This window comes from Caulobacter sp. GW821-FHT09H08 (assembly GCF_059415885.1).
Genome location: NZ_JBWKOC010000003.1, coordinates 57672 through 114209 on the forward strand (window position 1 = coordinate 57672; position 56538 = coordinate 114209).

At 68.0% G+C, this 56538-nt stretch carries 50 protein-coding genes (2 of these 50 running past the window's edge); 28 read left to right on the forward strand and 22 right to left on the reverse strand.

The features are described from left to right. A protein-coding gene (locus AC07NN_RS10035) for a PilZ domain-containing protein (RefSeq protein ID WP_494640167.1) crosses the window boundary here: on the forward strand, window positions 1-271 show its 3' portion. Its footprint begins 83 nt before the window's first position; 271 of the gene's 354 nt are visible here — the last part of the coding sequence; its start codon lies beyond the left edge, outside the window; the stop codon is at window positions 269-271. Window positions 272-368: 97 nt separating this feature from the next. Here the strand turns inward: AC07NN_RS10035 and AC07NN_RS10040 are convergent, their stop codons facing one another. Both AC07NN_RS10040 and AC07NN_RS10045 read right to left on the reverse strand, forming a co-directional pair. Further along, on the reverse strand, window positions 369-803 hold the full coding sequence (locus AC07NN_RS10040) for a helix-turn-helix domain-containing protein (RefSeq protein ID WP_494640169.1): 435 nt from the start codon (window positions 801-803) through the stop codon (window positions 369-371). Between the two features lie 254 nt (window positions 804-1057). Continuing rightward, a complete protein-coding gene (locus AC07NN_RS10045; RefSeq protein WP_494640171.1) occupies window positions 1058-1885 on the reverse strand; it encodes an acyl-homoserine-lactone synthase in 828 nt (275 codons plus the stop codon). A 144-nt stretch (window positions 1886-2029) separates the two neighbouring features. Here AC07NN_RS10045 and AC07NN_RS10050 point away from each other — a divergent pair, with 144 nt between their 5' ends. After that, the gene (locus tag AC07NN_RS10050) at window positions 2030-2344 is read left to right on the forward strand and encodes an Mpo1-like protein (protein ID WP_494640175.1); all 315 of its coding nucleotides are present in this window, start codon (window positions 2030-2032) and stop codon (window positions 2342-2344) included. 331 nt (window positions 2345-2675) lie between these two features. Here AC07NN_RS10050 and AC07NN_RS10055 read toward each other — a convergent pair whose 3' ends face one another. The 3 genes from AC07NN_RS10055 to AC07NN_RS10065 all read right to left on the reverse strand — a co-directional run bounded on the left by AC07NN_RS10055 (window position 2676) and on the right by AC07NN_RS10065 (window position 8072). Next, on the reverse strand, window positions 2676-3404 hold the full coding sequence (locus AC07NN_RS10055; RefSeq protein WP_494640177.1) for a LuxR family transcriptional regulator: 729 nt from the start codon (window positions 3402-3404) through the stop codon (window positions 2676-2678). Between the two features lie 112 nt (window positions 3405-3516). After that, window positions 3517-5049, reverse strand: a complete 1533-nt coding sequence (locus AC07NN_RS10060) for a hybrid sensor histidine kinase/response regulator (protein WP_494640183.1) — start codon at window positions 5047-5049, stop codon at window positions 3517-3519. A 188-nt stretch (window positions 5050-5237) separates the two neighbouring features. Beyond that, a complete protein-coding gene (locus tag AC07NN_RS10065; protein ID WP_494640188.1) occupies window positions 5238-8072 on the reverse strand; it encodes a TonB-dependent receptor in 2835 nt (944 codons plus the stop codon). Between the two features lie 484 nt (window positions 8073-8556). Here AC07NN_RS10065 and queC point away from each other — a divergent pair, with 484 nt between their 5' ends. The 3 genes from queC (at window position 8557) to AC07NN_RS10080 (ending at window position 10342) form a co-directional block, all read left to right on the forward strand. Next, window positions 8557-9273 (forward strand): 7-cyano-7-deazaguanine synthase QueC, encoded by a 717-nt coding sequence (queC, locus tag AC07NN_RS10070; protein WP_494640192.1) that lies wholly within the window; start codon window positions 8557-8559, stop codon window positions 9271-9273. Beyond that, window positions 9270-9902, forward strand: a complete 633-nt coding sequence (gene queE / locus AC07NN_RS10075; RefSeq protein WP_494640196.1) for a 7-carboxy-7-deazaguanine synthase — start codon at window positions 9270-9272, stop codon at window positions 9900-9902. Before queC ends, queE begins: the two co-directional genes overlap by 4 nt. Window positions 9903-9973: 71 nt before the next feature. Then, on the forward strand, window positions 9974-10342 hold the full coding sequence (locus AC07NN_RS10080; protein WP_494640201.1) for a 6-carboxytetrahydropterin synthase: 369 nt from the start codon (window positions 9974-9976) through the stop codon (window positions 10340-10342). 124 nt (window positions 10343-10466) lie between these two features. Here AC07NN_RS10080 and AC07NN_RS10085 read toward each other — a convergent pair whose 3' ends face one another. From AC07NN_RS10085 to aroC, 3 genes are all read right to left on the reverse strand, one after another. Next, entirely contained in the window at window positions 10467-10718 is a 252-nt protein-coding gene (locus AC07NN_RS10085) for a hypothetical protein (RefSeq protein ID WP_494640205.1), read from the reverse strand. 87 nt (window positions 10719-10805) lie between these two features. Then, on the reverse strand, window positions 10806-11342 hold the full coding sequence (locus tag AC07NN_RS10090; RefSeq protein ID WP_494640210.1) for a response regulator: 537 nt from the start codon (window positions 11340-11342) through the stop codon (window positions 10806-10808). Between the two features lie 180 nt (window positions 11343-11522). Next, window positions 11523-12641, reverse strand: a complete 1119-nt coding sequence (gene aroC / locus AC07NN_RS10095) for a chorismate synthase (protein WP_494640214.1) — start codon at window positions 12639-12641, stop codon at window positions 11523-11525. A gap of 114 nt (window positions 12642-12755) precedes the next feature. Here aroC and AC07NN_RS10100 point away from each other — a divergent pair, with 114 nt between their 5' ends. After that, on the forward strand, window positions 12756-13214 hold the full coding sequence (locus tag AC07NN_RS10100; protein ID WP_494640220.1) for a type II toxin-antitoxin system PemK/MazF family toxin: 459 nt from the start codon (window positions 12756-12758) through the stop codon (window positions 13212-13214). A 120-nt stretch (window positions 13215-13334) separates the two neighbouring features. On the opposite strand, the gene AC07NN_RS10105 is transcribed toward AC07NN_RS10100, so the two are convergent. From AC07NN_RS10105 to AC07NN_RS10120, 4 genes are all read right to left on the reverse strand, one after another. Beyond that, window positions 13335-14687, reverse strand: coding sequence for a pectate lyase (locus AC07NN_RS10105; protein WP_494640226.1), 1353 nt, complete (start codon window positions 14685-14687; stop codon window positions 13335-13337). Window positions 14688-14797: 110 nt separating this feature from the next. Then, the gene (locus tag AC07NN_RS10110) at window positions 14798-16141 is read right to left on the reverse strand and encodes a M56 family metallopeptidase (RefSeq protein WP_494640231.1); all 1344 of its coding nucleotides are present in this window, start codon (window positions 16139-16141) and stop codon (window positions 14798-14800) included. A 20-nt stretch (window positions 16142-16161) separates the two neighbouring features. Then, a complete protein-coding gene (locus tag AC07NN_RS10115) occupies window positions 16162-17859 on the reverse strand; it encodes a M56 family metallopeptidase (RefSeq protein ID WP_494640236.1) in 1698 nt (565 codons plus the stop codon). After that, complete coding sequence (locus AC07NN_RS10120; protein WP_494640241.1) at window positions 17859-18239, reverse strand: BlaI/MecI/CopY family transcriptional regulator; 381 nt, start codon at window positions 18237-18239, stop codon at window positions 17859-17861. The genes AC07NN_RS10115 and AC07NN_RS10120 overlap by 1 nt, the downstream gene beginning before the upstream one ends. A 137-nt stretch (window positions 18240-18376) precedes the next feature. On the opposite strand from AC07NN_RS10120, the gene AC07NN_RS10125 reads away from it, so the two are divergent. From AC07NN_RS10125 to AC07NN_RS10135, 3 genes are all read left to right on the forward strand, one after another. Beyond that, a complete protein-coding gene (locus AC07NN_RS10125; protein ID WP_494640244.1) occupies window positions 18377-18862 on the forward strand; it encodes a hypothetical protein in 486 nt (161 codons plus the stop codon). Between the two features lie 74 nt (window positions 18863-18936). Then, window positions 18937-19893, forward strand: a complete 957-nt coding sequence (locus AC07NN_RS10130; protein WP_494640249.1) for a bifunctional helix-turn-helix transcriptional regulator/GNAT family N-acetyltransferase — start codon at window positions 18937-18939, stop codon at window positions 19891-19893. 124 nt (window positions 19894-20017) lie between these two features. Next, window positions 20018-21727 carry a methyl-accepting chemotaxis protein gene (locus AC07NN_RS10135; RefSeq protein WP_494640251.1) on the forward strand — a complete coding sequence of 570 codons (1710 nt, stop codon included), beginning with the start codon at window positions 20018-20020 and terminating at the stop codon, window positions 21725-21727. A gap of 38 nt (window positions 21728-21765) precedes the next feature. Here AC07NN_RS10135 and aptA read toward each other — a convergent pair whose 3' ends face one another. After that, a complete protein-coding gene (gene aptA, locus AC07NN_RS10140) occupies window positions 21766-23079 on the reverse strand; it encodes an omega-aminotransferase AptA (RefSeq protein ID WP_494640255.1) in 1314 nt (437 codons plus the stop codon). Window positions 23080-23152: 73 nt separating this feature from the next. Here aptA and AC07NN_RS10145 point away from each other — a divergent pair, with 73 nt between their 5' ends. From AC07NN_RS10145 to AC07NN_RS10190, 10 genes are all read left to right on the forward strand, one after another. Then, window positions 23153-23824: a GntR family transcriptional regulator gene (locus AC07NN_RS10145; protein WP_494640257.1), complete on the forward strand. Its 672-nt coding sequence runs from the start codon at window positions 23153-23155 to the stop codon at window positions 23822-23824. A 56-nt stretch (window positions 23825-23880) separates the two neighbouring features. Next, window positions 23881-25380 carry an aldehyde dehydrogenase gene (locus AC07NN_RS10150; protein WP_494641832.1) on the forward strand — a complete coding sequence of 500 codons (1500 nt, stop codon included), beginning with the start codon at window positions 23881-23883 and terminating at the stop codon, window positions 25378-25380. 9 nt (window positions 25381-25389) lie between these two features. Beyond that, window positions 25390-26841 carry an NAD-dependent succinate-semialdehyde dehydrogenase gene (locus AC07NN_RS10155; RefSeq protein WP_494640262.1) on the forward strand — a complete coding sequence of 484 codons (1452 nt, stop codon included), beginning with the start codon at window positions 25390-25392 and terminating at the stop codon, window positions 26839-26841. Further along, entirely contained in the window at window positions 26838-28205 is a 1368-nt protein-coding gene (locus AC07NN_RS10160) for an aspartate aminotransferase family protein (protein ID WP_494640267.1), read from the forward strand. Before AC07NN_RS10155 ends, AC07NN_RS10160 begins: the two co-directional genes overlap by 4 nt. Then, a complete protein-coding gene (locus tag AC07NN_RS10165) occupies window positions 28202-29581 on the forward strand; it encodes a glutamine synthetase family protein (protein WP_494640272.1) in 1380 nt (459 codons plus the stop codon). Before AC07NN_RS10160 ends, AC07NN_RS10165 begins: the two co-directional genes overlap by 4 nt. 53 nt (window positions 29582-29634) lie before the next feature. Then, on the forward strand, window positions 29635-30726 hold the full coding sequence (locus tag AC07NN_RS10170) for an ABC transporter substrate-binding protein (RefSeq protein ID WP_494640279.1): 1092 nt from the start codon (window positions 29635-29637) through the stop codon (window positions 30724-30726). Window positions 30727-30869: 143 nt separating this feature from the next. Then, window positions 30870-31778 (forward strand): ABC transporter permease, encoded by a 909-nt coding sequence (locus AC07NN_RS10175; RefSeq protein ID WP_494640284.1) that lies wholly within the window; start codon window positions 30870-30872, stop codon window positions 31776-31778. Beyond that, a complete protein-coding gene (locus AC07NN_RS10180; protein ID WP_494640290.1) occupies window positions 31775-32647 on the forward strand; it encodes an ABC transporter permease in 873 nt (290 codons plus the stop codon). The genes AC07NN_RS10175 and AC07NN_RS10180 overlap by 4 nt, the downstream gene beginning before the upstream one ends. Continuing rightward, window positions 32644-33762, forward strand: coding sequence for an ABC transporter ATP-binding protein (locus AC07NN_RS10185; RefSeq protein WP_494640296.1), 1119 nt, complete (start codon window positions 32644-32646; stop codon window positions 33760-33762). Before AC07NN_RS10180 ends, AC07NN_RS10185 begins: the two co-directional genes overlap by 4 nt. A 140-nt stretch (window positions 33763-33902) precedes the next feature. Then, window positions 33903-35306 carry an aspartate aminotransferase family protein gene (locus tag AC07NN_RS10190; RefSeq protein WP_494640300.1) on the forward strand — a complete coding sequence of 468 codons (1404 nt, stop codon included), beginning with the start codon at window positions 33903-33905 and terminating at the stop codon, window positions 35304-35306. A gap of 2 nt (window positions 35307-35308) precedes the next feature. Here the strand turns inward: AC07NN_RS10190 and AC07NN_RS10195 are convergent, their stop codons facing one another. Next, window positions 35309-35584, reverse strand: coding sequence for a type II toxin-antitoxin system RelE/ParE family toxin (locus AC07NN_RS10195; protein WP_494640303.1), 276 nt, complete (start codon window positions 35582-35584; stop codon window positions 35309-35311). Further along, window positions 35572-35754 (reverse strand): antitoxin, encoded by a 183-nt coding sequence (locus AC07NN_RS10200; protein WP_494640304.1) that lies wholly within the window; start codon window positions 35752-35754, stop codon window positions 35572-35574. The genes AC07NN_RS10195 and AC07NN_RS10200 overlap by 13 nt, the downstream gene beginning before the upstream one ends. A 75-nt stretch (window positions 35755-35829) precedes the next feature. Here AC07NN_RS10200 and AC07NN_RS10205 point away from each other — a divergent pair, with 75 nt between their 5' ends. Together AC07NN_RS10205 and AC07NN_RS10210 are read left to right on the forward strand one after the other, a co-directional pair. Next, complete coding sequence (locus AC07NN_RS10205; protein WP_494640307.1) at window positions 35830-37227, forward strand: glutamine synthetase family protein; 1398 nt, start codon at window positions 35830-35832, stop codon at window positions 37225-37227. Beyond that, a complete protein-coding gene (locus tag AC07NN_RS10210; RefSeq protein WP_494640309.1) occupies window positions 37220-38485 on the forward strand; it encodes an NAD(P)/FAD-dependent oxidoreductase in 1266 nt (421 codons plus the stop codon). Before AC07NN_RS10205 ends, AC07NN_RS10210 begins: the two co-directional genes overlap by 8 nt. Window positions 38486-38587: 102 nt before the next feature. Here the strand turns inward: AC07NN_RS10210 and AC07NN_RS10215 are convergent, their stop codons facing one another. Next, on the reverse strand, window positions 38588-39187 hold the full coding sequence (locus AC07NN_RS10215; RefSeq protein ID WP_494640311.1) for a TetR/AcrR family transcriptional regulator: 600 nt from the start codon (window positions 39185-39187) through the stop codon (window positions 38588-38590). 105 nt (window positions 39188-39292) lie between these two features. Here AC07NN_RS10215 and AC07NN_RS10220 point away from each other — a divergent pair, with 105 nt between their 5' ends. The 5 genes from AC07NN_RS10220 to AC07NN_RS10240 all read left to right on the forward strand — a co-directional run bounded on the left by AC07NN_RS10220 (window position 39293) and on the right by AC07NN_RS10240 (window position 47287). Beyond that, entirely contained in the window at window positions 39293-39940 is a 648-nt protein-coding gene (locus AC07NN_RS10220) for an SRPBCC family protein (RefSeq protein ID WP_494640313.1), read from the forward strand. 158 nt (window positions 39941-40098) lie between these two features. Further along, on the forward strand, window positions 40099-42120 hold the full coding sequence (locus AC07NN_RS10225; RefSeq protein WP_494640315.1) for a tetratricopeptide repeat-containing sulfotransferase family protein: 2022 nt from the start codon (window positions 40099-40101) through the stop codon (window positions 42118-42120). 131 nt (window positions 42121-42251) lie between these two features. Further along, window positions 42252-44621: a TonB-dependent receptor gene (locus AC07NN_RS10230; RefSeq protein WP_494640317.1), complete on the forward strand. Its 2370-nt coding sequence runs from the start codon at window positions 42252-42254 to the stop codon at window positions 44619-44621. A gap of 69 nt (window positions 44622-44690) precedes the next feature. Further along, window positions 44691-46013 carry an amino acid permease gene (locus AC07NN_RS10235; RefSeq protein ID WP_494640319.1) on the forward strand — a complete coding sequence of 441 codons (1323 nt, stop codon included), beginning with the start codon at window positions 44691-44693 and terminating at the stop codon, window positions 46011-46013. Then, window positions 46010-47287 (forward strand): metal-dependent hydrolase family protein, encoded by a 1278-nt coding sequence (locus AC07NN_RS10240; protein ID WP_494640321.1) that lies wholly within the window; start codon window positions 46010-46012, stop codon window positions 47285-47287. The genes AC07NN_RS10235 and AC07NN_RS10240 overlap by 4 nt, the downstream gene beginning before the upstream one ends. Window positions 47288-47396: 109 nt before the next feature. On the opposite strand, the gene AC07NN_RS10245 is transcribed toward AC07NN_RS10240, so the two are convergent. The 5 genes from AC07NN_RS10245 to AC07NN_RS10265 all read right to left on the reverse strand — a co-directional run bounded on the left by AC07NN_RS10245 (window position 47397) and on the right by AC07NN_RS10265 (window position 55226). Continuing rightward, complete coding sequence (locus tag AC07NN_RS10245; protein WP_494640323.1) at window positions 47397-47987, reverse strand: TetR/AcrR family transcriptional regulator; 591 nt, start codon at window positions 47985-47987, stop codon at window positions 47397-47399. After that, window positions 47984-49126 carry an aromatic ring-hydroxylating oxygenase subunit alpha gene (locus tag AC07NN_RS10250; protein ID WP_494640325.1) on the reverse strand — a complete coding sequence of 381 codons (1143 nt, stop codon included), beginning with the start codon at window positions 49124-49126 and terminating at the stop codon, window positions 47984-47986. Before AC07NN_RS10250 ends, AC07NN_RS10245 begins: the two co-directional genes overlap by 4 nt. Before the next feature lie 130 nt (window positions 49127-49256). Then, window positions 49257-50888 (reverse strand): phytoene desaturase family protein, encoded by a 1632-nt coding sequence (locus AC07NN_RS10255; RefSeq protein ID WP_494640327.1) that lies wholly within the window; start codon window positions 50886-50888, stop codon window positions 49257-49259. 168 nt (window positions 50889-51056) lie between these two features. Beyond that, a complete protein-coding gene (locus AC07NN_RS10260; protein WP_494640329.1) occupies window positions 51057-54134 on the reverse strand; it encodes an efflux RND transporter permease subunit in 3078 nt (1025 codons plus the stop codon). 3 nt (window positions 54135-54137) lie between these two features. Beyond that, window positions 54138-55226 carry an efflux RND transporter periplasmic adaptor subunit gene (locus tag AC07NN_RS10265; protein WP_494640331.1) on the reverse strand — a complete coding sequence of 363 codons (1089 nt, stop codon included), beginning with the start codon at window positions 55224-55226 and terminating at the stop codon, window positions 54138-54140. A gap of 75 nt (window positions 55227-55301) precedes the next feature. Between AC07NN_RS10265 and AC07NN_RS10270 the strand changes: the two genes are divergently transcribed. Together AC07NN_RS10270 and AC07NN_RS10275 are read left to right on the forward strand one after the other, a co-directional pair. Beyond that, entirely contained in the window at window positions 55302-55934 is a 633-nt protein-coding gene (locus tag AC07NN_RS10270) for a TetR/AcrR family transcriptional regulator (RefSeq protein WP_494640333.1), read from the forward strand. Window positions 55935-55984: 50 nt separating this feature from the next. Continuing rightward, window positions 55985-56188 (forward strand): hypothetical protein, encoded by a 204-nt coding sequence (locus AC07NN_RS10275; RefSeq protein WP_494640335.1) that lies wholly within the window; start codon window positions 55985-55987, stop codon window positions 56186-56188. A 148-nt stretch (window positions 56189-56336) separates the two neighbouring features. On the opposite strand, the gene AC07NN_RS10280 is transcribed toward AC07NN_RS10275, so the two are convergent. After that, a protein-coding gene (locus tag AC07NN_RS10280; RefSeq protein WP_494640337.1) for an aminotransferase-like domain-containing protein crosses the window boundary here: on the reverse strand, window positions 56337-56538 show its 3' portion. Its footprint extends 1163 nt past the window's final position; 202 of the gene's 1365 nt are visible here — the last part of the coding sequence; the start codon falls outside the window, past its right edge — the gene reads right to left on this strand; its stop codon occupies window positions 56337-56339.

Here is a 56538-nt window from a genome sequence, read left to right on the forward strand (position 1 = left end):
TGGCGCCTTCGCGTGGGATTGCGTGATCCGCGACCTGTCCAGCAGCGGCGCGCGCGTGCAGATGCTGTCCAGCTCCGCCCCGCCCGGACAGGCCCAGCTGGTCGACCTGGCCGCGGGCCTGGCGCATGACGTGACGATCGCCTGGCAGCGCGACCGCGAGGTCGGCATGCGGATTGTCCGCACCTACGACCTGCGGGGCCTGGCCCCGGCTGCCGTCCAGACCGCCAAGCGGATGTGGCTGGCCGCGCAGTCCAGCGCCTCGACGGGCTAACCAACCCCCAGAAACGACAAAGACCCCGGTCCGCCAACCGAGGCCTCGTCAGATCGTTCGGCGCGTTTCCCCGCGCGCCGGTATTTCCCTCGTCGCCTTACGCGGCGTCGCCGCGAGCGGCTTCGTCGGCCATGGCGCGCACCAGGTCCAGGACCTGACGGCGAACACGGCCGCGACCGATCTTCGGGAACACCTCGGCCAGCTCCAGGCCTTCCGGCGTGGTCAGGAACTCCTGGACCACCTTTTCGGCGTGCTGGGTGGCGTCATCGACTTCGGCGCCGCTCATCGGATCGGCCAGGCCATCGAAGAAGAACGAAACCGGGACCTGAAGGGTCTTGGCGATTTCGTACAGCTTGCTGGCGCTGACGCGATTGGCGCCGCGCTCGTACTTCTGCACTTGCTGGAAGGTCAGACCCAGGGAGTCCGCAAGCTGTTCCTGGCTGACGCCAAGCAGCTTCCGACGCATCCGGACCCGGCCGCCAACGTGCAGGTCGACGGGGTTGGGGCGTCGGCCTTCGGTTTCTTCGCTCATGTTTTTTCCGCCTCCAACGGTTGTTCAATGAAAATGACACGACCGTGACGTCGGTGGAAGCAGCGGACTCCGGGCGCGGCGTTACGTCGCGATGGTTTAGCTTTCATCCCCGATTCGAGGAGGTTACTCGCGGGGCGAGCGATTCGCCGCCAACTGCAAGATGATCCGTTTTCGGCATACGCGAACAGCGTGCGTGCAGGTGCGAAGGGCGACCGGCGCGCGTTGAGCGTCGCGCGCCGGGGCTTCGAAAACCCTTATGCGTCAAGCCTTCCCAGGCCACCACCCACGCGTGAGCGACCGTCCCAGATGCGGCGCGCCTGACCCGTATTGTCGTGCAGCCGGAACAGGGTTTCGGCCGCCAGGGTCTCGTCGCGCTCGACGCCGGCGGTGAGCTGCGGCGTCATGGCGCGGGCCACCTGGCGCTGGACCGAGGCGATATCGCCAAAGGCCATCAGGTCCAGGGCGTCGATCTGGTAGCCGACGGGCGACTCGCGACCGATGGCTTCGAGCACGCGGTCCAGGAGTTCCTGCGAGACGGCGATCTCCGACCCGGCCACCACGCCATAGGCGTAGGGGCGGGGGATGCCGACCAGACGGGTGTCGATCGGCGAGTTCAGGATGCCGGGATAGAGCTGCATGTCGATCATGCCGACGAACCGGGTCACGCCGTGGCGCAGGGCCAGCTCGAACGCCGCCGCCCAGCACTCGAACACCCTTTGGCCGCGACCCGGACCCTTGCGCTGGCGATAGGCCTCGGTGGTGAAGAGGCGCGTGGCCTCCCAGACGTCGGCGGCCTTCTTCGGCGTCTCGCCGGGCGCGATCAGGTAGCCGAACTTGTCGGCCAGCATGCAGCGGTCGTCCGTGGGTCGCAGGCGCAGCCCGACCTCCAGCTCCATCTCCTCGTTGAAGCCCAGCAGGTAGATGGCGCGGTGGTCGTCGTAGTCGTCGACCTCGCCGCCATCCAGCACCACGAGATCGACCCAGCCGTTCTTGTCGACGCACTGTCGACGACGCTCTTCATGCATGGCCCAGAGCTGCGGGCCGTACAGATGACGGTTCTCTGAAGTGATGATGTGGATCATGACCGGCCCCCTTAGCTGGCGATGGACGGTCTGGATTAAGGGGCATGATCCTGGAGAAGCGCGATAGGCCAAACGGCCTATGGCCTCTTCTGTATCCGCGCGTAACGCTTGCCAGGACCACGGGGAGGGACCAGCATCCTGGGCATGAGCACCGCCACAGACGAGCGCTACCGCACCTTCGCGGCCTTCTATCCGTTCTACATGACCGAGCACGCCAATCCGGTCAGCCGGCGGCTACACGTGATCGGTACGACGCTGGTGATCGCGTGCCTGGCGCTGGGTTTCCTGCGCGACGGGCGGTTCTTCATCGCAGCGCCGATCGTCGGCTACGGCTTCGCCTGGGTGGGCCACTTCGTGTTCGAGAAGAACCGGCCGGCGACCTTCAAGTACCCGCTCTACAGCCTGATGGGCGATTTCCGGCTGTGGTTCGAGGTGGTGACGGGCAAGCGGAAGTGGTGAGCTGGCACGGCGTCGCCACGACTGGCGTATTCGCCGTGTTTGCCGTCTGCTGTCTTCTGCGGATTTGGTATTACTTCCGCATTCAAGCCGTACTGAGGACCGATCGGCGAGATCTATCGCGCAAGATTCACGGCTTCTACTTTCTCAATCCATTCTATGAGTTCGAATGGATTCGGGCCTTGAGGGCCGCAGGCGACTCCAAACTGGAGCAGTTCGCGTTCTCGCTGAAGTGTGTCTTGGTCCTTGCCTATTTGGCTTGGGGTACGTTCCTGCTGCTCATCGTTTGGCGGCCCTGAAGCCGAGCGTCTCCTGAGTTGGTCGCGGCGCGCTGCTACAGCTTCGAGAACAGCCCCAACTCCCCCGCCTTCAGCACCGCTTCCTGGCGCTTGACCACGCCCAGGCGCTTCTTGGCGGCCTCGATGTGGTGGTGGACGGTGCGGGGCGACAGTTCCAGGATCGCGCCGATCTCCCAGTCGGTCTTGCCGCGACTGGCCCAAAGCAGGCACTGGGCCTGACGCTCGGAGAGCACCCCGTAGTCGGCATTGTCGTCCTGCAGCTCCCAGTGCTTGAGCATGATGGTCCCGAACACGGTGGCCAGGCTCTCGATCACCGCGCGCTGGGTCGGGTCGGTGTCCGGCGCCTCGGTGGCCATGCGAATCAGCACTTCCTGGCCGGCCGGGCCGAAGACCCGCACGACATAGCCGTCGTTCATGCCCAGGTCCGAGGCCTCGCCCCACATCGACTGGGCGCGGCCGTCGCCCAGCGGCTTGGCGTCGGTCCAGGCGAACGAGCGCGGCGACTTCAGAAGCAGCTTCACGCACGGATCGTGGACGACGTAGCGCTCGCTCCAGTACCGCCCGTCCCAGACATCGAAGTCGTGGCGGCTGAGCGTCGGCGGTTCCTTGCCGTAGTGCTCGGCGTTGATCAGGGTGGCGCAGAACTTGTCGTAGCCGAAGGCGGCGATGGCGCGGGCGAAGTGAGTCTCCACCTCTTCCGCCGACCGCAGATGGGGCGCCTGACTCAGGAACGCCCAGGCCTGTTGTTCCGCCGTGGTCAGCACGTACGCCGCTCCATACTCACGCGCGCCTTACTCGAGTGAAGGCAGGCTATGCGCGGTTAGGGCTCGGCGCCAAGGGGGTGCTATTTGAGGTGGAGCTTGTGAGGGGCGGCCTCTAGGCGGCCGCTTCCTCGTCCTCGGCTTCTTCGCCGTTCAGCAGGGCGCTCAGCACGATGGCCAAGCGTTCGGGCTTGATCGGCTTTTCGACCACGTCCTGCATGCCGGCGGCGATGTAGGTCTGGACGTCGGCCGGATCGGCGTTGGCGGTCAGGGCCACGATGGGCACGGCGCCCGAGCGGCCGCCCATGTCGCGGATGGCGCGGGTGGCGGCGATGCCGTCCATGCGCGGCATCTTGATGTCCATCAGGATCAGGTCGTAGCGGCCACTCTTGGCCATCTCGACCGCTTCGACGCCATCGACGGCCTGTTCCGAGGTGCACTCGAACATGTCGCACAACGCCTCGGCGACCATGCGGTTGGTGGCGTTGTCGTCGACGATCAGGATGTGGGCGGCGCGGCCGGCGACGGCCTCGTGGTTGTCGTGGATCTCGGCCTCGGCCGCGGCGGGCGCCAGCGACAGGCCAAAGCCCACGGTCAGGCCGGCGCCGCGATTGGCCTCGGCGACCAGCGGGCCGCCCATGGCCCGCACGACGCGGTGGGCCAGGGCGAGGCCGACGCTGAGGGCCATTTCGCTGCCCTCCTGCAGGATGGCCGCGCCCAGCGGGTCCTTGACCCGAGCCAGGCGCTCCTCGGAATGGCCGCCGGTGTTGTCGCGGACCTGGCCTTCCAGACGGATCCGGTCGCCGTCGGCGCGGGCCGTCAGGCGGGCCTCGATCATGCCGCGGCCCGAGGCCAGGGCGTTCTCGATCAGGACGTCGAACAGTTGCAGCAGGCGCTCGCCGTCGACATCGACCCCGCATTCGGGTTCGCCGTCGTACGAGACCAGCAGGGTGGAGCCGCCTTCGTGGGCGCGCCCGGCCCAGCGGGCCTCGACGGCGTCGGCCAGGTCGCGCAGGCGCGTCGGGGCGGGGGTAAGGGTCAGCTGGCCGTTGGCCGAACGGTGCAGGTCCACGGCCCGGCCCACCGTCGCGCCCATGTCGCGGCTGGTGTCGCCGATGGCGCGGACGAAGGCCGAAGCGTCGGGCGTCAGGCGCTGCTGCTCGAGACGCTCGGTGATGGCCAGGACACCGTCCAGGTGGGCGCGGATGTCGACGGCCATGCGCTCGACCAGGGCCAGGGCTTCGCGGGCTTCGCGCTGGCGGCGGCGGTGGGAATTCAGCAGGGAGCCCAGGCCCCCGACGCCGGCATAGCGACCAGCGGCGTCGACGGCGATATAGGCCGTACGGAAGACCGGGGTCGGGTTGTCGGCGAGGGCGTTGACGAAGGCGTTGGCCTCGGTGTCGACGGACACCATGCGCGGCGCCGCGTCCATCACCTCGGAGATCGGCTTGTCGGCCAGTTGCTCGCCGGCCACCCGCATCATGCCTTGCAGGACGTCGCGATAGACCACGCCCACCGGAACGCCGTCTTCGACGATCGCGATGGCCGGCATGGTCGCATCGGCGTCGAACATCGCCACGACCTGGCCACAGGGCGTGCCGGGTTCGATCGGGGCGCGGGTGTCGATCAGGCGGTTCAGCGTTTCCATACGGCGCTTCGCTGGTGCTTCGGAGGGGCACCATGGCCTCGGCCGCCTTGCAGAGTCGTTAAGTTGGTAGCGCTCTCAAAGCGGTAGTCGCGGAATTCGTTCGCTTTCCGCCTTTGACGACCTCCGCGCGCACGAAAAAGGGCGGCGGATTGCTCCGCCGCCCTCCGGTTTGTCTTCGCGGGGAAGACTTACCAGGACTTGGTGATCGAGACGCCGTACAGGCGCGGCTCCTGGATGATCACGTTGGTGAACAGGCCCGAGCTGTCGTCGGTGGTGTAGGCGTCGACGATCGGGGTCTTGTTGCCGATGTTCTTCACATAGGCGTCCAGCGACACGCCCCATTCCGGCTTTTCGACCTTCAGGGTGATGTTGCCGTTGTCCCACGACTTCAGCGTGTCGTAGGCGGTGTTGTAGACGCGAGCGAACTGCTTGGTCTGGCGGTAGTAGTCGCCGCGCAGGGTGGCCGACCAGCCGCCCGACAGTTCGAACCGGTACTGGGCGCCGACCGAGGTGGTCCAGTGCGGCGAGTTCGGCAGTTCGTTGCCCGACAGGTTGGCCGCGGTGCCTTCGATCGAATAGCCGGAGCCGTAGTTGTAGAGACCGGTCGAGTTGGCCAGGAAGGCGGCCGTGGCGGCCGGCAGGCCCGCGCCGCCGGCGGCGGCTGGGGTGGCCAGGAAGCCTTGGTAGGCCGCCGCGCCGGTGCAGGCGAAGGGCAGGGTGGCCCCGGCGCCCGCGCCGATCACGGTGGCGACGCCGGCGGTGGTCAGCACGCAGTTGGCGCCAACCGACGAGGCGTTCGGGCCGACCTTCACGACCGTATAGGCCGCGTTGGACTGGGTCCGGTTCATCGTGTCGATCGAGGTGACGCCGTCGCCGATCTTGGTGTGCAGATAGCCGATGTTGGCGTTCAGCTTCAGGTTCCGCACCGGCGACCAGATCGACTCGATTTCGAAGCCGTAGACCTTGGCGTCGACGTTCTCGTTCACCGAGGTCCGGTTCACGATCTTCGAGATCTGATAGCCCTTGTAGTCGTACGAGAAGCCCGTCGCGTTGAAGAGCAGGCTGCCGCCCAGCATCGTGTTCTTGGTGCCGACTTCGATGGCGTTGACGAACTCGGGGGCGAAGGTCTGCTTGATGCCGACCGCGCCGGCCGGGACGCCCGGATTGATGCCGCCGCCCTTATAGCCCTTGGAGTAGAAGGCGTAGATCAGGGTGTCGTCGGTGAAGCCGGTGTGGGCCTTGTAGTCGAAGCCGACCCGGCCGGTCGTCTCGCTGAAGCGGGCGTTCTGAGTGGGGTTGGTCGGGTTGCGGGTCAGGCCGTAGCCGGGCGCCAGCAGCACGGTCGAGAAGTTCTTGACCGACTTCTTGTCCCGCGTCTGGCGCAGGCCCAGGGTGAACTTCAGGTCGTCGTTGACCTGGTAGTAGATTTCACCGAGCAGGGCGTCCGACCGCAGGTCGTAGGGCGTGCGGTTGTCATAGTAGTTGTGGCCGTCGCCGGTCGGGTTCGACGCGGTGTCGATGCCGATGCAGTTGGCGGTGGTCGCCGGGTTGCAGTTCGGGTTGCCGGTCTTCGAGAAGTTCAGGGCTAGCGACGACAGCGTCAGCGAGTTGCCGATGACGAAGTAGTCGGTCAGCGTCCGGTAGGTGAAGTGGATGCCGCCGACCGTGAAGTTCAGCGGACCGTCGAAGGCCGACTGCAGGCGGATTTCCTGGCTGAACTGTTCCGAACGGCCCGACGAGACGTCGATGGTCGTGAACTTGTTCGTCGTGCCCACCTGCGGATCGGCGAAGACGCCGCCCGGCGTGAACGGCGTGTTGTTGAAAGGAACCGTCGAGATGTTGCGGTTGTAGTCCTGCTTGGTGAAGACGCTGCCCTTGCCGTACGAGGACATCGCCGTGAGGGTCAGTTCGTCGGAGATGTCGTAGGCCACGGTCAGCTGGTAGCTGTTCGAGCCCGACTGATAGATCGGATCCAGCGTGGTCTCGATCTCGCGCAGGTTGGTCGAGGTGGTGTCGCCGGCGTTCACGTCACCCGAGGTGAAGCCGAAGATGTTGCCCAGGAGGCCGGTCAGCGAACCCGACGAGTTCACCGTGCCGTAAGCGCTGGGGCTGTAGAGCGAGTTGGGCAGGCAGCCTTGGGTCAGGAAGACGCGTGACGCGCCGGTGGGCACGCCGCCGACCGTGGCCGGACCGTTGTCCTTGGTGCAGAGCTGCTTGCCGGTGCGGGCGCGGTTGTCGTTCTCGTGGAAGCGTTCCCACAGGAAGTTGGTGCGCAGCTTCTCGGTCGGGTTGAACATCACCTGGACGCGGGTCGAGTAGAGATCCCGGTCGTCGACCTTGTGGCTGTTGAAGGTGTTGGTGACGAAGCCGTCGCGCTTCAGCGTGGTGCCGGCAAGACGGATCGCCAGCTTGTCGCCGAAGATCGGCACGTTCAGCATGCCGCGCAGCTTGACCGAGTTGTAGTTGCCGTACTCGGCGCGAACATTGGCCTCGAACATGTCGGTCGGTTTGGCGGTGATCACGTTGACCACGCCGCCTGTAGCGTTACGGCCGTACAGCGTGCCTTGCGGGCCGCGCAGCACTTCGACGCGCTCCACGTCGTAGAATTCGGCTTCGAACAGGTTGCCCGACTGCTGCGGGGCGTTGTTCAGGTGGACGCCGACGCCCTGGTCGGCGGACGCGCCAACGGCCTTGGCGCCGATGCCGCGGATCTGGAAGTTGAAGCTGTTGGTGAAGTTGCTCTTGGCGAAGGTGACGTTCGGAATCGCCAGCTGAAGGTTCGGGCCGCCGTCGATCTTCTGCGCTTCCAGGGTGTCCTGGCTGAAGGCCGACACCGCGATCGGCACGTCCTGCAGCGCTTCTTCCTTCTTCTGGGCGGTGACGACCAGTTCTTCGATGACGGTGGTGTTTTGCGCCGGGGCCGGCTTGGCCTGCTGGGCGAACGCGGGGGCGGCGAGAGCTGAGATCGCGATCGCCGAAGCGCCCATGACCAGCAGGCTCCGCATACGCAGAGTTTGCGACATTGAATTCCCTCCCTGGACACAAGCGGCGCCTTATGGGTGGCGCCTGCGAGCGTCGGTGTTTCCTCGGCGCCGTACCGTTTTTCACCACGCGGGCGTACGGCGAACCCTTCGCAGCATTGGGAGATTGCATACTTGCGTTTGAAAGCTGTCAACTGCTCCAAACGTAAGTGAACAGCGATAGGTTACACCTTTTCACTTTCCGGGAGGTGGTGTTCTCCTGGCGCGGGTAAGTTTCCGACGAATTAGAAGATCGGGTTTGCGGCTTCCGTAGCGGAATGCCGACGCACAAAATCCCAATACGTCCCGTAATAGCGGGGCGCTGCTTTAGTTCGTGGGCGAAAGACTTCGCCTTCGTTCGTCATCGGAGTATCGCCCGAGTCGCGCGTCTGGTCGCGCGTTCGGTCCCGTCGCTGTTCCGGCCCGGCCTTGCCTGGTGTAGAGGAGGGGCCATGTTCCCCCTCTTTGCGGAAGCCCGGAGCCTCGCATGAGCGAAGCCGCCCTTGTTCTATTCTCTGGCGGCCAGGACAGCAGCGTCTGCCTGGCCTGGGCTCTCGAGCGCTATGCGCGCGTCGAGACGGTCGGCTTCGACTATGGCCAGCGCCACGCCATCGAGATGGAGGCGCGCCAGACCGTGCGCGCCGAGATCGCCGCGCGCTTCCCGCAATGGGCCGACCGCCTGGGCGAGGACCACGTGCTGGACATCAAGAGCTTCGGCGCGGTGGCCCAGTCGGCCCTGACCGCCGACCGCGCCATCGAGATGACCGAGCGCGGCCTGCCCTCGACCTTCGTTCCCGGCCGCAACCTGGTGTTCCTGATCTACGCCGCCGCCCTGGCCGATCGCCGGGGCCTCGGCGCCCTGGTCGGCGGCATGTGCGAGACCGACTTCTCGGGCTATCCCGACTGCCGTCGCGACACGCTGGACGCCATGCAGAACGCCCTGAACCTGGGCATGGACCGCGACTTCCGGGTCGAGACCCCGCTGATGTGGCTGACCAAGGCCCAGACCTGGGCGCTGTCGAAGGCGCTAGGCGGCGAGGACCTGGTCAAGCTGATCGTCGAGGAAAGCCACACCTGCTACCAGGGCGAACGCGGACAGCTACACTCGTGGGGCCATGGCTGCGGAACCTGCCCGGCCTGCGAGCTGCGCGAGAAGGGCTATGTCGAGTGGGACGCGGCCGGGCGCGAGGCGCTGGCCCAGTGACCTACTCCGTCAAAGAAATCTTCCTGACCCTGCAGGGCGAGGGCGGCCAGGCCGGCAAGGCGGCGGTGTTCTGCCGCTTCTCGGGCTGCAACCTGTGGACCGGCCGCGAGCAGGACCGCGCCAAGGCGGTCTGCACCTTCTGCGACACCGATTTCGTCGGGACCGACGGCGAGAACGGCGGCAAGTTCGCCACGGCCGACGACCTGGCGGCGGCGGTCGAGGCCCAGTGGACCGGCGGGCCGGACGACCGCCTGGTGGTCTGCACCGGCGGCGAGCCTTTCCTGCAGCTGGACGAGGCGGCGATCGAAGCCCTGCATGCGCGCGGTTTCCAGATCGCGGTCGAGAGCAACGGCACGCTGGAGGCCCCGGCCGGGATCGACTGGATCTGCATCAGCCCCAAGGCCGACGCGCCGGTGGTCCAGACCTCGGGCCAGGAGCTGAAGCTGGTTTTCCCGCAGGACAAGGCCATGCCGGAGCGCTTCGCGGCCTTGGATTTCGAGCGCTTCTACCTGCAGCCGATGGACGGCCCGGACCGCGACAGGAACACGCAATTGGCCGTCGCCTATTGCCTTTCCCACCCACAATGGCGTTTAAGCGTCCAAACGCACAAATACCTCGGCCTGCCCTGACGGATAAGGCGCGCGACTTGGTGACAGGGTCGTTGCGCTAGAGCCTCCCAGGCCTAGTCAAAAGAAGTCACATGTCTGGATACGTCTTCGAGATCACGAAGGCCGCGTTCTTCGACGCGGCCCATTTCATCGAGCAGGGTCCGTCGGACCATCGCTATCGCAAGCTGCACGGCCATTCGTTCAAGGTGGAAGTCAGCGTGCGCGGCGAGATGCAGGAAGCCGGCTGGGTCGCCGACCTGGACACGCTGGACGTCGCCCTGAAGGCCGTCGCGGCCGAGCTGGACCATGGTCTGCTCAATGACCGCCCGGGCCTGGAAGTCCCGACCCTTGAGCGCCTGTGCCTCTATTTCGCCGAGCGCCTGAAGCTCGAGTTCCCGGGTCTGTCGCGCGTGGTGCTGTCGCGCCCGACGATCGGCGAGAGCTGCGCGCTGAGCCTCTAAAATCCGCCCCCTAGCGGGAGGTGGCCCGTAGGGCCGGAGGGGGCAGTGCTGTGGCGCCTGCCTTTTCCCTCTCCGTCGGCTGCGCCGACACCTCTCCCTTGGGGAGAGGGTTTTCCTGCCTCGGCTACTCTTCCTCTTCCCGCTGGCGCAGGTCGTTCTTGCTGCTGTCGCCGGGGATCACGGCCTTGCCGGTGGCGACGACGGCCTTGCCGCCCATCTTGGCGGCGCCGCCCACGACCGCGCCGGTGACGCCGATGGCCGTGCCGGCCACGGTGCCCACCGCGGCGGCCGCTAGGCAGCCGGTCTGGGTGAGGGCGACCGTCGCGAGGACGGCGGCGATGGGAGCGAGGCGCCCAAACGAACGACGGAAGGTCATGGTGAAGCTCATAAAACGCTGTTCACCACGTTCTACCGGGCCAATCGTTTAAATTCTCCGTGTCGGATGGCCGCGCCCGATCGGGGCCTAGGCCCTGGGAAAGGGCCGAGGCGGCTCGGCCGAGTCCAGATAGGTCGTGCCTTGGTCCTCGGATCGCCGCCAGGGTCCGTTGTAGCGCGGGTCGTCGCGGCGCCGGCGGTCGGGACCGAAGTAGTCTTCGGTGCGCACGAACTGGCGTGGGTTCTCGATCAGCAGGGTCAGGCGGTGGATGACGCCGCGCGCGGTGATCGGCTTGGTCAGGATCTCGTTCACCCCGGCGTCGCGCGCCTCGTACACCCGGCGCTGGGTCGAGTGGCCGGTGATCATCACGATCGGGCAGAACGGGTTGGGGCTGTCGGGGGACTTGCGCAGCAGGTTGACGAAGTCGATGCCGTCCAGGCCGCTCATCGACAGGTCGGTGAACACCACGTCGATCGCGGTCTGACGCATGATCGACAGGGCTTCGGCGCCATCCATGGCCTCGTAGACCTGCCGCACGCCGATGGCGCGAAGGATCTCGATAAGCAGGATCCGCATGTGCTGGTTGTCGTCCACCAGCAGGATCTTCAGCAGGTCGAACCGCACGCGCTGGCCCCTCAGACATCGCGTAGATGATCACAACCTATGCGAGTTATGAAGTCGCCGTGCAGGTCGCGTGTAAGTTCAGGCTTACAATTGTGATCACAGGCCGGTCAACCCAGAAACCCTTGTCAGGCAAGTGGTAAGGCCAATTCGACCGAGGTTCTTTGACCTTCGAGCGTTGGTTTAGCGGCTCGCGCCAGGCGCGAACACCTGGCCGCCAGTCTGCCCCCGGTGGCGGAGGAAGGCGTCGGCCAGCACGCAGGCGGTCATGGCCTCCACCACCGGCACGCCGCGGATGCCGACGCACGGATCGTGGCGGCCCTTGGTGCGCAGGTCGATCTCCTCGCCGGCCTCGTTGAGGGTCTGGCGCGGGATCAGGATCGACGAGGTCGGCTTGAAGGCCACGCGCGCCACCACCGGCTGACCGGTCGAGATGCCGCCCAGCACGCCGCCGGCGTGGTTGCTGAGGAACACCGGCCGGCCGTCCTCGCCCAGGCGCATGGCGTCGGCGTTGTCCTCGCCGGTCAGGGCGGCGCTGTCGAAGCCTTCGCCGATCTCCACGCCCTTGGCGGCGTTGATCGACATCAGGGCGGTAGCCAGTTCGGCGTCCAGCTTGCCGTACAGCGGCGCGCCCCAGCCGGCGGGCACGCCCGTGGCCTCGACCTCGACCACGGCCCCGGTCGAGGAGCCGGCCTTGCGGATCTTCTCCAGGTGCTCTTCCCAGACCGGGATGATGGCGGCGTCGGGCGACCAGTAGGGGTTCTGCTCGGTCTGCGCCCAGTCCCAGTTGCCGCGATCGATCTTGTGCGGACCGATCTGAACCAAGGCAGCGCGGATCGTCACGCCCGGGATGATCAGCCGCGCCACTGCGCCGGCCGCCACCCGCGCGGCGGTCTCGCGCGCCGAGCTGCGTCCGCCGCCGCGATAGTCGCGCACGCCGTACTTGGCGAAATAGGGATAGTCGGCGTGGCCGGGGCGGAAGGCCTGGGCGATCTCGCCATAGTCCTTGGAGCGCTGGTCGGTGTTCTCGATCATCAGGCTGATCGGCGTGCCGGTGGTGCGCTGGCCGTCAGTGCGCTCGTCCTCGAACACGCCCGACAGGATGCGGACCGCGTCCGGCTCCTGGCGCTGGGTCACGAACTTGCCGTTGCCCGGGCGGCGCTTGTCGAGGAACCCCTGGATCATCTCGGCCGTCAGGGCGATGCCGGGCGGCACGCCGTCCACGACGCAGCCGAGCGCCGGGCCGTGGCTTTCGCCCCAGGTGGTGACGCGGAACAGGTGACCGAAGGTGTTGTGCGACATGGGGCGGCTTCTAGCGGAAACGAGGGGAGGGGGCAAAGCAGCTAGGCTGGCGCGGATTGCAGGAAATCGACATGCAACTTAAGGTAATGTCTTCAAGCCGCCACGACCTAGCCGATGCAGTACAAACCACCCAAGCCACCCTTGCTGCTAAAGAGCGCCCCGCGTTTTGGCCAAGTATACTGGTGCGACTTCTCGATCTCGAACGTGCTGCCGGAGTTCGATGACGTGCATCCGGCTGTCATCATCCGGTCGGGGCAGAAGTTGGATCACCCGCATTTGGTACTGCCCATGACGACCGTCGACCATACCGGGGATGTCTACGCGTACAGCTTGCCGCGCAATCCCAATCCCAAAAAGCCAGATCTGCGATCGTGGGTGATCTGCAACCAGATCTACACTGTGGCTTCGGAGCGCTTGCGGCCGATGAGCGACGCGTACGGCAATGCCCGGTTTCCAACGCTGAGCGAGGCGGACATGCATGAGGTCGGCAAGCTGGTTCGTCTCGCCTTGCGCCGGATCATCGAGGCGTCGCTGCGTTCGCCACGCGCCGCCCGCGATCCCGACGAGGCTTGATTTTTAGTTGGGTCTGCATATCCTGTTGTCACGGTCCTGAGGCCGCTGGACGCAAGTCCTTGCCTCCGCGAGGAGGCCTGTCGGAAGGGCGGAAGCGAAAGCTTCCGCCCTTTCTCGTTGTCAGCCCCGCACCTTCGCCGCGTCCGCCAGGTAGAGCTCCAGGTTCGTCCAGCCGTCCTTGCCGACGACCGCGCCGTCGGCCTTTTTCGGATTGAAGCCGTGGGTGGTTTCCCAGGCGTCGGGCATGCCGTCGCCGTCGGTGTCCTTGGCGGCCTTGCCGGCTGGCAGCTCCGGCCAGCCGCCGACGTCGGACTGGATGTTGATCACCTTGCCGGTGCGGGTCTTCACGCCGTCCAGGATCCGCAGGTCCACCGGGTCGCGCCAGACCGAGGCGCCGGCGTCGGCCAGGACGCGGGCATAGGCCTTGTCGGCCGGCTCGGGCGTCACCGGCGCGACGTCGACCGGCGTGGCCAGGCGATAGCCGGCGGGCTCGGGGATGGTGAAGGTCACTAGGCTCCAGGGATCGGCCGGGATCGCGCCGGCCATGCTGTTGCCGGCGAAATAGGCCTTGGCCAGCGTGTCGCTTTCCTTGAAGGCGATGTTCTTTTGCGAGCTGGGGCCGGGGATGTAGCTGTTGTCGACGAAGTTGTAGGCCGACAGCGTGGCCTTGTCGGCGTTGTAGCCCGACTTGTCGCTGCCCCAGTTGTAGAAGACGTTCGAGCGGAAATCGAAGAACGCGCCGATCGGATCCTTGTCCGGCCCCTCGTAATTGCCGGGGCGCGGCGCGCGGGCCATGTGGTTGGCCCACAGGTTGTGGTGGAAGCTGATCTTGCTGCCGTTGCCGCCCCGGATCAGGCTGCCGTAGCCGTGGTCGCCCTTGACGTGGATCGAGTGGGCCAGGCTCTCGCCGATGATCGACCACTGGACGGTCAGGTCATAGAAGCCTTGGCCCGGCTGGTCGTAGCGGGCCGAGGCCGACAGGGTCTCGTCCACCGACCAGCTGGCCGAGACGTGGTCCAGGATGATCCGGCGGCCGCCGCTGATCCAGATCGCATCGCCCTCGACCTTGCTCTCGGCGCCCAGGCGCGAGCGGATGAAGCGGATCACCACGTCGTCGGCGCTGACGATCAGGGTCTGATCGCGCACCGTGACCCCGCCGCCCGGCGCGGTCTGGCCGGCGATGGTGATCTGGCCGTTGGAGATCTTCAGCGGGGTCTTGAGCTGGATGGTGCCCGCCACGTCGAAGACGACCGTGCGCGGGCCCTTGGCCTCGACGGCGGCCCGCAGGGAGCCAGGACCGGAGTCATTGAGGTTAGTGACGCGGATCACCGCCCCGCCGCGCCCGCCGACGCTGAGCCGTCCCGCGCCCTCGGCGCCCGGGAAGGCCACGACCTCGGCGGCGAAGGCGGCGCCTCCGGCCGCGAGCGTCAGGACGAGCGCGCCGGCGGCGGCGAGAAGGTGGCGGCTGAGCATGATCCATCCCCGAGAAGTAGGGCGACGTGCTTGGCGTCGCCCTGAAGTCGGAGGCGAAAATGCAGGGCTAAACCGGTTTTGTCCACCGGTGTCATAAGCCTGGCCCGAGCCTAGGCGCCCGGCTTCAGGAAGATGTTCAGGGTCACCCGCGAGCCCTCGGGGATCGGGTGGTTGATGACCTCCAGCCGCTCGATCGCGGTGTCGGACAGGGCGGTGGGGTCGAAGCCGGCGGGCGGCGTCGCGCCGGCCAGCAGCACGGTCGTCTGGGGCGCGCGCAGGCGGCCGCGGATCTTGACGTGCCCGTGATAGGTCGAGACCTGACCATCAGGGACCTTCAGCTTGCCCTGGATGATCTCGGCGTTGGAGACTCGCACGAAGTCCGAGCGGATGTCGACGTACTGGCCGCTCTTGTCTTCGCTGATGATCGTGCGGCTGCCGCTCCGGCTTTCGCCATGCTGGGCCAGGGCGATCGAGGTGGCGCCGCCGATAGCGATCGCCGCGACGCTGGTCACGGTCAGGAAAATCTTGCGGCCCAGGCCGGCCGGAGCGCGCGGATCGGTGATGGCTTTCAGGCGCATGAGGATGGTTCTCGGTCCTTTGCCAGTGAAGGCGGGGTGGAAGGTGGGGGCGGCGCGGGAACGCAGCACCTCGATCAGGCTTTCGGCGTAGCCGACGCGTATGTCGGGGGACGCGCCGTCCAGGGCCAGGGCGTCGCACAGCTCCTCGCGGGCGGCGGCGGCGCGGGTGCGCAGCAGGGCGAACGGCGGGACCATCCAGAGCAGGCCGCCCAGCAGGTGCTCGACCATCAGTCGCCAGTTGTCGCCGCGCTTCAGGTGGCCCAGCTCGTGGGCGCAGATCGGGACCAGGCGCTGGATGTCCAGGCGCGCGACCAGCTCGGCCGGCAGCAGGATGACCGGGGTCGTCAGGCCGGCCAGCAACGGCTGGTCGATCTGGTCGCTGATCCGCACCTCGGGACGGCCTGTGTCCATCCGCCGGGCGGCGGCGCGGACGGCCAGCGCCAGTTCGGTGTCGGCGGGCCGCGACTCGCGGACGATGCGCTCCAGCTTCACCCGGCCGATGGCCTGGCGCACAGCCGCGACGGCCAGGCCGCCGACGGCGCCCAGGATCAGGACAGCGCCGAGGGTGTCGACCAGGTTGAAGCTCGGCAGGGTCCGGGCCGCGACGCCGTGCATCGCGGCGCCGGCGGTCGCTACGGCGCGGGTGTTGATCACCGCCTGATAGGCCGGCGTCGTGGTCTCCTCGGGCAGTAGCGAAAGGCCGAGCATCAAGCCCAGCAGGGCCGGCGGCAGGCTGACGGCGCGGTTCCAGGCGACCGCGCGCGGGGCGGGATCACCGGTCAGCCTGTCGGCGGTCTTCCCCAGCGCCCAGCCCAGGCCGCTGGCGGGCCAGGCCGCGATCAGGCCCAGGGCGGCGGATGCGAAGAACGAATTCATGGGTCTCCTCCGCGATCGGGCTACTGGGCCACGCCGTTCATCACGACGTTGACGACGATCTTGCCGTTGATGGCGATGCGCTGGTCGATCACTTCGAGACGTCGGATCGAGCCGTCCGGCAGGTCGCCAGGCTGGAACCAACGCACCGAGGGCTGGCCGTTGACCTTCAGGTCGACATTGATCGGATCCAGCTTGCCCCGGATCTTCACATCGCCCTGAAAGACCACCTCGCGCCGCGACGGGTTCGAGGTCTGCATGTCGGCGATGACCTCGAAAGCGCCCGTCGGGCTCGGGTTTGGCATAGGCGTCGGATGCGGGGCCGGACGCGGATCGGGATGCGGGTCAGGGCGTGGAGTCGGGCTGGGTCGCGCCACGGGGGCGACGCGGGCGACTTCCGCGACACGGGCGACTTCGGCGACCTGGGCCACGGCCGCGACCTGGGCCGCCTGGGCGACTTCCGCGACTTGCACGGCCTCGGCATGGGCCGCGCGCGCGACCCCTTCGGCCTGAGCGGCGGCCTCGGCCTGGGCGACTGCTCGGGCGGGCCCGACCTCAGCGGCCGAGACGATCGCCTTGGCCTGGGTCGCGGCTTCCGCTTGAGCGGCCTCGACGGTTTCCGCCGCCATCGCCGCCTCGCCCTCGGCGTGGACGTGCGGCGGAGCCAGCTTGCGAGCCTGGTCGGCCAGGGCCAGGGAGCCGACGCCGGTGGCGACGGTCAGCAGGCCACCCAGCGCCAGGGCCAGGCCGACGCGGCCGATCGAGGCGTCGCCGCGCGGCTGCAGGATGGCCATCAGGCGGGCGGCGACCAGCTTGCGCTCGCGACCGGTGAAGGCCGACTGCGGCGAGGGCAGAGCGTTGGCCTTCAGGGCCTCGACCAGCACGCGGGCATAGTCCTGGCGAGCTTCGGGCGCGGCGCCATCCAGCGCGGTGAGGTCGCAGACCGCCTCGCGAGCGGCCAGCATCCGGCTTCGCAGGGCCGAGACCGGCGGGGTCAGCCAGAAGAGGCCGGCGAGCGCCTCTTCGGCCGGGATTCTCCAGTTGTCGCCGCGCCGCAGGTGGGCCAGCTCGTGGCCGCAGACCAGGGCCAGGCGCCGGGCGTCGGCCATGTCGACCAGCGCCTGGGGCAGCAGGATCGTCGGACGGCGAGCGCCGGCCAGCAGAGGTTCGCCGATCTCGGCGCTGATCCGCACGCGAGGCGTTTTGACGCCCAGGCGCTCGGCGCGGGCGCGGACGGACTCCAGCAGGGCGGTATCCTTGCACGGCTCGGCGGCGGCGCGGATGGCCGCCAGGCGGCGCCGACCCCGGTTCCAGCGCCAGCCGCGCGTCAGCAGGCCGGCGAGGGAGAGACCCGCCAGGCTCCAGGCCAGGTTGGTCGCAAGTTCGCCCTCGGGCGTCCAAGCGGGTGGGGTGGCCGGCGCTTGGCTCCCAGGGGTCTGGATCGGCAGGGCGGCGACCGGCGTCTCAGTCAGCCCCGCGACCGCCATGCGAACCGGACCGGGGACGATGGTGGGCTCTGGCGCGGTGATGGGCGAAAAGGTCAGCGCGACGGTGGCGACCAGGGCGCCGGCGGGCAGGGCGTAGGCGAGGCTCCAGGCGGCGGCGCGGGGGCGTGGATCGTCGGTCAGGCGCTCGACCAGGCGGCCGAGGCCAAAGCCCAGGGCGCCGACCGGCCAGGCGGCGACCAGGCCCAGGGCGGTGGAGGCGAGCAGCGGATGCATCACTTGTCCCCCTTCGCGCCGGTCGTCTTGGTGTTCAGCAGGGCTTCCAGTTCCTGGATTTCGGTCTCCGACAGGATCTGGCTGCCGGCGAAGGCCGAGGCGGGCAGGCGGCCGTCGATCTCCAGCAGGCCGCGCAGGCGGTTCAGCACCCCGCCGATCACGTCGACCTTGGCCTTGTGGGCCTCATAGACGGCCAGGCCGTGCACCGAGCGGCGGACCAGCAGGCCCTTGGCCACCATCCGCTCGAGCACGGTGCGGGTGGTCGAGGCGCTCCAGCCCAGCTCGGGCTCGATCAGGACCTGGGCCTCGCGGGCGCTCATCGCGCCGCCCCGCCAGAACGCCTTCAGCACTTCCAGTTCCAGGTCGGAGGGTTCGGTCATGGCGTGGGCCTCAGTGATGTCGCGAGTACGTTACAAATGTAACGAGATGGCGTCAAGCGTGGCGGGTGATGTTTTGGGATGACAAATGTAATTCATGAATTACAAACGTACATCTACTCGACGTTGAGGAGGTTCGGATGTCGTCCCAGGATATTCAGATCATCAGGCTGCCGCTCGAAGCGCCCCTGCGTACGCAAGGGCGGAGCATGGCCATCATCGTGGGTCTGGCCTTGTTGGTCTGCGCGCCGGGCTTCGTGCTGATGGCCTATGACGACTATGCCCGGCGCGCCGAGATCGACAATTTCTGGCGCGTCGAGGGCAAGCCCTGCACGCCTGTCGATCCGACGACCTTCCATGGCATGTCGTGGCGCGCCTCGACCGCGCGCTACGATGGGGCGGTCTATCAGCGCAACGCCGGCGGCATGACCTGCTCGCACCGCACCGACAAGATCGACGGCGCCTCGGTGCGCTATCCGGTCTGCAAGTTCGACTCGCCGGACTTCCTCAGCGTCTCGGTGGGCGGGCGCGAGCAGGTCTACGATTTCACCATGGGCCGCGCGGCGGCGGTCGGGGTGGTGAACGGCCAGGTGCGCTGCGCGGTGACCACGTCGTTCGAGATGTAGTCCGGCCGAAGGGGCTTGCGCTCCGGCTCACTTCATAGCTAGCTATATAGCGCGCTATGAAATGGAGTTGCGACATGAGCGTCGATCTTCTGGCCGGATACGGCGTGGGCTTCCTGGGCAGCCGACTTAAGCGTCTGGCCGAGCGGATGCAGGCCGACGCCGCCGAGGTGGCGCGCTCGCTGGACCTTCCGGTGCAGCCGGCCCAGATGTCGCTGCTGATGACCCTGCGCCTGCATGGTCCGATCTCGGTGGGCGAGCTGGCCGAGCGCCTGCAGGTGGCCCAGCCGACCGTGACCCGCGCCGTCGCCTCGCTCGGCGACTTCGTCGAAGCCCGCCGCGTCGAGGGCGACCAGCGCAGCAAGCTTCTGGCGCTGACGGACAAGGGCCAGGCGCTGCTGGACCGCATCCAGACCGAGCTCCTGCCGCGCATCGAACCCGCCGCCGCCTCGCTGCTGGAAGGGCTGTCGGGCGACTTCATGCAGGACCTGGCCAAGGTCGAGGCGGCCCTGTCGCAGGCTTCGCTGCTGGCCCGGGTCGAGGCCGCCGGCCCGCCGGTGCTGTGGGCGCGCGACTTCTCCGACGACCTGGCCGAGGCCTTCTACCGGATCAACGCCGAATGGATCGGCGAGATGTTCGCCCTGGAGGAAAACGACATCGCCCTGCTGTCCAGCCCGCGCGAGCTGATCCTCGACAAGGGCGGCGCCGTCCTGTTCGCCGAGACGGCCGAGCACGGGGTGGTCGGCACGTGCGCGCTGATGGTGTCCAAGGACGGCTGGGTCGAGCTGACCAAGATGGGCGTGCTCAAGACCGCGCGCGGCCTGAAGGCCGGCGAGTTCCTGTTGGCCAAGACCCTGGAGCGAGCCTCCAGCCTGGGCATGGACAAGATCTACCTGCTGACCAACAAGAAATGCGAAGCGGCCATCCACCTCTACGAGAAGCTGGGCTTCGTGCACGACGACGAAATCATGCAGAAGTTCGCGGCCCGCTACGAACGCTGCGACGTGGCGATGTCGTATCGGCCGAGGGGGTAGGCCCGGGCCTGGATCGCACCCGTTTCACGGGTGCGGCAATTTCGCCCACGCGGGTCGCGACAGGGTTCATGCGACGTTAGGCATACTGTCGGAAACCGGACGCAACTTACGTCTGGAGATCCCCATGGCCGCCTCGACCCAGGTCCGCTTCCCCGCCCGAACGATCGGCATGGTGCTGGTGGTCTCGATCAGCGTCAGCGCCTGGTTGATCGCCAGCGCCGAGCGTAGCGCTTCGCAGCTGAGCAAGGCCTATTCGCGAGCCGAGGCCGGCGCGGTGGCGCTGGGCGAGATCGGGCGGCTGGACGAGGTCCTGACCAGCTCGGCCAAGCTGTTCGCGGCCACGGGCTCGGCCAGCTGGAAGAGCCGCTACGATACGGCCTCGCCGCAGATCGACGCGGTCATGGCCAAGGCCAGCGACCTGGCCAGCCCCGCCCTGCGCGAGAAGTTCAAGGCCGCGACCGGCCCGGCCAACGACACCCTGCTGAAGCTGGAGTCCGACGCCTTCGCCGCCGACGGCGCCACCGCGAAGGGCATCCTGGAAAGCGCCGCCTATACCGACGCCAAGGCCACCTACGCCGCCGGCGGCCAGGCCTTCGCCGAGGGCCTGACGGCCGAGACCAAGGCCGCCGTGAACGCCGCGACCGCCGCGCGTCGCCAGGCCCTGGCCATCACCGGCGTCGGCCTGCTGCTGATGGCGGCCGGCTGGTTCACTCTGATCCGCACCCTGCTGACCTGGCGCCGCGACCTCGACCGCGCCCAGCGTGAGGAGGCCCAGCAACGCGAGGCGCAGCGCGAGATGGAAGCCCGCCTCGCCGACGAGCAGCGCCAGGCCGCCGACGAACGCGCCCGCGCCGCTGAGGCCCGCCGCGCCGCCGAGCAACAGGCTGCCGCCGAGCAACAGGCGGTCGTGACGGCCCTGGCCAGCGGCCTCGCCAACCTGGCGTCCGGCGACCTGACCGTGCGGATCGACAACCGTTTCCCCGGCGACTACGAGGCCCTGCGCGGCGATTTCAACGCCGCCGTCGCCAAGCTGCTGACCACGATGGGCGGCATCGTCGACGTGTCCGGCGGCATCCGCATGGGCACCAACGAGATCTCCTCGGCCTCCAACGACCTGGCTCGCCGCACCGAACAGCAGGCCGCCAGCCTGGAAGAGACCGCCGCTGCCCTGGACGAGATCACCAGCACCGTCCGCCAGACCGCCGACGGCGCGCAACGCGCTCGCCAGGCCATGGACGCGGCCCAGCGCGACGCCGAGCACGGCGGCGAGGTCGTCGGCCAGGCGGTCGAGGCCATGGACGCGATCGAGAAGTCCTCGTCGCAGATCGGCAACATCATCGGGGTGATCGACGAGATCGCCTTCCAGACCAACCTCTTGGCCCTGAACGCCGGGGTCGAGGCCGCCCGTGCCGGTGAGGCCGGTCGCGGCTTCGCCGTCGTCGCCCAGGAAGTCCGGGCGCTCGCCCAGCGCTCGGCCGACGCCGCCAAGGAGATCAAGACCCTGATCGGCGCCTCCAGCCAGCAGGTCGAGCGCGGTGTGTCGCTGGTCGGCGAGACCGGCAAGGCGCTGAGCGCCATCGTCGCCCAGGTGCGCGACGTCAACGGCGTGATCGCGGCCATCGCGGCCTCGGCCAAGGAGCAGGCCATCGGCCTCTCGGAGGTCAACACCGCCGTCAACCAGATGGATCAGGTCACCCAGCAGAACGCCGCCATGGTCGAGGAAGCCACCGCCGCCGCCACCAGCCTGGCCGACGAGACCGGCCGCCTGGCGCGCATGATCGGCGCCTTCCGTACGGAAGAGGCAGGTACGGGGAAGGCTGCTCGGGCGGCCTAGAAATCCCCCTCTCTAAGAGAGAGGGATTCTGGGACGCCCTAGTCCACCTTCGCCAGCACCGCCCGGATCGTCTCCACCATCCGGTCGATGTGGCTCTTCTCCAAGATCAGCGGCGGCGATAGGGCGATGATGTCGCCGGTGACGCGGATCAGGAGGCCCTGGTCGAAGCAGGTCTCGAACACCTCCATGGCCCGCGCGGTCGGGGCGCCGGCGCGGGGGGAAAGCTCGATGCCGGCGACGAGGCCGAGGTTGCGGATGTCGATGACGTGGCGGGCGTCGGCCAGGCTGTGCATGGCCTCCTGCCAATAGTCCTCCAGCGACGCGGCGCGGCCGAAGAGGTCGTCTTCCTGATAGGTCTCCAGCGTCGCGATCCCGGCCGCGCAGGCCAGCGGGTGGGCCGAATAGGTGTAGCCGTGGAAGAGCTCGATCGGCGCGTCGGCCCCTTCCATCATGGCGTCGTAGATCCTGGTCGAGGCCGCCACCGCGCCGCATGGGACCGTGGCGTTGGTCAGGCCCTTGGCCATGCAGATCAGGTCGGGCGTGACGCCGAACCGATCCGCCGCGAACGGCGCTGACAGCCGCCCGAAGCCGGTGATCACCTCGTCGAAGATCAGCAGAATGTCGTGCTTGTCGCATATCGCCCGCAGGCGTTCGAGATAGCCTTTCGGCGGAACCAGCACGCCGGTGGAGCCTGCCACAGGCTCGACGATGACGGCGGCGATGTTGGAGGCGTCGTGCAGGGCCACGATCCGCTCCAGGTCGTCGGCCAGATGCGCGCCGTGCTCGGGCAGGCCCTTGGCAAACAGGTTGCCGGGTACGCCGTGGGTGTGGGGCAGGTGATCGACGCCGGTGAGCAAGCTGCCGAAGTACTTGCGGTTGGTCGGGATGCCGCCGACCGAGATGCCGCCGAAGCCGACCCCGTGATAGCCGCGCTCGCGCCCGATCAGCCGGGTCTTGGTCCCCTTGCCCCGGGCGCGGTGGTAGGCCAGCGCGATCTTCAGGGCGGTGTCGACCGACTCCGAGCCCGAGTTGGTGAAGAAGATCCGGTCTAGGCCCTTCGGCGTCACCTGCGCCAGGCGCGAGGCGAACTGGAAGGCCAGCGGATGGCCCATGTTGAAGCAGGGGGCGTAGTCCATCTCGGCCGCCTGGCGCTGGATGGCCTCGCGGATGCGCGGGCGATCATGGCCGGCGTTGACGCACCAGAGGCCGGAGGTGGCGTCCAGCACCTCGCGGCCCTCGGGCGTCTTGTAGAGCATGCCGCTGGCCGACGAGAGCATGCGCGGATGGCTCTTGAAGCGCCGGTTCGGCGTGAATGGCATCCAGAAGGCGTCGAGGTCGTTGGCGCTGGGCATGGGAGGTCCTCACAGGCCTTGCATTGTGATCGCAATTGCGGGTCAACTGACAAGCCCTCACGGAACACGACGGATGAAGACCCGCAGGCCGCTCGCCGATTCAACAGCCGTGCACGACCAGGTGTACGAGGCGATCCGCCAGGCCGTGATCATCGGCCGGATCGCGCCGGGCAAGGGCGTCAGCTTGCGCAGCCTGGCGGCCGAGCTGGGCGTGTCGCCGATGCCGGTGCGCGACGCCGTTCGTCGGCTGGTCGCCGAGCGGGCCCTGGCGATCAATCCGGCCAACAAGCGCCTGTCCGTGCCGTCGCTGACCGCCGACCGGCTGGAGCAGCTTTCGATGGCCCGCCTGTGGGTCGAGCCCGAGCTCGCCGCCCGCGCCGCCGCCAACGCCGACGCCAGCTTGATTCGCCAACTGCAGGCCATCGACGCCGATCTGGACGAGGGTCTGCGGCTGGGCGACGTCGACCGCTACATGGCCGCCAACCACGCCTTCCACTTCGCCATCTACGAGCGCGCCGAGGCCGAGGTGCTGCAGGCCATGGCCGGTGGGCTGTGGCTGCAGGTCGGACCGTTCATGCGGGTGGTGTTCGGCCGGGTTGGGGCCGACGTCCTGGTCGCCGACCGCCACACCGAGGCTATCGAGGCGCTGAAGATCCGCGACGCGGAGGGCGCCCGCCGCGCCATCGCCGCTGATCTTTCCGAAGGCATGGACAAGATGCGGGCGGCCGTGGAGGCGAGCGCTTAGCGTCGGGTGCTTGACACTTCCGGCTGCCCTCGAAACTGTGATCACAATGAGTATGGATTGCCCGCGTGACCTTGCCCGCCGACATCACTGAACGCCTCTCGCGGCTGGAGCTGCCCAGCCAGGCGATCATCGACGGCGCGCGGGTCGAATCCGTGTCGGGCGCAACCTTCCATAACGTGTCGCCGCGCGACGGTCAGGTTCTGAACCTGATGGCCGCCTGCCAGGGCGAGGACGTGGCCCTGGCCGTGTTCAGCGCCCGCACGGCCTTCGAGGACGGCCGCTGGCGCGACCTTGGGCCCCGCCAGAAGAAGAAGGTCCTGTTCCGCCTGGCCGAGCTGATGGAGCGCGACGCCGACGAGCTGGCCCTGCTGGAGAGTCTGGACGTCGGCAAGCCGATCAGCGACGCCCGCAATGTCGACATCCCGCTCGCGATCGGCACGTGCCGCTGGTACGCCGAGGCGCTGGACAAGGTCTATGGCGAGGTGGGCGCGTCGCCGACCGACCGCCTGAGCTACGCCGTCCACGAGCCGCTGGGCGTGATCGGCGCGATCGTGCCGTGGAACTTCCCGCTGCACATGGCGATGTGGAAGGTCGCGCCGGCCCTGGCCATGGGCAATTCGGTCGTCCTCAAACCCGCCGAGCAGTCGCCGATGACGGCCCTGAAGCTGGGCGAGCTGGCTCTTGAGGCGGGCCTGCCGCCCGGCGTGCTGAATGTCGTTCCCGGCCTGGGTCAGGTCGCCGGCGAGGCTCTGGCCCTGTCGAACGATGTCGACATGATCGCCTTCACCGGCTCGGGTCCGGTCGGTCGCAAGCTGATGGAATATTCGGCCCGCTCGAACCTGAAGCGGGTCAGCCTGGAGCTGGGCGGCAAGTCGCCCCAGATCGTCTTCGCCGACTGCCCGGACCTGGACGCCGCAGCCCAGGCCGCCGCCTGGGGCGTGTTCTATAACCAGGGCGAGGTCTGCACCGCCGCCTCGCGCCTGCTGGTCGAGGCCTCGATCAAGAACGAATTCCTCGAGCGCGTGGTCGCGGTCGCTAAAGACATCCGGGTCGGCGACCCGCTGGATCCGACCGCCCAGTTCGGGGCCATGGTCAGCGAGCGGCAGATGAACACCGCCCTGGACTACATCGCCACCGCCGACAGCCAGGGCGCGCGGCGGGTGCTGGGTGGGCGTCGGGTGCGCCAGGAGAGCGGCGGCTTCTACATCGAGCCGACCATCTTCGACCGCGTCGAGCCCGACCACACCCTGGCCCGCGAGGAGGTGTTCGGCCCGGTGCTGGGCGTGATGACCTTCGACAGCGAGGACGAGGCCATCCGCCTGGCCAACGATACCGTCTATGGCCTCGCGGCCGGTCTATGGACCTCCGACATCAACCGCGCCCTGCGCGGGGCGAAGCGGCTGAAGGCGGGCCTGGTCTGGGTCAATGGCTGGGACGCCTGCGACATCACCATGCCGTTCGGGGGCTTCAAGCAGTCCGGTTTCGGCCGTGACCGCAGCCTTCATGCGTTGCACAAGTACGCCGACCTGAAGTCGGTGTCCGTGACGCTGAGGTAGTCCCGCCCAATGACCAGCATGACACTCACTCTCGTTGAAACCGAAGCCTTCATCGACGGTCTCTGGATCGAGGGCGACGCGACGTTCGAGGTGCTCAATCCCGCCGATGGGACGGTGATCGCCCAGGTCGCCGACCTTGGTCCCGGCGAAACGCGGGTGGCCATCGAGGCCGCGCATCGGGCCTTCCCGACCTGGGCCGCCAAGACCGCCAAGGAGCGTGGGGCGATCCTGCGCAAGTGGAGCGACCTGATGCTCGCCCACGCCGACGACCTGGCGCGACTGATGACCGCCGAACAGGGCAAGCCGCTGGCCGAGTCCAAGGGCGAGGTGGCCTACGGAACGTCGTTCATCGACTGGTTCGCCGAGGAGGCCAAGCGCGGCTACGGCCACACGATCCCGACGCCGGACCCCAAGAAGCGCCTGGCCTCGATCAAGCAGCCGATCGGGGTCTGCGCGGCCATCGCGCCGTGGAATTTCCCGATCGCCATGATCACTCGCAAGGTCGGCCCAGCCCTGGCCGCCGGCTGCACGGTGGTGGTCAAGCCGGCCGCCGAGACGCCGCTGTGCGCCCTGGCCATCGCCCGGCTGGCGGTCGAGGCCGGCCTGCCGGCGGGGGTCCTCAATATCGTCACCGGCAAGGACTCGGCCGGCATCGGCAAGGCCCTGTGCGACGACGGCCGGGTCCGGAAGCTGTCGTTCACCGGCTCCACCCCCGTCGGCAAGATCCTCTACGCGCAATGCGCCGGCACGATGAAGAAGCTCAGCCTGGAGCTGGGCGGCAACGCACCCTTCATCGTCTTCGACGACGCCGATCTGGAGGCCGCCGTCGATGGCGCGATCGCCAGCAAGTACCGCAACACCGGCCAGACCTGTGTCTGCGCCAACCGCCTGATCGTCCAGGCCGGCATCCACGACGCCTTCGTCGCGCGGCTGGCCGAGAAGGTCGCGGCGATGAAGGTCGGACCTGGGACCAGCGAGGGCGTGACCATTGGTCCGCTGATCAACGACAAGGCCATCGCCAAGGTCGAGGCCCTGGTCCGTGAAGCCGTCGAGGGCGGGGCCAAGGTGGTGACCGGCGGCGCGCGTCACGCGCTGGGCGGGCTGTTCTACCAGCCGACCGTGCTGTCGGACGCCACGCCCGACATGCGGCTGTTCAACGAGGAGATCTTCGGTCCCGTCGCCCCGGTCGTGAAGTTCCACACCGAGGAGCAGGCCATCGAACTGGCCAACGCCACGCCCTTTGGTCTCGCCGCCTACTTCTACAGCCGCGATGTCGGTCGCTGCTGGCGCGTAGCCGAGGCCATCGAAGCCGGCATGGTCGGTATCAACGAAGGCCTGATCTCGACCGAGGTCGCGCCGTTCGGCGGGGTCAAGGAATCGGGCCTGGGCCGTGAGGGCGCGTCCGAGGGCCTCAATGAGTATTTCGAGACCAAGTACCTCTGTTTCGGCGGGGTCGCATGAGCCCAGCCGCCGCAGCCATCGGACCTCGCGCCATCGACCTGCTGATGGAGACCGAAGCCGCGCGCTTCGTGGCCGAGCATCCGCGCTCGGTGGCCATGGCCAAGGCGGCGGCCGGCGTCTGGCGTGGCGGCGCGCCGATGCACTGGATGAACGACTGGGCCAGCCCCAGCCCGATCTTCGCGGCCCAGGGCGTCGGGGCGCAGATCACCGACGTCGACGGCAAGCTCTATGACGACTTCTGCCTGGGCGACACGCCGGCCATGTTCGGCCATGGCGACGCCTCGGTGGCTGCGGCCGTCTCCGACCAGATCAAGCGCGGCGCGGGCTTCATGCTGCCGACCGCCTCGGCGGTGATCGTCGGCAAGCTGCTGGCCGAGCGCTTTGGCCTGCCGCTGTGGCAGACGGCAACCACGGCCAGCGACGCCAATCGCGCGGCGATCCGCTGGGCGCGGGCGGTGACGGGCCGGCCGGTCGTGCTGGTGTTCGACGGCTGCTATCACGGCATGGTCGACGACGCCTTCGTGGTGCTGAAGGACGGCGCCACGGCGATGAAGCCGGGGCTGCTGGGCCAGGTCCACGACCTGACCGCCACCACCCGCGTCGTGCCGTTCAACGATCTCGAAGCGCTGCAAGCCGCGCTCGCGCCCGGCGACGTCGCCGCCGTGCTGGCCGAGCCGGCGATGACCAACTGCGGGATGATCCTGCCCGAACCCGGCTTCCTCGACGCGCTGCGTCAGCTGACCCACGACGCCGGGACCCTGCTGATCATCGACGAGACTCACACGATCTCGACCGGCCCCGGCGGTTACACACGCGCCTACGATCTGGAGCCCGACATCTTCGTGCTGGGTAAGGCCGTCGCGGGAGGGATCCCGGCTGCTGTCTGGGGCGTCACCACCGAGCTCTCGGCGCGGATGGATGCGGCTCAGCTAAGGATCGGTCCGGGCCAGTCGGGAATCGGCACCACGTTGTCAGGCAACGCGCTGGCCATGGCCGCCATGCGGGCGATGCTCAGCGAGGTCATGACCGGCGCCGCCTATGCCCGGATGCTGGCCGGCGCCGAGCGGTTGGTGGCAGGCCTGAAGGGCGTGATCGCGGCGCGGAAGCTGCCGTGGTCGGTGGTCCATGTGGGCGCCCGCGTCGAGTTGGTCTTCGCCGATCCGCCGCCCAAGAACGCCGAGCAGATGCGTCAGGCGCTGGACCATGATCTGGTCGAAGCGCTGCATTTGTGGCTGATCAACCGGGGCGTCCTGATCGCGCCCTTTCACAACATGATGCTGGTCTCGCCCGTCACCGAAGACGCGGCGATCGACCGGCTGGTCGCGGCCGTGGACGGCTTCGCGACCGCGATGGGGGACGCATGAGCCAGGTGGCCGATATCCAGGAATGCCGCGACTTCCTCGCCGCCCATCCGCAGGTGAAGTTCGTCGAGGTGTTCTTCACCAGCATGACCGGCGTGCCGCGCGGCAAGCGGCTGCGGGTGCATGAGCTGGAGGCGATCTACGAGTACGGCCGCTTCCTGCCGGGCTCGGTGCTGGTGGTCGACACCAACGGCGCCGACTGCGAGGACACCGGCCTGGTCTGGGAGGACGGCGACGCCGACCGTCGCGCGCGGCCCGTGCCCGGGACCCTGACCCTGGCGCCGTGGCTGGGCCACGACGTCGCCCAGGTCATGCTGTCGATGTACGAGCTGGACGGGACGCCCAACGATCTGGACCCGCGCCATGTGCTGCAGCGGGTGCTGAATCGCTACGCCGCCGATGGCCTGACCCCCGTCGCGGCCTGCGAGCTGGAATACTATCTCGTCGACCTGCAGCGCGGCCCCAACGGCGAGCTGATGCCGGCCAAGTCGATGCAGACTGGCCTGCGCCCGACCGGCATCCAGGTCTACGGCCTGCCCGAACTGGAGGCCCACGCCCCGTTCCTGCGTGAGCTGTGGGACACCGCCGACTTGCTGGGCGTGCCGCTGGAAGGCGCGATCTCGGAGTTCGCCCCGGGCCAGGTCGAGCTGACCCTGAAGCACAAGCCCGACGCCCTGCGCGCGGCCGACGATGCGGTGCTCTACAAGCGCGCCGCCAAGGGCGTGGCCCTGCGTCACGGCTGCGAGGCGACCTTCATGGCCAAGCCTTGGGCCGAGCGGGCCGGCAACGGCTTCCACGTCCATCTCAGCGTCAATGACGCCGAGGGAAACAACCTGTGCGCCGCCGAGGACCTGGAGGGCTCGCCCCTGCTCAAGCAGGCCATCGCCGGCATGAAGGTGCTGCTGGGCGAGGGCATGGCGATCCTGGCGCCGAACGCCAACAGCTATCGCCGCTTCAAGGCCAATTCCTACGCGCCCGTCGCTCCGACCTGGGGCGTCAACAACCGCACCGTCTCGCTGCGGGTGCCGGCCGGTCCGCCGAAGACGCGCCATGTCGAGCACCGCGTCGCGGGCGCCGACGGCAATCCATACCTGGTGCTGGCGGTTCTGCTGGCCAGCGCCCACCACGGCATCGCCAACAAGCTGGACCCCGGCCCGGCCGTGGTCGGCGACGGCTATGCGGCGGCGGCTGAACAGAACATCCGACTGCCGTCCAACTGGTTCGCGGCGGTCGACCTGTTCGAGAAGTCGGCCGTGCTGCGCGACTATCTCGGCGACCGCTTCGTGGACATGTTCGTCTCGGTCAAGCGCACAGAACAGGCGCGTTTCTTCGAGGTCGTCACCGAACTCGATTTCGATTGGTATCTCCGCAACGCCTGACGACGAGTAGCTGTCCAGGGCAAGGCATCGCACGGAACATGAGGGAGTTTCGAATGAGCGGATACAGGAACGGCGGGGCCTCGCGGCGCTCGCTTCTCACGGCCTTCGGGGCCGCGGCGATCGGCTTCTCGCTGAGCGCCTGCGGCGAAAAGCCGAAGACAGCGCCGGGCCAGGAAGAGGCCAAGCTGAACTTCTACAACTGGGACACCTATATCGGTGAAACCACGTTGGCCGACTTCAAGAAGGCCTCCGGCGTCGACGTGAACATGAGCCTGTTCGCGACCAACGACGAACTGTTCGCCAAGCTCAAGGCGGGCAATCCGGGCTTCGACGTCATCGTGCCGTCGAACGAGTTCGTGACCCGCATGAGCCAGGCCAACCTGCTCGAGCCGCTGGACCACGCCAAGATCCCGAACCTGAAGAACGTCGACCCGGCGTTCCTCAATCCGGACTACGACCCGGGCCGCAAGTTCTCCATGCCCTACACCTGGCTGCTGCTGGGCATCGGCTATCGCAAGAGCAAGGTCGATGGCGTGCCGGACAGCTGGAAGTGGCTGTTCGACAGCGACAAGTACAAGGACCGCATCGCCCTGCTGTCGGAAAGCGCCGACCTGGTGCGCCTGGCGGCCAAGTATCTGGGCCACTCGGTCAACGACATCCCGGCCGACATGATCCCCAAGATCGAGCAGATGCTGATCAAGCAGAAGCCGTTCGTGAAGGCTTTCCACGACGACAACGGCCAGGACCTGCTGGTCTCGAAGGAGGTCGACCTCGTCCTCGAATACAACGGCGACATCGCCCAGGTGATGAAGGACGACCCGGACATCGACTTCGTGGTGCCCAAGGAAGGGTCGCTGATCAACAGCGACACCCTCTGCATCCCGAAGGGCGCGCCGCGTCCCAACAACGCCCACGCCTTCATCAACTACCTGCTGGACGCCCAGGCCGGGGCCGAGATCACCAAGACGATCCTCTACCCGACCCCGAACGCGGCGACCAAGGCGCTGATGCCGGCGGAATACCGCGACAACAAGGTGATCTTCCCGCCCGAGGACATCATGGCCAAGTGCGAGTACGGCGCCTTCGAGGGGGCCGAGAAGGCCAGCCTCTATGAGGAAGTCATCACGCGGGTGCGGGCGGCCTAGGACGTTCGTACGGGGTTCTCCTCCCCCTCTGGGGGAGGTGGCCCAGAGGGCCGGAGGGGGCAGCGCGGCGAGCGCCGAGTAGCCCCCTCAGTCGCTCCGCGACAGCCCCCCCCGGCGGGGGAGCAGATTCAGGAACGGGATCCATGGAACAATCCTGGAAACAGGCGAAAGCCGTCTTCGCCGCGGCGCTGGGACCGCCGCTGGTGTGGCTGGTGCTGTTCTTCCTCGCGCCCATGGCGATCGTCTGGGCCTACAGCTTCGGCCACAACGCCGGCCTGACCGAGATCGCCATCAGCGGCACGTTCAGCAACTACGCCCGGGCGATCGAGCCGCTGTACCTGAAGATCTTCCTGAAGTCGGCCTGGGTAGCCGCCCTGACCACGGGGCTGTGCCTGGTCATCGGTTTCCCGGTGGCCCTGGCCATCACCTTCGCCTCCGACAAGGCCAAGACCTGGCTCTTGTTGCTGATCATGCTGCCGTTCTGGACGAACCTCTTGATCCGCACCTACGCCCTGATCGCCGTGCTGCGCACCGAGGGCTATGTGAACCAGAGCCTGGAATGGCTGTGGAAGGGGGGCGGCTCGCTGGCCGCGCTGGTCGGCCTGCAGCCGCTAGGCGATTTCCAGCCGCTGGAGCTGCTGCACAACAATTTCGCGGTGATCCTGGGCCTCGTTTACGTCCACCTGCCCTTCATGGTGCTGCCGCTGTATTCAGCCCTGGACCGCCTGGACAAGTCGCTGCTGGAAGCCAGTCTCGACCTCGGCGCCGGGCATATGCGGACCCTGTTCAAGGTGGTCGTGCCGCTGGCCTTGCCGGGCATCGCCTCGGGGATCCTGATCACCTTCATCCCGGCGCTCGGGGCCTATCTGACGCCCGACCTGCTGGGTGGCCCCGACAGCCAGATGATCGCCAACATCATCGAGCGCCAGTTCAAGCGCGCCAACGACTGGCCCTTCGGCGCGGCGATGTCGTTCCTGCTGATGTACCTGACCTTCATCGCCATCGCGATCCAGGCGGTCCTGGCCAAGCGCACGCCGGAGGCCCGAGCATGAGTGGGGTGTCCATGAGCAAGAAGGCTCCCCCCGGTCCGCTCGAGTACCTGCGCCGCTGGCAGATGCAGGCTTGGCTCGCGGCGGTGTTCGTCTTCCTGTACGCGCCGCTGATCGCCCTGATGGTGTTCAGCTTCAACGACAGTAAGCGCAACATCGTCTGGAAGGGCTTCACCCTCAAATACTACGACAAGCTGTTCCACGACTCTGCCCTGCTGGAGGCGTTCGGCAACAGCCTGACGATCGCGGCGGTCTCGACGGTGATCAGCCTGGCGTTGGGAGCCATGGCGGCCTTGTTGCTGTGGCGCTTCCGCTTCCCCGGCAAGACGGCCTTGGACGGCGCTCTGGCCCTGCCGATCGTGGTGCCCGAGATCTGCATGGGCGTGGCCATGCTGGTGTTCTTCGCCCGGGTCATGCCCTGGCCGCAGGACTTGCCGTGGCCGCTGAACCTGGGGGCGATCATCATCGCCCACGTGTCGTTCTCGTTCCCGTTCGTGGCGGTGGTGGTGCGCGCGCGCATGGCCAGCTTCAATCGCGAGATGGAGGAGGCGGCCCGCGACCTGGGCGCCGGCGAGTTCCGCACCATCAAGGACGTGATCCTGCCGCACATGGCCCCGTCGCTGGTGGCCGGGGCGCTGCTGGCCTTCACGCTGAGCCTGGACGATTTCGTCATCACCTTCTTCACCGCCGGTCCCGACACGGTGACCTTCCCGGTGAAGGTCTATTCGATGGTCCGCTTCTCGGTGACGCCGGAGGTCAATGCGGCCTCGACGGTGCTGATCGTGTTGACCGTGCTGCTGACCGCGGCGGCGTTGAAACTGCAGGGCGACCCCGCCGCTACGGCCGGCCACGGGGCGGGGGACGGCAAATGAGCAAACCGATCATCACCTTCGAGAACGTCACCAAACGCTTTGGCAAGCTGGCGGCCGTCGACGACGTCTCCCTGACCGTCAACGAGGGCGAGTTCTTCGCCCTGTTGGGACCGTCGGGCTGCGGCAAGACCACCCTGCTGCGGATGCTGGCCGGCTTCGAGACGCCCACCGAGGGCCGGATCCTGATCGATGGCCAGGACATCTCCAACGTGCCGCCCAACAAGCGGCCGGTGAACATGGTGTTCCAGTCCTACGCCGTGTTCCCGCACATGACCGTGGCCGACAACGTCGCCTACGGCCTGGTGGTCGACAAGGTCAGCAAGGCCGAGCGCGACCGCCGCGTCGAAGAGGCGCTGGATCTGGTGCAACTGGGCGGCTACGGCGGCCGCAAGCCCGACCAGCTGTCGGGCGGTCAGCGTCAGCGGGTGGCCCTGGCCCGAGCGCTGGTCAAACGTCCGCGCGTGCTGCTGCTGGACGAACCCCTGTCGGCCCTGGACGCCAAGCTGCGCGAGCAGATGCGCACCGAGCTGTGCACCCTGCAGGAGAAGGTCGGGATCACCTTCATCATGGTCACTCACGACCAGGACGAGGCCCTGGCCCTGGCCACCCGCTGCGCCGTGATGAGCAAGGGCGTGCTGCAGCAGGTGGCCACGCCCAGCGACCTCTATGAGTTCCCCAACAGCCGCTTCGTGGCCGACTTCATCGGTAGCGTGAACCTGTTCGAGGGGGTGCTGGCCGTCGACGAGCCCAGCCACGCGGTGATCAAGTCGCCGGACCTGCCGGTGGACATCTTCCTCGACCATGGCGTCACCGGCCCGCGCGGCGGCACGGTCTGGGCGGCGATTCGCCCGGAGAAGATCGAGCTGCACAAGAAGGAAGGCGACGTCCCGCCGAACCTCGGCGACTGCCCGCACGGGACCAACGCCATTGCCGGCGTGATCAAGCACGAGGCCTATCTGGGTGGGCAATCGACCTACGAGGTTGAGATCGCCGGAGGGCGGCGCGTCAAGGTCCAGCGCTCGAACCTGACCCGTTGGGACCAGGAGGATTTCAAGCTGGGCGAGACCGTGTGGCTGTGCTGGCACGCGTGTTCGCCGGCGGTGTTGCTCTCGTAACCCCTACACCGCTCATCCCCGCGAAAGCGGGGACCCAAGCCGAGCTGGCGGCGAGTGCTCCAGCGAAACAACAAGCACCGCTTGGGTCCCCGCTTTCGCGGGGATGATGCGGAATACAGAGTGAAAGCAGGGAAAGCGTCATGACCGTCCCGATCCGCAACCACGACATCGCCGAACTCCGCCGCCTGGACCTGGCCCATCACCTGCCGGCCCAGGCCGACCACAAGGTCATCGCGGAACTCGGCGGCAGCCGGATCATCACCCGCGCCGACGGGATCTACATCCACGATGGGGAAGGCCATCAGATCCTCGACGGCATGGCCGGCCTGTGGTGCGTCAATGTCGGTTACGGCCGCAAGGAGCTGGCCGATGCGGCGTACGAGCAGATGCTGGAGCTGCCGTACTACAACACGTTCTTCAAGACCGCGACGCCGCCGACCGTGACCCTGGCGGCCAAGATCGCCGAGAAGATGGGCGGGCATCTCTCCCACGTGTTCTTCAACTCGTCGGGCTCGGAGGCCAACGACACGGTCTTCCGCCTGGTCCGCCACTACTGGAAGCTCAAGGACCAGCCGCAGCGGACGGTCTTCATCAGCCGCTGGAACGCCTATCACGGCTCGACCGTGGCCGGCGTTTCGCTGGGCGGCATGAAGCACATGCACAAGCAGGGCGACCTGCCGATCGCCGGCGTCGAGCACGTGATGCAGCCGTACCAATTCGGCGACGGCTTCGACGAAGACCCGGCCGCCTTCCGCGATCGCGCCGTGAAGGAGATCGAGGACAAGATCCTCGAAGTCGGTCCCGAGAACGTCGCGGCCTTCATTGGCGAGCCGGTGCAGGGCGCGGGCGGGGTGATCATCCCTCCCGACGGATATTGGCCGGCCGTCGAGGCGTTGTGCCGCAAGTACGGCATCCTGCTGGTCTGCGACGAGGTGATCTGCGGCTTCGGGCGGCTGGGCCAATGGTTCGGCCACCAGCACTACGGCATCAAGCCGGACCTGATCGCCATGGCCAAGGGTCTGTCGTCCGGCTACCTGCCGATTTCGGCCGTGGGCGTGGCGGACCACATCGTCGCCGAGCTGCGCGAGAAGGGCGGCGACTTCATCCACGGCTTCACCTATTCGGGCCACCCGACCTGCGCGGCGGTGGCGCTGAAGAACATCGAGATCCTGGAGCGCGAGAGCCTGATCGAGCGCACCCGCGACGACACCGGGCCGTATCTCGCCAAGGCGCTCGCCAGCTTGAACGACCATCCGCTGGTCGGCGAGACCCGCTCGCTGGGTCTTATCGGCGCCGTCGAGATCGTCCGCGAGAAGGGGACAAACAACCGCTTCCTCGACAAGGAGGGCGAGGCCGGACCGATCGTCCGCGACCTCTGCATCAAGAACGGCCTGATGGTCCGCGCCATCCGCGACAGCATCGTCTGCTGCCCGCCGCTGATCATCACCCACGCCGAGATCGACAAACTTGTCGCCATCATCCGCCAGTCTCTGACCGAGGCCGAGCCCGTGCTCCGCGCCCTCAAACCGGAGGCGGTGTCATGAGGCTAGATTGGACGACGGGCGCCGTGCCGCACGCTGCCAATGACGACGACTTCTCCCACGACGCGATAGCGAAGGACGTAGGGCGGGACAGCGACGATCTCGCGACGTCCCTGAGTGCTCATGCGGCCACGTTCGGGATGGTCCGCCAAGCTGGCGCCAACGGCGAACAGCCTTTGGCCCAGCCGTTGGGCTGCGATAGGACGCGACTGGTCGGAGACATGGCTGACGATGGCGTAGACATCAGCCATCGCTCGGTCGGTCCAGATTACTTTCGCCACGAATACGGGGGCGGCGTTTGGTGTGGCGTACCCAACGTCTTGAGCCACTCCCCCACACGCTCGTGCGGAACGGTCCGGCCAGCCTCGAAGTCGGCGTCCGCCTCGGCGTCAGCCGCCAAGATCGCCTCGTCTTCCAACTCGTCGAAGATGTCGGGTTCGGGCTCGGCCATGGCCTACGATAACAGAAACTTTTCGAGAACAAATCCGGAAAAACCGAGCTTTCTGCCAAGCTCTCGGAGCGTGTCATGAAGCCCAAGCACAGCAAGGCCAAGCGCGAGAACAGCCTGGACCGGGGCGTCTCGACCCTGGAGGAGGCGCAGGCCTGGTTCGCGCGGCAGAGCATCGAGGAGATCGAGTGCGTGGTGCCAGACCTGGCGGGCGTGGCGCGCGGCAAGATCATGCCGGTGCGCAAGTTCCTCGGCACGCCATCGATGAACCTGCCGCTGGCGGTGTTCTACCAGACCATCGCCGGCGACTTCCCCGAGTTCGAGGGGGCGGTGAACGCGGTGCAGGCCGACACTGACATCTTCCTGACCCCGGACTTCGCGACCCTGGCCGCCGTGCCGTGGGCCCAGGACCCGACGGCGCAGGTGATCCACGACGCCTTCCACCCCGACGGCCGGCCGGTCGAGGAGGCCCCGCGCCAGGTGCTGCGGCGGGTGCTGGCCCTCTATGCCGAGCGAGGCTGGAACCCGATCGTGGCCCCGGAGATCGAGTTCTATCTCGTCGAGCGCAACACCGATCCTGACTATCCGCTCAAACCCCCGGTCGGCCGGTCGGGGCGTCCGGAGACAGGCCGCCAGGGCTATTCGATCAGCGCGGTCAACGAGTTCGACGCCCTGTTCGAGGACATGTACGAATATTCGGAGCGCCAGGGCCTGGAGATCGACACCCTGATCCACGAAAGCGGCGTGGCGCAGATGGAGATCAACCTGCGGCACGGCCATCCGCTGGAGTTGGCCGACCAGGTCTTCATGATGAAGCGCACCATCCGCGAGGCGGCGCTGGAGCACGAGATCTACGCGACGTTCATGGCCAAGCCCATGGCCAGCGAGCCCGGCAGCGCCATGCACATCCACCAGTCGATCGTCGACAGGAAGGGCCGCAACCTGTTCTCGGACGAGGACGGGCAGGAGACGGCGCTGTTCCACGGCTTTATCGGCGGGCAGCAGACCTACCTGCCGGCGATCATGGCGATATTGGCGCCGTACGTGAACAGCTACCGCCGGATCGCGCGGGACTCGGGCGCGCCGGTGAACACCCAGTGGGGCTACGACAACCGCACCTGCGGCCTGCGCGTGCCGCCGTCGGACCCGGCCAACCGCCGCCTGGAAAACCGCATCCCCTCGTCGGACGCCAATCCGTATCTGGCGATCGCGGCGGTTCTGGCCTGCGGCTATCTCGGTATGGTCGGCGGTCTGACGCCCAGCGCGCCGGTCGCGACAGACGCCAGCGTTGCGGGCGTGCAATTGCCGCGCAGCCTGTCGGAATCCCTGGCGCTGTTCAAAGCCTGCCAGCCGCTGGTCGACATCCTGGGCCCGACCTTCTGCCAGGCATACGACCGCGTGAAGCAAGCCGAGTACGAGACCTTCATGCGCACGATCAGCCCGTGGGAGCGGGAGTTCCTGCTGCTGAATGTCTGAGGTCTACGGCGCAGGGAATTGGTACGCCGCTACCGCCCACGACCACCTCGACCTCCCGCCGCTCGACGGCGACACCCAGGCCGAGGTCTGCATCGTCGGCGCGGGCTTCACGGGTCTCGGCGCGGCGCGGGCCTTGGGGTCTCGCGCCGTCGTCCTCGAAGCCGGCCGCATCGGCTGCGCCGCCACTGGCCGCAACGGCGGGCAGGTTCATACCGGCCAGCGGCGCGACCAGGCCTGGCTGGAGAAGGCCGTCGGCCGTGACGACGCCCTGGCCCTGTGGCGCCTGGCCGAGGACGCCCGCGCCCACTTCAAGGCCCTGACCGATACGGTTCCCTGCGACTGGCGACCGGGCATGATCCACGCCCGCCACAAGCCCGGCGGCGAGGCCGAGGACGCGGCGTATGCGGCGCTGATGGCGGACCACTACGGCTACGACCAGTTGGAGCTGATCGACGAAGCCGACCTCGCCGCCGAACTAGGGACGGGCGTCTACCACGGTGGGCTGGTCGATCGCGGCGGCGGCCACGTGCATCCGCTGAAGCTCGCTCTGGGCATGGCGCGGCAGGCGATGGCGGCGGGCGCCGTGATCCACGAGAACACTCGCGCCGAGACCTGGCGACGCGAGGCCGGCAAGATCTTCGTCGAAACCACGACCGGTCGCGTCGTCTGCGACCAGCTGATCCTCAGCGGCGATGGCCTGCTCAACGCCATGGCCGGACGGGCGCGGGCGCGCGTCATGCCGATCAACAACTTCATCGCCGTCACCGAACCGCTCGGCGAGGTCGCCGACGACATCATCCGCTCGAACGCGGCGGTGTCGGACAGCCGCTTCGTCGTGAACTATTTCCGCAAGACCTCCGACGGCCGGCTGCTGTTCGGCGGCGGCGAGAACTATCGCCCGGGCTTTCCGAGCGACATCGCCGGCATGGTCCGCAAGAACCTGGCCAAGGTCTATCCGCGGCTGGCCGAGGTGCAGATCACCCACGCCTGGGGCGGGACCCTGGGCATCACCATGAGCCGCATGCCGTTCGTCGGCGAGATCGCGCCGGGCGTGCGGGTGGCCTCGGGCTATTCGGGGCAGGGGGTGATGCTGGCGCCCTATGTCGGCAGGCTGCTGGCAGAGGCGGCGCTGGGGGATACGGGCGGGGTCGAGCTGATGTCGCGCCTGCCGACGCCGCCGTTTCCGGGCGGGCGGTTGCTGCGCTGGCCGCTGACGGTGGCGGGGCTGAGCTGGTACGCGCTGCGGGATCGGCTGTAGGCCCGGCAACCTCGCCCTTCGACAGGCTCAGGGTGAGGTTTCCTACTGCGGCTGACTTGATCCTCACCCTGAGCTTGTCGAAGGGCGAGGATCACGCTCCGCCTAGGCGAACTGCTTCGCCGTCAACAACACCATATGCTGCCGCAACTGCGCGATGCTGCGGTCGAAATAGCCGATCTCGCGATGGGTCCGCGCCTGCATGACCGCGCCTTCCATGGTCGTCAGAATGAATTCCGACAGGCCCCTCAGGTCCGCGCCCGGCGGCAGGTCGGCGTCCTGCAGGCAGCCTTCGATGGCGGTGGTCCAGTTGCGGAAGTTCTCGGCCAGAAGCTCGCGCACCGGCGGGTCGGGTTCGTGCAACTCCAGGGCCAGCGAGCCGATCGGGCAGCCGTACAGGCAGTCGCTCTCCAGCAGGGCGCCGCGATAGGCGGCCAACAGGGCGAAGATGCGCTCGATCGGGTCCTCGACCCCGCGCCAGGCCGGGTTCAGCAGCATCTCGTGGATGCCGTCGCGGTACATCTCCAGCACCCCGACCAGCACGTCCTGCTTGCCGGGAAAGAAGTGGTAGAGGCTGCCGCTGTTGGCCTGCGAGCGCGAGAGGATGTCCGACACCGAGGTCGAGCCGTAGCCCTTGGCGGCGAACAGCTCCATCGCCGTCAGCAGGATGCGTCGCCGGGTGTCTAGCGCGGTTGAAGGGGCCATGGTGTCTTGGGTACCACGCTTGAACGATCAGTCAACTTTTCGCTTGAGCGATCAATCAAGTCGTGCTTGGCTTGAATGGTCATTCAAGGGCTGGGGAGAGCCGAGATGCTGAAGTCGACCATGATCGCCGCCGCCGCGCTGCTGGCTTTCGCGGGAACCGCGCAGGCGCAACAGGCGCGCAGCTGGAAGGATTTCCCGGGCGTCTCGAACACCAGCTATGTCGACGCCGCCGGCCAGAAGGCGCTGCAGCTGTCGATGGATATTCCCGCCACGCCGCACCAGGTGTTCGACGCGTTCGCCACCTCGGACGGCTTCAAGAGCTGGGCGGTGGCCGTGGCCAATGTCGACCTGCGCACCGGCGGCGCGATCGAGGCCAGCTACGATCCGAAGGCCAAGATCGGCGATCCCAGTAACATCAAAAACCAGATCGTCACCTTCATCCCCGACCACCTCTTGGTGATCCGCAACATCCAGGCCCCCGAGGGCTTCGCCGGCAAGGGCGAGTTCCAGAAGACGGTGACGATCATCGAGTTCACGCCGATCGAGGGCGGGGCCAAGACGCGCGTGCGGCTGACGAACACCGGCTATGGCGACAACCCCGAGGCCCAGAAGGTGTTCGGGCATTTCGAGTGGGGAAATGCCTACACGCTGGCGGAGCTGAAGAAGCGCTTCGAGAAGGGCGCGATCGATCGGACGGCGGGCGAGGGAGCCAAGCGGAATGCCGAGGCCGACAAGGCGGTGACGGGGAAGTAGCTTCAACTCTCCTCCCCCGTTGGGGGAGGTGGCCCAGAGGGCCGGAGGGGGCAGCTCGGCGTTGGCGGCGCCGCCCCCTCAGTCGCTCCGCGACAGCTCTCCCAGCGGGGGAGCAGATTTGATTGACACCCATACCCTCGCCCCGCTCTCCTCGCCCCATGGAGTCCACGACCGCCCAGCCCGCCGTCAGCCTCGCCGCGGCGCTCGATCACGCCGAGCGGCTTCTGGAGACGGCGCCGCATCTGGCGGTCGAGCAGGCGCGGGCGATCCTGGAAGCCGTCCCGCGCCACGCCGACACCACTCGGGTCCTGGCCGCCGGGCTTCGTCTTTCCGGCCATCCGCAAGCCGCGCTCGAGACTGTCGCGCCCCTGGCCCAGGCCTTGCCCAACATGCCGCTGGCCCAGCTGGAGCTGGCGCTCAGCCTGGAGCGGCTGGGCCGCACCGCCGAGGCCGTCCGCGCCTTCGACCGCGCCAGCGCGCTTGAACCGCGCCTGTCGGAAGCCTGGCGGGGTCTCTCCGAAAACCTCGACCTGCTGGGCGACAGCGCCGGCGCCGAGAAGGCGCTCGCCCGCCAGCTGCGCGCCTCGACCCGCGACCCGGCCCTGGTCGAGGCGGCCACGGCCTTGTCCGAGAATCGCCTGGGCGTGGCCGAACAGATCCTGCGCGAGCGGCTGAAGGCCGACGCCGGCGACGTCGCCGCGATCCGCATGCTGGCCGAGACCGGCGCGCGGCTGGGTCGCTACGCCGATGCGGAGAACCTGCTGACCCGCTGCGTCGAGCTGGCCCCGAACTTCGCCGCCGCGCGGCACAATCTGGCGACGATGCTCTATCGCCAGAACAAGAACCTCGAAGCCCTGGCGCAGATCGAGACCCTGACGGCCAAGGACGCGCGCCATCCCGGCTACGCCAACCTCTACGCCGCGATCCTGGCGCGCCTGGGCGAGTACGACCGCGCCATCGCCGTCTATGACCGGGTGCTGGCGGACTATCCCAACCAGCCAAAGGGCTGGATGAGCTACGGCCACGCGCTGAAGACGGTGGGCCGCCAGGCCGACTGCGTCGCGGCCTATCGCCGGGCGCTGGACCAGGCCCCGACCCTGGGCGAGGTCTGGTGGAGTCTCGCGAACCTCAAGACCGTCAAGTTCGACGACGCCGACCTCGCCGCCATGACCACGGCGCTGGACGCCGAAGGCCTGTCCGACGACGACCGCCTGCATCTGCGCTACGCTCTGGGCAAGGCGCACGAGGACGCCGAACTGTGGGACGCCGCGTTCGAGCACTACGCCGCCGGCGCCGCGATCCGCCGGGCGCAGCTGGAATACGATCCGGAGGAGAACGCCGCCGACACCGCCCGCACCAAGGCCGTGTTCACGCCCGCCTTCGTCGCCGAGCGAGCGGGGCAGGGCAGCGCCGCCCCAGACCCGATCTTCATCGTCGGCCTGCCGCGCTCGGGTTCGACCCTCGTCGAGCAGATCCTGGCCAGCCACTCGATGGTCGAGGGCACCATGGAGCTGCCCGACCTGATCGTCATGGCCCGGCGCCTGGGCGGCAGGACCGCCACCCGCGCCGAGTCGAGCTACCCCGAGAGCCTCGCCGACCTGTCGCCCGACGACCTGAAAGCCCTGGGCGAGGAGTTCCTGGAGCGCACGCGTATCCAGCGGAAGACCGACCGGCCGTTCTTCATCGACAAGATGCCCAACAACTTCGCGCACGCCGGGCTGATCCACCTGATCCTGCCGAACGCGAAGATCATCGACGCCCGCCGCCATCCGCTGGGCTGCTGCTTCTCGGGGTTCAAGCAGCACTTCGCGCGGGGGCAGGCGTTCAGCTACGACTTGAGCGACATCGGCCGCTACTACGCCGACTACGTCGAGCTGATGGCGCATTTCGATGCGGTGCTGCCCGGCCGTGTGCATCGGGTGATCTACGAGCACATGATCGCCGACCCGGAGGCGGAAATCCGCGCCCTGCTGGACCACTGTGGCCTACCCTTCGAAGAGGCCTGCCTGTCACCGCATGAGAATGACCGCGCCGTGCGCACCGCCAGTTCCGAGCAGGTCCGGCGGCCGATCTTCAAAGACGCGGTCGAGCACTGGCAAAAATTCGAATCGCATCTGGACCCGCTCAAGCAGGCATTGGGCCCTGTTCTTCAGGCCTATCCGAACGCGCCCGTTATTTAACCAACTGCTCCGAACCTCGCCATTTCTGCAACACTCACAGGAATTGGCGGCAAACCGAAATTTCCAATCTTGCCGGACGCTTAAGGCGGGTCGAACGTCCTGCCTATCAAAGCCGTAAGGGGAGCGACTGTATGTCGTCGGGATCGGTTCGAGTGACGAGGATCGGCATCTGCTCTGCCGCCCTCATGGCGTCTACGATGTTCACGGGCGTCGCGTACGCCCAGGCCCAAGCCGGCCAAAGTTCCACCGCCCTGGAAGAGGTGGTGGTCACCGCGCAAAAGCGCAGCGAAAATCTGCAGGACGTACCGGTCAGCATCCAGGCTCTCGGGGGAGAGAAACTGGAGCAGCTGCAGGTCGCCGCCTTCGTCGACTATGTGAAGTTCCTGCCCAGCGTGTCGTTCACGACCTCGGGTCCGGGCTTCGGCCAGGTCTATATGCGCGGCGTCGCCAGCGGCGGCGACGGCAACCACTCCGGTTCGCTGCCCAGCGTCGGCGTCTATCTGGACGAACAGCCGGTCACCACCATCCAGGGCGCGCTGGACATCCACGTCTACGACATCGCCCGGGTCGAGGCCCTGGCCGGTCCGCAGGGCACCCTGTACGGCGCCAGCTCCCAGGCCGGCACGCTGCGGATCATCACCAACAAGCCCTCGACAGCCGGTTTCGCCGCCGGCGTCGACGTCGAGCTGAACCAGGTCGAACACGGCGGCGCGGGCCATACGATCGAGGGCTTCGTGAACATCCCGCTGTCCGACAAGGTCGCGGTGCGGGTGGTCGGCTGGGACGTCCGCGACGCGGGCTATATCGACAACGTTCTGGGCACGCGCACCTACGAGCGCGGCGACAACGATCCGACCAACAACTACACGATCAACAACAAGGCCCGGGCCAAGGACGACTACAACACCGTCTACACCCAGGGCGGCCGCGCGGCCCTGCGCATCGAGCTCGACGACAACTGGGTGATCACGCCCCAGGTCATGGGCCAGGTGCAGAAGGCCAACGGCCTGTTCGCCTTCGATCCCAAGGTCGGCGACCTGAAGGTGACGCACTTCTATCCGGAAGGGTCGAAGGACAAGTGGGTCCAGGCGGCCATGACCATCGAGGGCCAGGTGGCCAATCTCGATGTCACCTATGCGGGCTCGTACCTGAAGCGCAACGACTGGACCAACCAGGACTACACCGACTACTCGTACTTCTACGATCAGGTCGGTTACGGCTTCTACTGGACCGACAACGCCGGCAACCTGGTCAATCCTTCGCAGTACATCTCCGGCAAGGACAACTACCGCAAGGAAAGCCACGAAATCCGCATCGCCTCGCCGCAGGACAAGAAGCTGCGGGTCGTGGCCGGCGCCTTCTACCAGAAGCAGCAGCACCACATCTTCCAGAACTATCAGATCGCGCAGCTGGGCAGCACGCTGTCGGTGCCAGGGCGTCCGGGCACGATCTGGCTGACCAACCAGGAGCGGGTCGATCGCGATAAGGCCGTGTTCGGCCAGGCCGAGTGGGACATCACCGACAAGCTGATGCTGACCGCCGGCATCCGCTTCTTCAAGGCGCACAACACCCTGGTCGGCTTCTACGGCTATGGGACCGGCTACGGTTCGACCGGCGAGCGGGCGTGCTTCAAGGGGCCGGTCGTGGCGGGCTCGCCCTGTACGAACCTGGACAAGGGCGTCAAGGAAAGCGGCAACTCGCCGAAGGTGACCCTGACCTACAAGATCGACGACGATCGGCTGGTCTACGCCACCTATTCGAAGGGCTTCCGTCCGGGCGGTATCAATCGTCGCTCGACCCTGCCGCCCTACCACGCCGACTACCTGAAGAACTACGAAGCCGGCTGGAAGACCACCTGGTTCGACAACAGCGTCCGCTGGAACGGCGCGGTGTTCATGGAGGACTGGTCCAACTTCCAGTTCTCGATCCTGGGCGCCAACGGCCTGACCGAGATCAAGAACGCCAACCAGGCCCGCATCAAGGGCGTGGAAAGCGACGTGACCTGGTCGCCGTTCCACGGCTTCACGATCAATGCGGCGGCGGCCTATACCGAGGCCAAGCTGACGGCCAACTACTGCGGCTTCACCGACGCCTCGGGCAACCCGGTCACCACCTGCGCCACGCCACAGGCGCCGGACGGCACGCAGCTGCCGGTGACGCCGAAGTTCAAGGCCAACCTCACGGCGCGCTACGACTTCACCTGGGATGACTGGGACGCCTACGTCCAGGGCGCCTTCGTGGGCCAGACCAGCAACTGGACCGACCTGCGGATCGTCGAGCGAGGCATCATCGGCAAGCAGAAGGGCTGGCAGACCGTCGACGTCTCCGCGGGGATCGACCGGGACGGCCTGTCGCTGTCGGTCTACATGAAGAACCTCTTCGACGAGCGGGCCAGCCTGAACCGCTACGCCGAATGCGCCGAGAGCGTCTGCGGAACCCAGTACTACATCGTCCCGAACCAGCCTCGCACCATGGGCGTCCGGCTCGGGAAGAAGTTCTAGTTCGCGTCTGGTCAGCGAGGGGCGGCCCTGTTGGGCCGCCCCTTTTTTGTTTTGCGTTTGGGGGGAACCATGGCGTCGTCGAGCGCCCGCCCGCTGGGCCTGTGGATGTGCACGGCCCTGGTCGTGGGCAACATGATCGGCTCGGGCGTCTTCATGTTGCCTGCCTCGCTGGCGCCCTACGGCTGGAACGCCGTGATCGCCTGGATGCTGACCATCGGCGGCGCGCTGTGCCTGGCCTTCGTCTATGCGCGCCTGGCGGAGTCCTTCCCGCGCGCCGGCGGTCCGTTGGCCTATACCCAGGAGGCGTTCGGCCCGACCGCGGGCTTCATGGTCGCCTGGGCCTACTGGATCTCGATGTGGGTGGGCAACGCCGCGATCGCGGTCGGCTGCGTCAGCTATCTGTCGGTCTTCGCGCCCGCCATCGCCAAGGTCCCGGGCCTGCACGCCATCGTCACCGTCGCCCTGGTCTGGGGGCTGACGGCGGTCAACTGCTGGGGCTCCAAGTCGGCCGGGCGCCTGCAGGTAGTTGCCACCATCCTGAAGCTGCTGCCCCTGATCGCCGTCGCGGGCCTGGCCGTCGCGGTCGTGGCGCGCAAGGGCGGGGCGGCCGTGACGCCGTTCGAGCCCTCGCAGCTGTCGGCCGGCGCGATCACCGCCGCGGCGACCCTGACCCTGTGGGCGTTGCTGGGCCTGGAGTCGGCCACCGTGCCCGCCGACAAGGTGCATGAGCCGACCAAGACCATCCCGAAGGCCACCCTCTACGGCACGGCCTTCACGGGGCTGATCTACCTGGTCGTCTGCTCGGCCGTGGTGCTGCTGTCGCCGGCCGACGTGTTGAAGAACTCCAACGCCCCGTTCGCAGATTTCGTCGGCTATCACGGCGGCGGGGACCTGAAGCTGGTGCTGGCCGGCTTCGCCGCGATCAGCGCTTTCGGAGCCTTGAACGGCTGGGTGCTGCTGCAGGGCGAGATGCCCTACGCCATGGCCCGCGACGGGGTGTTCCCGGCCTTCCTGGGCAAGCCGTCGAAGCGCGGTACGCCGGTGCGCGCCCACGTGCTGTCCAGCACGTTGCTGACCGTCCTGGTGCTGATGAACTACGCCAGGTCGATGGCCGACCTCTTCACCTTCATCGCCCTGCTGGCGACCTCGGCCAGCCTGTTCACCTACCTGTTCAGCGCCCTGGCCGCCCTGCGCCTGCAGCAGCAGAGGCGGATGGGAGCGTCCATGCTCCTGACCGTGCTGGCGATCCTGGCGGCGCTCTATTCGATCTGGACCCTCTATGGCGCCGGCGTCTCGGCCACCCTCTGGGGCTTGGTGCTGCTGGCGGCCGGCCTGCCCGTCCGCTTCCTGACCGCCCGTTCCGCCCACCCCCTCTCGGAGATCGCCTCGTGAAGCTGGCCGCCCTCGCTCTGTTGGCCGCCCTGGCGCCGGCCGTCGCCAGCGCTCAGGTCTCCTACGTCCGCGCCGGCAAGCTCGTGGACCCGCAGGCCGGCAAGGTGCTGACCGACCAGATGATCCGCATCGAAGGCGGCAGGATCGCCTCGGTCGCGCCATGGAAGGGCATGCCCAAGGACGGCGCGGTGACCGACTGGTCCAAGCTCACCGTCCTGCCCGGCCTGATCGACATGCACACCCACCTGGTGGACCAGGAGCAGACCGAGAACATCGCCGAGCCGCTGCTGACCACGGCCGCCTACCAGTCGTTCATCGCCGCCGACCACGCCCGCAAGACCTTGATGGCCGGCTTCACCAGCGTGCGCGACGTCGGCACCTGGCGGGCGTTCGGGGATGTGGCTCTGCGTGACGCGATCAACAATGGCCTCGTGCCTGGTCCTCGCATGTCGGTGGCCGGCGCCTACATCACCATCCCCGGCGGCGGCGGGGAGGTCACCGGCATCGCCGCCGACGTCGGCATCCCGGCCGAGATGCGGGTGGGGGTGGTCGAGGACGCGGCGGACGCGCATCGCAAGGCCGCCAACATCCTGGCCCACAAGGCCGACTTCCTGAAACTCATCGCCACTGGCGCCGTGCTGACCGTCGGCACCGAGCCCGGCCAGTTGGAACTTTCCGAGGACGAGATCCGCGCGGCCGTCGAGGAGGCCGCCAAGCGCGGGACCTACGCCACCGCCCACGCCCATGGGGCGGGCGGCATGAAGGTGGCCATGAAGGCCGGGGTGCGCTCGATCGAGCACGGCTCGCTGATGGACGACGAGGCCATCGCGATGATGAAGGCCAAGGGCGTGTTCCTGGTGGCCGACATCTATGACGGCGACTGGATCGACGAATATGGCAAGGCCCACGGCTGGCCGGCCGAGACCCTGCGCAAGAACTGGGAGACCACCGAGGCCCAGCGCGAGGGCTTCCGCAAGGCGGTGAAGGCCGGGGTCAAGATCGCCTACGGCACCGACGCCGGCGTCTATCCGCACGGGCTGAACGCCCAGCAGATGCCCTACATGGTCAAGTACGGCATGACGCCGATGCAGGCGATCCAGTCGGCGACGACGGTGGCGGCCGAGCTGATGAGCAAGACGGGCCAGGTCGGATGCGATGCGGCCGGCTGCTACGCGGACCTGATCGCGGTGGCCGGCGATCCGCTGGCGGATGTGTCTGTGCTGACCAAGGTGGCCAAGGTGATGAAGGGCGGGACGGTGGTGAAGGACGAATAGGGGCTGGGTGCGTCCTCGCCCTTCGACAAGCTCAGGGTGAGGACGACTTTTGGCGCTGACCTAGAAACCTCACCCTGAGCCTGTCGAAGGGCGAGGTTTCGGCTCGGCTCTAGTCCAGCCACCCCGCCAGCGCCCGCTCCACGATCGCCATCGCCTCGTCCGACCGGAACGTCGCCGGATCGAGGCACAACTCCAGCCAGAGCCCGTCGACCGTCGCCGTCAGCGCGATCGCCGCCAGCCGGGTGTCGCGCGCTCCGGCGTCGGCCAGCAGGCCCTCCAGCCGGGCCCGGAAGTCGGCATAGGAGGCCGCGTGGATCGCCGCCATGCGCGGCTTGGTCTTCACCAGCGACCAGAAGCCGATCCAGGCGGCCAGCAAGCGTGGATCCAGCACCGGCGGCGCGAAGCTGGCGCCCAGATAGGCCAGCAACCGTCCGCGCGGCGTCGGGCCGGCGGCCTCGAGCGCTGCGTCCAGGGCCGCGTCGATCCGCTGGCCGACGGCCTCGTAGGCCGCCGCGATCAGGTCGTCGACACCCTCGAAATAGTGCCGCAGCAGGCCCGGCGAGACGCCGGCCTCGGCGCAGATAGTGCGGACCGAGGTTCCACCGACGCCTTCGCGGGCCAGCACGGTTTCGGCCGCCGCGACCAGGGCCTGGCGGCGGACGTCGGCGGTCTCGCGGGTGAAGGCGGCGCGGCCGCTCACCACCCCTCCGGCGGTCGCGCCAAGCGGCTCTCTGGCACCAGCGCTCGCATCTTCCGGCCGAAGCTCCTGAGCGAAACCTCGCTCGTCGCCAACGGCCCAGCCGTGAAGGTCCGAGACGCCATGCCCTGCTGCACGCGGGCCACCAGCTCGGTGTCCTCGGCATTGACCTGGCGGTTGATGCGCCAGTTCAGATAGCGCGCCGCCTTCATCTCGCGCCGCTCGTCCGGCAGGGCGTAGGCGATCTCGCGGATCATGGTCTTCTCGGCCGAGACGGGGATGAACTGCATGAAGTCCACCTGGTCCGGATAGATGTCGAAGGCGAAGTTCGGCCAGAGCTTGAAATAGGTCCACAGCCGCTTGCGGTCGTCCGGCAGGTGCGGGACGTCCGGCAGCAGGTCCTGGTAGAGGCGCTCGGACGGGCTCTCCGACGGTTCATCGATCAGCTGGCCCCACATCTTGTCGACGAAGGTCTTGGCCTCGACGCCGTAGCCCTTGCCGAACAGCCGCGTCAGGCCGGGGTGGGCGACGGGAATGTGCAGGCCGTCCGAATAGTTGTCGCTGATGTTCTTCCAGTTCACCTCGCGCGGCCGCAGGGTGACGCGGCCGAACGGCTGCAGCTCCTCGAAGCGGTAGTGGGCGACCTCGTCCTCGTAGGGGGCCATCATGGTCGCGACCGACGGGCCTTCCCCTTCGATGCGAACGAAGACGAAGCCGCGCCAGATCTCGGTCTCGATCCTGGCCAGGCCCTGTTCGTGCATCTGCAGGGCCGGATAGTCGTCGCGCATCGGCACGCCGATCAGTCGGCCTTCCAGGTCGTAGGTCCAGGCGTGGTAGGGACAGACGATCCGACCGCCGCAGCGACCCACCGGCCCGTCCAGCAGCCGCGCGCCCCGGTGGCGGCAGACATTGGCGAAGGCCCGCACCCCGCCGTCCTTGCCGCGCAGCACGACCAGGCTTTCGCCGACGAAGTCGAAGGTGTGGAAATCGCCGGCCTTGGGAATGTCGTTCAGGTGGCAGACGATCTGCCACGACGGCCGGAAGATTTTGTCCTGCTCTTCGCGGAAGAAGCGCTCGGAGCCGTAGATCCAGCCGGGTAGGCCCCAGTCGGCCTGGGGATCTTCGTTGGAGATCTGGGTCACTGGCTCGCCCCCTCCGCGCCTGCGGCGCTTCTCCCCCGGAGAGGGAAGAAGGTCGCGCGTCTCCTTCTGCCCCCGTCGGGGGCGGACGACCTGCGGAGCAGGTCAGGTGGGGGCAAGTGAGCCGGCCGCATCACCGCCCCACCACCGACAGCTTCACCGCCGTGGTGAAGTCCTTGTCGCGCAGGATCTCGCGCGCCGCGTTGCGACCGGGATTGCCCGAGACGCCGCCGCCGGGGTGCGTGCCGGCGCCGCACATGTAGAGGCCCTTGATCGGCGCGCGGTGGCTGGCGTTGCCGAGGAACGGCCGGGCCGCCCACAGCTGATCCAGCGACATGTGGCCGTGCATGATGTCGCCGCCGATCAGGCCGAACTTCCGCTCCAGGTCCAGCGGCGACAGGATCGTGCGGCCCAGCACCGAGGCCTTGAAGTTCGGGGCCCACTTGTCGACCGTGTCGATGATCAGGTCGGCGGCGCTCTCGCGCTCGTCGTCCCACGAGCGGCCGTTCGGCAGCTCCGGCGCGAACTGCTGGCAGAACAGGCTGGCGACGTGCTGGCCGGGAGGCGCGAGCGAGGTGTCGATGGTCGAGGGGATCAGGATCTCGACGATGGGCGCCTTGCTGATGCCGTCGGCCTTCGCGTCGCGATAGGCGGCGTCCATGTAGTCGAGGCTGGGCGAGATCACGATGCCCGACTGGTGGTGCTCGGCCACGGCCTTGCCCGGCAGACAGGTGAAGTCCGGCAGCTCCGACAGGGCCACGTTCATCCGGAAGGTGCCCGAGCCGTTCTTGTAGCCGTCGACGGCCTTGCGGAAGTCGCCGGTCAGGGCCGAGGGCGGCACCAGCTTCTTGTAGAGCAGGGCCGGATTGACGTTGGCGCTGACGATCGGGGCCATGACCTGGCGGCCGTCGGCGATCTGCACTCCCACGGCTTTTCCGCCGTCGATATGGACGCCCTCGACCGGCGCGTTCAGCAGGATCTCGACCCCGGCCGCCTCGCAGGCCTTGGCCATGGCCTGGGTGATCGCGCCCATGCCGCCGACCGCGTGGCCCCAGGCGCCCTTCTTGCCGTTCACCTCGCCGAAGGTGTGGTGCAGCAGCACATAGGCCGAGCCGGGCGTGTCGGGGCTGGCGAAGTTGCCGACCACGGCGTCGAAGCCGAAGGCGGCCTTGACCGGATCGCTCTCGAACCAGCCGTCCAGCACGTCGCGGGCGCTTTTGGTGAAGAGGTCCAGGACGTCACGCTTACGCTCGCGCGAGAGCCTGGCCAGACGGCCGCCCTGGCGCAGCGCGCGCAGCAGGCCCGGCAGGCCGTCGCCCAGGTTCGGCGGGGTCTCCTGGGCCAGATCGCGCAGCACGTCGCCGATGTCGTCCAGCATGGCGTAGTAGGCCGGCAGGATCTCGGCGTCGCGGCGGCTGAACTTGCTGAACGACTCCTGGGTGCGCTCCAGCCCGCCGCCCAGCTTGATGTACTTGTCGTCCGACAGCGGCAGGAAGTTGGAGATCGGCCGCTCCAGGAAGGTCAGGCCGTAGTCGCGCAGGCCCATGTCGGCGATGACCTTGGGATTGAGCAGGCTGACCGTGTAGCTGGCCACGGAGTTGCGGAAACCGGGATGGAACTCCTCGGTCACGGCGGCCCCGCCGACCACGCCCCGGGCCTCGCAGACCGTGACCTTCAGCCCGGCCTTGGCCAGGTAGAAAGCGCAGACGAGGCCGTTATGGCCTCCGCCGATGATGACGGCGTCGCGGGTTTGCGTGGTGGCCATGATGTTCTCCCCCTGAGAAGGGGATAGTGTTGCTGTACGATCGTATAATAGGCAAGGGGGCGTGTTACTCGTCCCCTCCGGGCCTGCGGCCCTCCTCCCCCGGAGGGGGAAGAAGGATCGCGCGCCACCTTCCGCCCCCTCCGGGGGCGGACGACCTGCGTAAGCTGGTCAGGTGGGGGCAAGCGCGTCCGATTTGCCCCTGGCCGTCAGCCAGTACATCACCGGCGTCGCCACCCGGCTCAGCAGGGTGCTCGTCACCAGCCCGCCGATGATCGCGATGGCCAGGGGCGAGTAGAGACCCGAGCGCTCCACCGCCAGCGGCAGCAGCCCGCCGATCGCGGTGACGCTGGTCAGCAGCACCGGCAGGAACCGCACCTCGCCGGCCTTCTCGATGGCGTCGTGCAGGTTCATGCCCTCGCGGCGCAACTGCTCGGTGAAGTCGACCAGCAGGATCGAGTTCTTGATCTCGATGCCGATGAGGGCGATCACGCCGATGGTGGCGGTGAACGATAGCGAGTAGCCGGTCAGGGCCAGGGCCAGCACCGCGCCGAACACGCCGAACGGGATGATGCCGGCCACGACCAGGGCGGTCTTGAACTTCTGGAACTCCAGGACCAGCACGGCCAGGATGCCGAACACCGCGATCATCACCGCCGCGCCTAACCCTGCGAAGCTCTCCGACGCGGCCTCGGCCTCGCCGCCCAGTGACAGGCGGTAGCCCGGCGGCAAGGGGAGTTCCTTGGCCATGCGCGCGACGACGTCCTCCGTCACCGCCGAGGCCAGGAACCCCGTCTGGACATACGAACTGATCGTCACCGTCCGTTCGCGGTCGAAGCGGTCGATGCGCGAGGGGCTGGACTTGAGCTTCGGCGTGGCTATGGCGTCCAGCGGCGCGGCCAGGCCGTCGGCGGTCGGGACATAGACGCCCTTGAGCGCCGACAGCGGATTGCGCGCCGCGCCGTCGACCTGCGCCATCGGCAGCCGCACCTTGACCGCGTAGTCGTCGCCGTCCGGATCGCGGAAGCGGCCGGTCTCCTCGCCCGACAGCGCCAGGCGGGCGATGCGGCGCGGGGCGCCAGCGGGTACGCCCAGGGCGGCGGCCTTGGCCTCGTCGACGCCCAGGTCGAGGTCGGTGCGATCCAGGCGGATCGGGTTGGTGACGTCGCGCGTGCCGGGCGTGGCCTTCAGGATCGCCTCGGCGCGGGCCGACAGGGCCTTGAGCACGTCCAGGTTCTGGCCGGTCAGGCGCACGGCCACCGGCGCATCGATGGGCGGGCCGTTCTCGAAGGTGACGACGCTGATCCGCGCGCCCGGGAACCTGGCGAAGTCCTTGCGCAGGCCGTCCAGCACCTTGTCGCTGTGGCCCGGCTCCCAGCGCTTCAGGCTGACGAACACCTCGGCGAAGGTCGTGGCGCTCTCGCGCTGGCTGCGGTTGTAGAAGATCTGCGGATTGCCGCGACCCAGATTGGCCGCTTCCCAGACCACGTCCGGCTCGGCCTTCACGCGCTGTTCGACATAGCGCAGGGCGCGGTCGGTGCGGGCCAGGGACGAGCCGTCGGGCGTCTCGATGCGGATCAGGAACTGCGGGGTCTCGGCCGAGGGGAACAGGCTGGAGCCGACCAGCTTCACCAGCGGCAGGGTGGTCAGGCAGATGGCCAGCAGGATGCCCATGGTCACCCATGGCCGCGCCAGGGCCCGGTGCAGCACAGGGCGGTAGAAGCGGTGGATGCCGTCATTGACCGCTCGCAGCAGGGCGTTGCCCTCGGGATCGGAGTGCTTGTCCAGCAGGCGGCTGGCCAGGAACGGGATGATGGTCATCGAGACCAGCAGCGAGGCGGCGATGGTGCTGAGCACCGTCACCGGCAGCGACTTGATATAGGCCCCCGACCCGGCCGGCAGGGCCATCAGCGGCAGGAAGGCCAGCATCAGGGTCGCCGTGCAGCCCAGCACCGCCAGGCTGATCTGGCGCGTGCCGTTGATGGCGGCCTCGGTGCGATCCTCGCCCTCGCGCACCCGGCGGGCGATGTTCTCGGTGATGACGATGCTGTCGTCGACCAGCAGGCCCAGGGCCAGCACGAAGCCGGCGATGGACAGCTGGTTCAGCGTGAAGCCGAACGCCTGCAGCATGGTCAGGCCGATCAGTAGGGACAGCGGAATCGAGACCATCACCACCAGGCCCGCGCGCGGCCCCAGCGGCAGCAGGGTGATCAGCACCAAAGCCAGCGCGATGCCGAAGTCGCGGAACAGGTTGGTCAGCCGGTGCTTGACGTTCTCGGCCTGCACGAAGCCGCGCTCCAGCTTCACGCCGGCGGGCAGGGTCTTCTCGTAGTCGTCCAGCACCTGCTGCACGCCCTTGGTGATCTTGGCGACGTCCTGGCCGTCCTTCTGGTTCACGGTCAGGAAGATGGCGCGCTTGCCGTTGAAGCGGGTCAGGTGCGTGGGCTCGGCCTGGGCCCAGGCCACGGTGGCGACGTCGCGCACGCGGGTGACCTGGCCGCCGATCGAGCGGACGGGCGTGTCGGCGATGGTTTCCAGCGAGCGGAAGGCGCCGCCGGACTTGACGTTGAAGCGCCGCTCGCCGGCCTGGACCGCGCCAATCGGAGCCTCGGCGCCATTGGCCTTGAGGGCGTCGGCGACAGCGGTGGCGGGCAGCCTCAGGGCGGCGAGGCGCGCGAGGTCCAGCGTGACCTGCACCTCGGATTCCGGCGCGCCCCAGTACTTGGCCTCGCGCACGCCCGGCACCCGGTCCAGCCGTTCGCGCAGGCGGTCGGCGGTCTTTTCCAGGCGGCGCATGGGCAGGGTGTCGGAGGTCAGGGCGACCTGGACGATGGCCACCTCGGTGGTGCGCACGCGCTCGATCTGCAGTCGCTGCAGGCCGGCCGGCAGGTTGCCCCGGATGGCGTTCACCTCGCGGACCACCTGGTCGTACTTGCGCTCGGTGTCGACGTCCCAGGTGAAGTGGACGCGGATCACCGCCGCGCCGTCCACGGCGGTGGACTCGACCTTGTCGATGTCGTCGAGGCCGTCGACGGCGTCTTCGATCGGATCGACGATCAACTGCTCGATCTCGGTCGGCTCGGCGCCGGGCAGCACCGCGCGGACAATGACGATCGGCGTCGGGAAGTGCGGGTCTTCCGAGCGCGGGACGCTGGAGAGGGCGTTGATCCCCAGCATGATCAGCAGGCCGAACGCGACCAGCGTGAATTGCCAGCGGCGGACGGCGAAAGTCGCCAGATCGAACTTCATGGCCTAGCGCCCCTTGGCGGCGTCGAGGCGGGTGGGATCGATCACGCGGACCGCCTCGCCATCGGCGACGAAGCCGGCGCCGGCCGTGATCACCTGGGCGCCGTCAGGCAGGCCCGAGACCAGGGCGTCGTCGCCGTCGAAGCCGCCGAAGCCGACCGGCGTGCGGCGGGCCTTGCCGCCGTCGAACCGATAGACGAAGGCCCGCTTGCCGGTGGCCTCCAGCACCGCTTCGGCTGGGATGCGGGCATAGGCGGCGGTCGCGCCCGGCGCGGCGCGGACCTGCAGCACGGCGTGAGCGACCTGGCCGCTCCGCAGGGCGGCGGGCGGAGCAGAGAGCTCGATCTCGACGGCGACCGCGCCGGTGCGGGTGTCGGCGGCCTCGCCGACGCGGGTGACGTGGCCGGAGAGAGGCTGACCTCCGAGATCGTCGACGGTGACCTGGGCGACGTCGCCCACGCGGACCTTGGCCGCCTCGCGCGCGGCCAGCGGCAGGCGCAGGACCAACGGACTGGAGAGGTCGGCGACCCGCGCCACCACCTGGCCCGCGCCCACGACCTCGCCTGCCTGGGCGCGGCGTTCCAAGACGACGCCGGAGACCGGCGAAACCAGGCTGGCCCAGCGGCGATCGAAGCGGGCGGCGTCATAGGCGGCTTGCGCGGCCTTCAGCGCGCTCGTGCGGTCGTCGATGCGCTGGCGGCTGACATAGCCCTTGTCGAACAGGGTCTTGTCGCGCTCGACGTCGCGGCGGGCCCGTTCCAGGTCGGCGGCGGTCTGCTGCTGGCGGGCGTCGACGCCGGCCGGATCGATCGCGGCGATGGCCTCGCCGGCCCGGATGCTGTCGCCGGCCTCGACCCGCATGGACGTCAGAACGCCGGGGATGCGGAACGACAGCGCCATCTCGCGGCGGCGCTCCAGTGTGCCGGCGCCGCTCACCGATCCGGACGCGCCGGGGGCGGCGACGCGCGCGGCCTCGACCGGTGTGGCGGGGGCCGGTTCATCGGCCTTGGGTTTTGCGCTACACGCGCTCAAGGTGGTCGCCAGGAGCAACACCGCCAGGGGAGGGAGCGGGGTTCGCCACATACGCTGTTCCAAATCGATCAGTGATAAGTTATCAGTGATTGATAATGCTGCCTTGTCAAGCTGGCAAGGCGGCGCCAAGGACTCAGGATGACGACTTTGAAGACCCGCTCGCCGCGCAAGCCCAAGGGCCAGGGCGCCGAGCGCCGCGAGGAGATTCTCGACGCCGCGCAGAGCCTGTTCGCCCAGAAGGGTGTGCACGCGGTCTCGACCCGCCAGATCGCCGAGATCGCCGGCATCTCGCAGCCGGCGCTTTACGCCTACTTCACCACCAAGGACGACATCGCCGCCGAGCTGTGCGTGCGGGCCTTCGCGATCCTGGGGCAGCGGATGGGCGACGCCCGGGTCGACTACACCCCGACGCCGGAGAACTTCGAGCGCTGCCTGCGGGTCTATATCGACTTTGGTCTGGACCATCCGGATGCGTACCGCGTGGCCTTCATGCTGGAGAAGAGCGTCGACGGGTCGTTTCTGGAAAAGACCGGCGGAAAGCCGATGGCGGCCGGCAAGGAGGTCTTCGCGGTCTTCGTCGAGATGGTGAGCGAGCTGCACGCCAAGGGGCTGACGGCCGAGGACGACGTCATGGCCGCCACCCAGTCGCTGTGGGCCGGCCTGCACGGCCTGGTTTCGCTGCTGATCGCCCGGCCGGAGTTCCCGTGGGTCGACCGCGGGCAACTGATCACGACGCATGTGGCCATGCTGGTGCGCGGGGCGTTGAAGTAGGATCCTCAAGCCTCTAGATGAGCGCCTCGAATTTCCGCGAAGGATCCCCCATGGCCAAGCTCCTGCCGCTCCAATCGTTCAGCCTGCAGGAAACCGAGGACGGCTACCGCCTGCTGGTCTCGGCCATCGGCGGCGAGTCGCTCTATGTCTCGATCACGCCCGACCAGATGGACGACATCATCGACAGCCTCGAGAACGCCATGGGCGGCGAGGGGGACGGTGAGGGCGAAGGCGAGGACGACGTCGAGTACTAGAGGCTTCTTTCATTCGATCTTCCCAGCGAATGCCGGGATCCAGATCTCAAGGCGCTGGGCCTGTTTGGATGGGCGCGGTGTTTCTAGAGCCCGCTCCAGCGCTCTTCCATCTGGGCCCAGCATTCGCCGGGGAAATCGGAGCTTGGGACTAGGGGGCTTGTAGCCCCGCCAACGCCCGCAGCCCCCGCGCCAACGTCCCGCGCTTCCCCGCCGCGCCCAGCGAGATCCGCAGGCCCTCGCCGGCCACGCCTGGCGCCCGGAACGCCTCGGCCCCGACCAGCGCCAGGCCCCGCTCCCGCGCCGCCGCGCTCGCTACGGCCCCCGGCAGCCAGACATGCAGGCTCTCGAGC

Excerpts from the sequence above, each read along its gene's own strand:
- AC07NN_RS10045 (WP_494640171.1), bottom strand. The coding sequence starts at position 1,885 with ATGATCCACATCATCACTTCAGAGAACCGTCATCTGTACGGCCCGCAG.
- AC07NN_RS10180 (WP_494640290.1), top strand. The coding sequence starts at position 31,775 with ATGAGTGGGGTGTCCATGAGCAAGAAGGCTCCCCCCGGTCCGCTCGAG.
- AC07NN_RS10155 (WP_494640262.1), top strand. The coding sequence starts at position 25,390 with ATGACCAGCATGACACTCACTCTCGTTGAAACCGAAGCCTTCATCGAC.
- AC07NN_RS10165 (WP_494640272.1), top strand. The coding sequence starts at position 28,202 with ATGAGCCAGGTGGCCGATATCCAGGAATGCCGCGACTTCCTCGCCGCC.
- AC07NN_RS10060 (WP_494640183.1), bottom strand. The coding sequence starts at position 5,049 with ATGGAAACGCTGAACCGCCTGATCGACACCCGCGCCCCGATCGAACCC.
- AC07NN_RS10200 (WP_494640304.1), bottom strand. The coding sequence starts at position 35,754 with ATGGCCGAGCCCGAACCCGACATCTTCGACGAGTTGGAAGACGAGGCG.
- AC07NN_RS10130 (WP_494640249.1), top strand. The coding sequence starts at position 18,937 with ATGAGCGTCGATCTTCTGGCCGGATACGGCGTGGGCTTCCTGGGCAGC.
- AC07NN_RS10065 (WP_494640188.1), bottom strand. The coding sequence starts at position 8,072 with ATGTCGCAAACTCTGCGTATGCGGAGCCTGCTGGTCATGGGCGCTTCG.
- AC07NN_RS10210 (WP_494640309.1), top strand. The coding sequence starts at position 37,220 with ATGTCTGAGGTCTACGGCGCAGGGAATTGGTACGCCGCTACCGCCCAC.
- AC07NN_RS10050 (WP_494640175.1), top strand. The coding sequence starts at position 2,030 with ATGAGCACCGCCACAGACGAGCGCTACCGCACCTTCGCGGCCTTCTAT.
- AC07NN_RS10135 (WP_494640251.1), top strand. The coding sequence starts at position 20,018 with ATGGCCGCCTCGACCCAGGTCCGCTTCCCCGCCCGAACGATCGGCATG.
- AC07NN_RS10160 (WP_494640267.1), top strand. The coding sequence starts at position 26,838 with ATGAGCCCAGCCGCCGCAGCCATCGGACCTCGCGCCATCGACCTGCTG.
- AC07NN_RS10145 (WP_494640257.1), top strand. The coding sequence starts at position 23,153 with ATGAAGACCCGCAGGCCGCTCGCCGATTCAACAGCCGTGCACGACCAG.
- AC07NN_RS10105 (WP_494640226.1), bottom strand. The coding sequence starts at position 14,687 with ATGCTCAGCCGCCACCTTCTCGCCGCCGCCGGCGCGCTCGTCCTGACG.
- aptA (WP_494640255.1), bottom strand. The coding sequence starts at position 23,079 with ATGCCCAGCGCCAACGACCTCGACGCCTTCTGGATGCCATTCACGCCG.
- AC07NN_RS10110 (WP_494640231.1), bottom strand. The coding sequence starts at position 16,141 with ATGAATTCGTTCTTCGCATCCGCCGCCCTGGGCCTGATCGCGGCCTGG.
- AC07NN_RS10205 (WP_494640307.1), top strand. The coding sequence starts at position 35,830 with ATGAAGCCCAAGCACAGCAAGGCCAAGCGCGAGAACAGCCTGGACCGG.
- AC07NN_RS10255 (WP_494640327.1), bottom strand. The coding sequence starts at position 50,888 with ATGGCCACCACGCAAACCCGCGACGCCGTCATCATCGGCGGAGGCCAT.
- AC07NN_RS10080 (WP_494640201.1), top strand. The coding sequence starts at position 9,974 with ATGTCTGGATACGTCTTCGAGATCACGAAGGCCGCGTTCTTCGACGCG.
- AC07NN_RS10100 (WP_494640220.1), top strand. The coding sequence starts at position 12,756 with ATGCAGTACAAACCACCCAAGCCACCCTTGCTGCTAAAGAGCGCCCCG.
- AC07NN_RS10270 (WP_494640333.1), top strand. The coding sequence starts at position 55,302 with ATGACGACTTTGAAGACCCGCTCGCCGCGCAAGCCCAAGGGCCAGGGC.
- AC07NN_RS10040 (WP_494640169.1), bottom strand. The coding sequence starts at position 803 with ATGAGCGAAGAAACCGAAGGCCGACGCCCCAACCCCGTCGACCTGCAC.
- AC07NN_RS10115 (WP_494640236.1), bottom strand. The coding sequence starts at position 17,859 with ATGCATCCGCTGCTCGCCTCCACCGCCCTGGGCCTGGTCGCCGCCTGG.
- AC07NN_RS10260 (WP_494640329.1), bottom strand. The coding sequence starts at position 54,134 with ATGAAGTTCGATCTGGCGACTTTCGCCGTCCGCCGCTGGCAATTCACG.
- AC07NN_RS10170 (WP_494640279.1), top strand. The coding sequence starts at position 29,635 with ATGAGCGGATACAGGAACGGCGGGGCCTCGCGGCGCTCGCTTCTCACG.
- AC07NN_RS10235 (WP_494640319.1), top strand. The coding sequence starts at position 44,691 with ATGGCGTCGTCGAGCGCCCGCCCGCTGGGCCTGTGGATGTGCACGGCC.
- queC (WP_494640192.1), top strand. The coding sequence starts at position 8,557 with ATGAGCGAAGCCGCCCTTGTTCTATTCTCTGGCGGCCAGGACAGCAGC.
- AC07NN_RS10185 (WP_494640296.1), top strand. The coding sequence starts at position 32,644 with ATGAGCAAACCGATCATCACCTTCGAGAACGTCACCAAACGCTTTGGC.
- AC07NN_RS10085 (WP_494640205.1), bottom strand. The coding sequence starts at position 10,718 with ATGACCTTCCGTCGTTCGTTTGGGCGCCTCGCTCCCATCGCCGCCGTC.
- AC07NN_RS10220 (WP_494640313.1), top strand. The coding sequence starts at position 39,293 with ATGCTGAAGTCGACCATGATCGCCGCCGCCGCGCTGCTGGCTTTCGCG.
- AC07NN_RS10275 (WP_494640335.1), top strand. The coding sequence starts at position 55,985 with ATGGCCAAGCTCCTGCCGCTCCAATCGTTCAGCCTGCAGGAAACCGAG.
- aroC (WP_494640214.1), bottom strand. The coding sequence starts at position 12,641 with ATGTCGCACAACACCTTCGGTCACCTGTTCCGCGTCACCACCTGGGGC.
- AC07NN_RS10175 (WP_494640284.1), top strand. The coding sequence starts at position 30,870 with ATGGAACAATCCTGGAAACAGGCGAAAGCCGTCTTCGCCGCGGCGCTG.
- AC07NN_RS10225 (WP_494640315.1), top strand. The coding sequence starts at position 40,099 with ATGGAGTCCACGACCGCCCAGCCCGCCGTCAGCCTCGCCGCGGCGCTC.
- AC07NN_RS10190 (WP_494640300.1), top strand. The coding sequence starts at position 33,903 with ATGACCGTCCCGATCCGCAACCACGACATCGCCGAACTCCGCCGCCTG.
- AC07NN_RS10125 (WP_494640244.1), top strand. The coding sequence starts at position 18,377 with ATGTCGTCCCAGGATATTCAGATCATCAGGCTGCCGCTCGAAGCGCCC.
- AC07NN_RS10120 (WP_494640241.1), bottom strand. The coding sequence starts at position 18,239 with ATGACCGAACCCTCCGACCTGGAACTGGAAGTGCTGAAGGCGTTCTGG.
- AC07NN_RS10215 (WP_494640311.1), bottom strand. The coding sequence starts at position 39,187 with ATGGCCCCTTCAACCGCGCTAGACACCCGGCGACGCATCCTGCTGACG.
- AC07NN_RS10230 (WP_494640317.1), top strand. The coding sequence starts at position 42,252 with ATGTCGTCGGGATCGGTTCGAGTGACGAGGATCGGCATCTGCTCTGCC.